We start from the raw sequence: 49,029 nt of genomic DNA, 5'->3' as shown, positions 1-49,029 counted from the left end.
GCAAAGCCGCGCCAGCTCTTGCTCGACGCCATCGGAGTGCCGGTCATCAACACAGATTTGTGACAGAGCCTTCTGGAAAGGCCGCGTGCGCATGGCAGTGCCGTCGCTGTTCCTGCTGGGCTTTCACTTCATCTTCGTGCTGGGCGGCCTCACAGGAGTGATGCTGGCCGTTCTGCCGTTCGACTGGCAAGCACATGACAGCTATTTCGTGGTGGCCCACCTGCACTACGTGCTGGTGGGCGGGCTGGTGTTTCCGCTGTTCGCGGCCCTCTACTACTGGGCTCCCTTGTACAACGGGCACCGGCTGTCGGAGCGCATCGGACGCTGGGGTTGCGGCCTGATGTTCGGCGGCTTCAACCTGGCGTTCTTCCCCCTGCACATCGTCGGCCTGGCCGGCATGCCGCGGCGGGTCTACACCTATGCCGAAGGACTGGACTGGACGCTCTGGAACGCGCTCTCCACGGCAGGGGCGTATGTGTTCGCCACGGGTGTACTGCTGTGCCTGGCCGACCTGGTACGCACGCTCGTGCGCCCCCGCCGCGAGCACGGCGACCCGTGGAAGGCAGACTCGCTGGAGTGGCTGCCCCAGGGCGACTATGGCGTGCGCAGCATCCCCCAGGTGGCGTCGCGGGAGCCGCTGTGGGAACAGCCTGCGCTGCCTGCGGAGGTGGCCGCAGGGCGCCACTGGCTGCCCGGCACCGTGTTTGGCGGGCGCGAGACCCTGGTGACCAGCCCCGTGCGCGCCCACGTCACCCACCTGCTGCGCCTGCCCGGCGACGGCTGGGCGCCGTTCGTGGCGGCAGCGGGGACCGCAGGGTTCTTCCTGCTGCTGACCGTGGCATGGATCGTTCCGGCCTTCATCGCGGGAGGCATCTCGCTGGGCGCCATGCTCAGCTGGCTCTGGGGTTCAGACCGACCGCCGCCCCGCGATATGGCGGCCATCTGCGCTGGCGTGAGCGTTCCCGCCACCGCCAGCGGACGTGCATCCCACTCGTGGTGGGCCATGGTGATCTTGCTCGCGGTGGACAGCACCGTCTTCGCCTCGTTCGGGTTTGCCCACATCCATGTGTCGATGGCGCTCGACGTATGCCCACCGCCCGGCGCGCGCCTGCCGGAGGGCGGCCTTTGGGCTGCGGCCCTGCTGGGCCTGGCATCCGCATTGATGGCCTGGGCGGTGCACAGCATGAAGCACGCCAGGCAGCGCGCGCTGCGTCTGGCGGTGGTGCTCGCCCTGGCCAGCGCGCTGGGCGCCATGGCTCTCGACTGGGGCATGCACCTGCAGGCGGGCCTGTCGCCCCGTGCCAACGCCTGGAGCGCCACGGTCGCCGCACTGCTGGCCTGGCAGTGCTTCCATGGCTTGGTGCTGCTGGTCATGGGCAGCTATGTGCTGGCCCGGTCCTGGACAGGCAAGCTGCGCCAGGACGCACGGGCGACGCTGGACAACACCGCGCTGATGTGGCACGGCGCCGTGGCCCAGTCTCTCATCGGCATGGCTCTGGTGCGTTGGCTGCCCTCGTGGATGGGCACCTGAGGCACCAGGACGCTCGTCCGTCCCCGCGCGGCCACGGTGGCGGCCTTGGCCTACACCTGCGGCCAAGGCACCTTCCCATACTGCGTCCATGAAAACGCCCACCCGCCCCTTGCCTCCGTACCGGCCCTGGTGGCCCGTGCTGGCGTTGCTCGCCGGCTCCATGGCCAGTGCGGCGGCACAGCAGTCCGCTCCTGCGGGCGTAGGTCCCAACCCTCCGCTGCCCGCACCGGACAAGGACGGGCTGATTCCCACCGTGAACATCGCACCCGCCGAGCGTTGGCCGGAGGGCGTGATGCCGCAAGCCCCCGCCGGCTTCAAGGTCACGGCCTTCGCGGCAGGGCTGGACCACCCGCGCTGGGTCTACACCCTGCCCAACGGCGATGTGCTGGTGGCCGAGAGCAACAAGCCGCCCCCTGAGGAAGGAGCCAAGAACGTGCACGCCGATGGCCTGCGCGGCAAGGCCATGGGCATGGTGATGAAGCGTGCAGGCGCGGGAACGCCCAGCGCCGACCGCATCACCCTGCTGCGGGACGCCGATGGCGACGGCGTGGCCGAGACGCGGTCCGTGTTCATGAAGGATCTGTTCTCCCCGTTCGGCATGGCATTGATAGGCGAGCAGCTCTATATCGCCAATGCGAACGCCATCGTCAAGGTGGCGTACAAGGCGGGGCAGACCGCTATCACCGCCGCGCCCACCAAAGTCACCGACCTGCCCGCCGGTGCCAACCACCACTGGACCAAGAACATCATCGCCAGCGCCGACGGCAGCAAGCTCTATGCGACGGTGGGCTCCAACAGCAACATCGCCGACAACGGCATGGAAGCCGAGCAGGGGCGCGCCGCCATCTGGGAAGTGGATCTGGCCAGCGGCAGCAAGCGCCTGTTCGCCGGCGGCCTGCGCAACCCCAACGGCCTGGGCTGGGAGCCGCACAGCAAGGCCCTCTGGACCGTGGTGAACGAGCGCGACGAGCTCGGCAACGACCTGGTGCCCGACTACCTCACGTCGGTGAAGGACGGCGCCTTCTATGGCTGGCCCTGGAGCTACTGGGGCCAGCATGTGGACGAGCGGGTCAAGCCGCCCAACCCGGACATGGTGGCCAAGGCCATCGCGCCGGACTATGGGCTGGGCGCCCACGTGGCGCCCCTGGGCCTGGCGTTCTCGGATGCCCGCATGCCACAGCAGTACGCGAGTGGCGCATTCATCGGCCAGCACGGTTCCTGGAACCGCAAGGAACTGACGGGCTACAACGTCGTGTTCGTGCCCTTCGCCGACGGCCGGCCCTCGGAGCCCCCCACGCCTTTCCTGAGCGGGTTCCTGAGCAAGGACGGCAAAGCCTATGGCCGCCCCGTGGGCGTGGCACTGGACGGCAAGGGCGCGCTGCTGGTGGCCGATGACGTAGGCAATGCCATCTGGCGTGTGGTCCGCGCCGAGTGAAAGCCGCACAAGCCACCATCGCTCCATTGCCGTGCCGCCGACATTGCCGCCTTTTGTGCACCGCACCTGCCTGCTGGCGCTGGCAGGTGGCGCCTGTGCGGCTGCGCATGCCGCCGATCCGGCCGATGCTGCGGAGCAGCCCACCCTCGACACCGTGGAAGTGATCGACAGCAGCCAGGCGCAACGCCGTTTCGACAGCGCCGCCAGCTACAGCAGCGTGCCGGTGGACGGCTTCACAGCCCCCACTCCCCTGGTGCACCTCTCGGAGTTGCTGGAAGGACAAGCGGGGGTGGTAGCGCAGGACCGCGGCAACTATGCGCAGGATCTCCAAATTGCCGTGCGGGGCTTCGGGACACGCTCCACATTCGGCGTACGGGGCGTTCGCATCCTCGTTGACGGCATTCCCGCAACCATGCCGGACGGCCAGGGCCAGGCCGCCACGGCCCACCTGCCTTCGGCCGCGCAGATCGACGTGCTGCGCGGCCCGCTGGCGCAGCTGTACGGCAATGCGGCCGGTGGCGTGGTGCAGGTCACCACGCGCGATCCGCGGCCGGGGGGTGCAGCACAGGCGGGCATGGCCATGGGCTCCTATGGCCAGCGGCTGCTGGATGCATCGCTGGACTTCGGCAGCGAGCGCCTGGGCGGCCTGGTGGACCTTTCGCATTTCGAAATCGACGGCTGGCGCGCGCACAGCGCCGCCCGGCGCACCCACTTCAATGGCAAGCTCGTGGCCCGGCCCGATGGGCAAACGCGGATCGCCGCCTTGCTCAACCTGTACGACCAGCCCCTGGCACAGGATCCCCTGGGCCTGACGCAGGACCAGATGCACGGCGACCCACGCCAGGCTGCCGCCGTGGCTGCGGCATTCAACACCCGTAAAGCAGTGGGTCAGAACCAGCTGGGCGTGGTGCTGGAGCAGCAGCTCAACACCACCGACAGCGTGCAGCTGCGCGCCTACGGGGGTATGCGCCAACTCACCCAGTACCTGTCCTTCAGCGGTGCTGCCGCGAACAGTGCCGGAGGCGTAGTGGATCTGGACCGCAGCTACTACGGCGTGGGTGCGACCTGGACGCGCTCCATGCGCCTCGCCTCCGGACTGCCGCTGACCTGGACGGCGGGCGTGGAAACACACCGCATGTCCGAACACCGCCAGGGATTCGTGAACGAGCAAGACCGCATGGGCGCTCCACGGCGCAATGAGCGTGACCGGGCCGGCAATACCGACCTGTATGCCCAGGTGGACACCTGGCTCTCCGCCCGCTGGCGCGCCATTGCCGGGCTGCGCGCAAGCCAGGTGTGCGTGCAGGTGGACGACCGGCATATCGCTGCGGCGAATCCCGACGACAGCGGCAGCCGCACCTGGCGCCACACCAGCCCGATGCTGGGCCTTGTGTGGAGCGCCACCGATGCGTGGAACCTCTATGCGAACGTAGGCCGCGGTTTCGAGACACCGACACTCAGCGAGATGGCCTACAGCCTGGGCAACACCGGGCCCAACTACGGCCTGTCCGCGGCGCGCAGCACGCAGTGGGAAGTGGGCGCCAAGTGGCGCGGCACACGCCAGCAGTTGGAACTGGCCTGGTTCGATACGCGCAGCCGCGGAGAAATCGTGCCGGTGGAAACCGTCAATGGCCGCTCCATCTTCCAGAACGTGGACAACGTGCGGCGCCGGGGCCTGGAGCTGGCATGGCGTGCCACGTGGGGCGCATGGTCGCCCCGCGCGAGCTACACCTACCTGGACGCCTATTTCGGCCATGCCTACACCGGCGCGGGCGGCGTGGCCGTGGCTGCGGGCAACCAGCTGCCGGGCACCGCGCGGCATGCCGCCCAACTGGCGCTCGACTACGCTCCGGCCCCCCGCTGGCGCATCGGAGGCACGCTGAACCTGTCGGGACGCGTGTTTGCCAACGACACCAACTCCGCATCGTCAGCGGGCTTCGCCGTGGCAGGCCTGCATGCTGGCTACCGGCGGAGAGAAGCTACCGCCGGCAGCCCGCGCTGGCAGTTCTGGGCTCGGCTCGACAATCTCCTGGACCGCCGGTATGCGGGCACGCTGATCGTGAACGATGGCAATGGCCGTTTCTTCGAACCTGCCGCTGGCAGGCGGCTGATGGTGGGCGCAAGGGCCCAGTTCCTCTAGACAGCATCCGGAACAGGGACCTCAATCGGCAAGCCCGCGCCCGATCTGCTGCGCCATTTCCTGCAGTTTGGGCAAGAAGGCTGCCTCGATCGATGCGAGCGGGTGCCGAGCCAGGCTCAGGCTGGTCGTCAGGGCCGCAGTCACGCTCCCCGCCCGGTCCTTGATGGGGACGGCCAGGCCGCAGACGCCCAGCTCCAACTGTTCGCTGGCCAGTGCATGTCCGCACGCACGCGCTTGCGCGATCGCATGCGCCAGTGGCTCCCTGTCCGCGAGCGTCCACTCCGTCAAGCGCTCGAACGGCGCCTGCGCCAAATATTCCTGGAGTTCCTGGTCGGACAGATAGCCCAGCAGCACATGGCCGCTCGATGTGGCGTGGGCCGGCAACCGCTCGCCGGCAGACAGCCGCCGGGAGATGGGGCTGCGCATCTCGGCGCGCGCCACATAGACCACATCGGTCCTGTCCAGCACGGACACCGTGCAAATCTCTCCCACATCGCGCGCAAACGCCTCCAGGAAAGGGGCAGCGACCTCCCGCAGCGACAGCGAGCCCAGGTAGGAGTAGCCGATATCCAGCACGGCGGGTGTCAGGGAAAAGAACCGCCCATCGACGCGCGCATAGCCCAGCGTGACCAGCGTGTGCAGCAACCGCCGCGCCCCGGCCGGCGTGAGCCCGGCGCGTTCTGCCACCTCGGAGAGCGTCAGCTCACTGTGCCCCGGGCCAAAGGCCCGGATGACGGCCAAGCCCCGGGCAAAGGCTTCCACGAACGAATCACTGCCCTTGGGTAAACCCTTGATCTCTATCATGAATTTTGTACTACCCTTTAATTCGTTAGGCGAAATTATTTTCGATTGTCGAAATTTACCAGTGTTCAGCGAGGAATCCCATATGCTTGAAGTGACGCCGGTCCGTGAAGATTTTGTTGCAGAGATCGCAGGCGTGGATCTGTGTGCCCCTCCTACCCCGGAGATTGCCCGGGAGTTGCGGGCTGCCCTGGACCAGTACGCCGTGCTGGTCATTCCGAGCCAGCCCCTGAATGAAGCACAGCAGCTCAAGGTTGCGGAAGTTTTCGGCCCGCTGGAGGTATCGGTGGGCGCGTCCATCTACAACGCCAAACGCCCACGCCGGCTGGACCATGCGCAACTGTCCGATATCTCCAACCTGGATGAGTCTGGCAAGCTCCTGGAACCCGGCGACATCCGGCGGCTGATCAATCTCAGCAACCAGCTCTGGCACACCGACAGCTCGTTCAAGAAGACCCCTGCAAGCGCCTCCCTGCTCTCCGCCCAGGAGGTGGCCCCCGTGGGCGGCGCCACGGAATTCGCGGACATGCGCACGGTCTGGGACACGCTGGACCCCGCCCTGCAATCCAGGATCGGCGACCTGATTGCCGTGCACGACTACTTCTACTCCCGCAGCCTCACGGGGTTCGACCTGGACGGCATTCCGCCCGAATGGCGGGAGATGCAGCCTCCCGTGAAGCAAGTCCTGGTGCGCACGCTCCCCCACGGCAACCGCCGTTCCTTGTACCTGGCGTCGCACATCCGGTCGATCGAAGGCATGGACGATGAGGAAAGCAAGGCGCTCCTGGACGAGCTGATGGCGCTCGCCACGCAGCAGCAGTTCATCTACCGCCACCGCTGGCGCGTGGGCGATCTCGTCATCTGGGACAACCGTACCACCATGCACCGCGGCACCAAGTTCGACGAGAAGTATCGCCGCGCCATGCGACGCGCCACCGTACAGGACACCGGCCCCACCGTGCTCCAGTGAAAAACCAAGACAGAGGAAATTCCCATGCAACCCACGTTTGACTCCACCAAAAGGGCCCTGGCCACACTGGCCATGGGCTTGGGGCTGTCCCTTTTCGGTGCGGGCGCCCAGGCCGCCTACCCCGACAAGCCCATCACGATCATCGTGCCCTTCGGTGCCGGCTCCGGCACGGACATGGTGGCCCGGGGCATGGCCAAGGGGCCCACCGAAAAATTGGGACAGCCCGTCGCGGTCGACAACAAGACCGGCGCGGGCGGAGGCATCGGCGCCTCCCAGGTCGCACGCAGCGCTCCTGACGGCTACACCCTTCTGATGGGCACCAACGGGCCGATGGCCGCCAATGCCAGCCTCTACAGCAAGCTTCCCTACGACCCGGCGGGCGACTTCGAAGCGGTCGCGCTCATGGGGAAGCTGCCGATGGTCCTGACCGGGAGCAAGGAAGCCAAGGCCAAGGATCTCAAGGCCCTCATCGAGCAGGCCAAGGCCCAGCCCGGGGTGATCAATTTCGGAGCCAGCAACACGACGGCGCGCGTCTGGGTGGAGCTGCTCAAGAAGATGGCGGGCATCCAGGTCGAGACCGTTCTCTACAAGGACGTCAGCTCGATGATGACCGACCTGATCAGCGGCCGCATCCAGTACGCATTCGAGAACGTGGGGCCTTCGCTCGCGCAGATCCAGGCGGGCAAGCTCAATGGCATCGCGGTCACGGCGCCCCGGCGGGCATCCTTCGCGCCGGACATTCCGGCCACGGGCGAGTGTGGGCTGAATGAATACGAGCTCGTGGTCTGGTACGCGATGTTCGCGCCGAAGAACACGCCGCCGGAGGTTGTCAGGAAGCTCAACGCAGCCGCCAATGAAGTGCTGCGCACGCCCGAGATGCAGCGCCTGACCCAGCAGGTGGGACTGGAACCCGCCCCGGGCTCATCCGACGACATGAAGAAGTACCAGCGCGACGAGATCCAGAAATGGAAGAATCTCGTGGACATGACGGGCGTGAAGATCGACTAGGCCAGCGGCCCCGGTGCATCTTGCAGCCGCTGCCGCGCTTCTCCTACCCTTGCGTAGGACCGCGCTGGCGGCGGTCCCTGTCCGGTAGACCTCCAATGGACATGCAGGCATTCCCGCCTGCAGCACCCGCCAAAGGAGGCCACCATGGCACAGCAAGACCAGAACCAGCAGAACCAGCAAAACCAGCAGAACCAGCAGAACCAGCAGAACCAGCAGAACCAGAACCAGCAGCAGGCGCAGAACCAGCAGCCCAACCAGCAAAACCAGCAAGCGGGCAACCCGAGCCGCCAGCAAGCCAACGAGGCGAACCGCCAGTCCGCACAGGCGGACAACAACCAGGGCAACCAGCGCCAGAACCTAGCCGACTGATGCCCCCGCGCCGCTTCCCAGAGCCCGCCCCGCGCGGGCTTTTTCTTTGGGCGCCGCCCTCGAGCACGGGAAAGCCGATGTCTTGCAGGAGAACCCTCGTCCTACATCGCAGGGCCTCGCACACGCCGAGACTGGATCGTCACGCAAGGGCGACACCGTCGCCTTCCCGTCAACGCTTTCTCTTCACAGGAGGTCTGCATGAACACCGCATCCAGCGTCATTTCCTCGGACAAGGTCAACGGAACCGCCGTCTACAACCCCAACGGTGAAAAGCTGGGCTCCATCGACCATCTCATGATCGACAAGCTCTCCGGCCAGGTGCGCTACGCCGTCATGGAATTCGGCGGCTTCCTGGGTATCGGCACGGACCGCTATCCCCTGCCCTGGAACTCAATGAAGTACGACACCGGGCTGGAAGGGTACGTGGTGTCGCTGTCCAAGGAGCAGCTCGAGAACGCGCCCCGCTATGCGCAGGACGCCTATCCGGAATACACCGAAGACTACGGCCGCAAGGTCTACGATTACTACGGCGTGCCGTGGTGAGCGTCAGGGCTCCGCTCCCGGCTCGGGAACGTAGACCATGGAACCGTCCTTGAGCCGGTAGGCCACGCCGGCCTTGGCGCCCTGCCCTTCGCCGATTTCGCCGCTGGCGCGGTAGCGGTCGATCTTGCGGCCGTCCTTGACGATCACCTCCATGTTCTCCTTGCCGGGGTTCTTGATGACGGTGACCGACTCGCTGCCGAACGGGTTGACCGCGCTGTTGGCCACGGCCAGCAGCAGCGCGGCGATGATGACCAGGAACACGTCGATGAGGTTGACGACCGAGAGGATGGGATCGTCCGCCTTCAGGTCTTCCATCAGGCGCAGGCGGCTCATCGCGCGCCCTCCACGGCCAGGGCTGCCACGGGGTCGTGCGCCGGCTCACTGGCGCCGTTCTTTATGGCTGCCAGGTCCACCGCATACCAGCGCCGTCGCACGTTGACCACCGTGTAGCTGATGGCCGCAGCCAGCAACGCCAGGATCACGGCGGAGAACGCCACCATGAGGTTGCGCGAAACGTCGGCGAACTGCCCGTCGGCCAGCGCCTTGAGCGCAGGCCCCATGGGAATCATGGTCGCCACGAGGCCCAGCATGGGTGCCACGCGCGTGGCGATGCGCGCGAACTCCATGCGCTTGACCGCCAGCGCTTCCAGCTCGGTGAGCGTAAGGCCGGGCCTTTGCGCGCGCGCCGCCATCAGCTCGAAGCCGCCGGCCTGGCCCCGGTGGCGTTGCCACGCCTGCCAGCCGAAAGCGCCCAGGGCGTAGAAGGCGTGCACGAACAGCACCGCGATGGCGATGAGCACGGGGTAGAGGAACAGCTGGCTGGCGTCATACATCGCCGATTCGATGGGGTTGGTCATGGTGCGGAGGCTCTTTCAGATGAAACGGTGGCGGCCGCGCTGGCGCCACGCGCCCATTGCGGCGATGGCGGCCAGCAGCAGCGCGAACAGCGCGGAGGCGAGGTGGAAGGCGGGTAGCTCGGCAGGCTGCATGGGCGTGAGGCGCATGCCGGTGACCACGGGCGGCGCCGGTGGTTCGGCGAGCTCGGGCTGCGGCGCTGCCTCGGCCTGCGCCGGCGCGGGAGGCGCGGTCGCGGCAGCGGGGGCGTCGAGCCCGAAGCCGGCCGCGCGCGCAGGCGCGCCCTCTGCCACGAAGGCGGCGAAGCGCGCGTTGTCGCTGCGCACGTCGAAGCGGCGCGAGAGATCGCGCCAGCGGCTCTTGAGCGCGCGTACGGTGGCCGCGTCGGCCTGCCAGTAGCCCTGGCGCGCGGCTTCGAGCATGCGCTCGATCGTCTGCGCGAGCGCGTGCGGGTTGTGCCGCTCGAACCAGGCATCCAGGCCCAGGCGGTGCTTGTCGCGCACGTAGACGTCGGCCATCTCCTGCCACTGGTCGTCGCGCACGATCTCGCGCGCCACGGCCGTCCAGCCCCAGAAGTTGTTCGTGGCATCCAGCACCTGAAGCGTGCCCGCGTAGCCTTCCTTCATCAGGCCCTGGATGTAGCCGGGGTGGAATTGGCGCGTGGCGAGTTCCTTGGCGAGGAACTGCGCTGCATCCTCCACGCGGCCGCTGCCCGGGCCGCGCAGGTTGCTGATGAGCAGGTCGGGCGCCTTGCCGTCCAGGTGGCGCACCGCGAGCGCGATACCGCCCAGGTATTGGAACGGGTCGTCGGTGGTCAGCATGCCGTAGGTGTTGGAGCTGCGCGAGAGCACGGCCGCCTGGGTGCCGCGCAGGTGCTCGGCGTAGAGGTTGCCCGCCACGCCCTGCCCGCCAAGCTGCGCGGCAGGCAGGCTGCCCCATTCCGATTCGTCGGGGCCGTAGGCGTACTGCATGCGCGAGAGGTAGAGCTGCGCCAGCTTGCGGTCGCCCTCGGCCTTGCCCTGCCAGGTGTCGGTGGCGAGCACGGCGTCGTCCAGCCCCGTGCCGTAGCGGCCGGTTTCGGACGAGAAGATGCGCGTCTGCCCTGCGCGCAGCGCGGCGCCCGCGTCCATGCCGCGTGCGCGCAGCCGCGCGGCGATGGCGCGGGCGTTGGCGGCCACGGGATTGTCGGCCTCATCGGCCTGCGCCGCGAGCTGCACGGCGCGCGCGAGCTGCTGCATGGCGTTGGGGAAGTGGTCGCGGTACAGGCCGGTGGCGGAAAGCACCACGTCCACGCGCGGGCGGCCAAGCGTGCCGCGCGGCACGAGGCGCACGCCGGTCACGCGCCCGCCCTTGTCCCACACGGGCTCCACGCCCATGAGCCAAAGCGCCTGCGCCTCCAGCAGGCCCTGGTGGCGCATGGTCTCCACCGACCAGAGCGAGAAGGTGACCTTGGTGGGCGCCGCACCCCCGTGCTGCTGGCGGTAGGCGGCGATGAACTGCTCGGCTGCCTGCTTGCCCGCCTCCCAGGCCTGGGGCGTGGGCACGCGCGAGGGGTCGAATCCATAGAGGTTGCGGCCCGTGGGGTAGGCGTCGGGGTTCTTGATGGGGTCGCCGCCGTAGGAGGTTTCCACATGCCGCCCGGCCAGCACGGCGAGCAGCGCGGGCAGCTCGTTCTGCGCAGCGATGGCCTGCCACCACCGGCGCGCCTGGGCCATGTGTTCACGCAGCGGCGCGGGCAGTGCATCGTCGCCCTCGCCTTCGAGCACGTGGCGCGCGAGCAGGCGGAACGGCGCGGTCTGCGTCATGCGCTCGTAGTCGCCGACGAGGGATTCGTCCACGTCCTCGGGCTTCGCGCCCGCGTGGCGTGCGGCGGCTTCCCAGTAGGGACGGCCCAGCATGAGCATGATCGTGCCCAGGCGGTGCGCATCGGCCGGCGCGGTGCCCAGCGTGTGCAGGCCCAGGGGCTGGGCGGTTTCGGCCAGTTCGTGCAGATGGGCATGCAAGGTGTCCACGAACACCGGAAAGTCGGCCCGCGCCTGCGCGGAGGTGAGGCCCAGGTCGGCCACGATGCGCTGCTTCTCGGCACCCGTCAGCAGGTCGGCGGCGATGCGCTCCTTCACTGCGCCTTCGTCCTGCGCCATCCAGGCATGCAGCAGGTCGTGCAGCGCGGTGAGCTGCGCATGCAGCCCGGCGGGCTGGAAAGGAGGCGTCTGGTGGCTCACGATCACGGCGCGGCCGCGGCGGCGTGCCTGCTGGGCCTCGCCGATGTTGTCTGCGATGTAGGGGTAGGCCACGGGCACGTCGCCCAGGGCCAGCATGCCGGGATCGGCGGTGGCGGACAGGCCGCGCTCCTTGCCCGGCAGCCATTCCAGGCTGCCGTGGGTGCCGAAGTGCACGAAAGCGTCGCCCGCATGCCGGCGTGCCCAGAGGTACACGGCCAGGTAGTGGTGCGAGGACCAGGCGCTGGTGGAGTGGTAGAGCGACTTTTCCTTGTCCGCCCATTTCTCGCCGCGCGGCGGCTGGGGCAGCAGCGCGACCTTGCCGAGCAGCAGGCGCGGGATGACGAAATACGCCTGCCCGCCCTCGCGCAGCACCATCGACGAATCCTCGGGCTGGCCCCATTTGCCCTGGAGTGCGGCCTGCGTGGCGGCTGGCAGCGTTGCGAGCCACGCACGGTACTCCCGCACGGGCAGGCGCTCGGCCAGCCCATCGCGCAGCAGCGGCGCGAGCATGCCGTCGCGGTAGGCGGGCGCGAGCAGGCGCTGGAGCTTTTCCACCAGCGGCTCCTCGGCCGGCGCCTCTGTGTCGTAGCCCGCGCCGCGCATCGCGGCCAGCGTGGCCTGCAGGCTGCGCGGCACGTTGAGGAACGAGGCCGAGAGGTTTTTCTCCCCCGGAGGGTAGTTCCAGAAGAACACGGCAACGCGCTTGTCCGCATTGGCCTTGCGCTGCAGCGCCACGAGGTTGAGCGCCTTGCCCACCACGGCGGCCGCCTGCGCGGCGATGGGCACGACCTGCTCGTCGCCTGCGCGCGTGGCCGCTGCCACCTGGATGTCCACCACGCCCGCATATTCGGCCTGCGCCAGGTAGAACGGCACGTCCATCAGCGCCACGCCCTGCGGGCTGGCGGCCCAGTCGGCCTCGTCGCCGCGCCGGTAGGGCATGGCCTGCAGCACGGGGATGCCCAGCCGCGTGAACTCGGTGCGGCGCTCGTCGGCGTTCAGCATGATCTGCGTATTGATGAGCACGTCGGCCAGCACCGGTCCGGCCGGCGGCTGCAGCACGCGCGTGACGCCACCGGGGTCGAGCATGGGCGTGTAGAAGGGCAGCGCCACGGCGCCGCCGGCCTCGATGCGCGCGATGAGGTCGTCGATGAACACGGTCTGCATCGAGGCGATGTACTGCTGGTGCAGCGCGATGGCGACCACGGGGCGGCGCTGGCCATCGGCCGGGTCGACGCCCTGCGTGCGCAGGTAGGCAACGGGGTCGGCCGCGACGAGGCCCGGCGTGCGCGGATGGTAGACGCCCGTCTTGGGGAACACGACCGGGTCGGGCGCGGCGGCGAGTGCATCCCCGCCGTTGAGCTGCGCGGCCAGCGTGGAGAAGAAACCCTCGAAGTTCTGCCGCCCGCCGCTGCCGTAGTAGCGCACGAGCCGGCGCGCCACGGCCTCCGGCAGGCCGCCGCCCCAGGCGGGGCGGGCCTCGTAGAGCCAGGCGTGGGGCAGTTTCAGCGCGGGCAGCGCGCGGGCCAGGCGCGCGCGCACCTCGTCCTGCAGATACGCATCGATGAACACCGCGTCCTGGCCCTGCCACAGGCCGCCGTCCACGTCGGCGGGCAGGCTGTTCAAAAAACGCACCTCGACCGAGAGGCCGTGCGGCCGCGCGATCTCGGCGAGCTGGTGGAACTTGCCCGCCGGCACGTTGCCCGTGGCGATGAACAGCACCGACGCGGCCTGGGCCGCGCCGGCCAGCAGGAGCGCCAGGCACAGCAGACATTTTTTAATCAAATCGGCCTCCAGCGCTTATGCATCAAGCGCAACCAGCTATGAAATTAGAAGTCCAGCCGCGCAGTGACGAACGCACGGCGGCCCTGTTCGGCATAGCCGAACGCGGGGGACTTCTCGGCCAGGCGCAGGTTGCCCAGGTTCTCCAGGCCGGCGCGCAGGTTCAGCCGCTGGGTGCCGCCCAGGGCCCAGGAAGTGCCCACGCTCGCGTTCCACAGCGTGTAGGCGGGCAGGCGCTCGCCGGAGCTGGTCTGGCGGCCGGTGTATTCGGCGCCCAGCTGCGCGTCCCACCGCGCCACGCGCCAGGCCAGGCGCGAGGCCACGCTGGTGTCGGGCCGGTCGGAGAGCTTCTGGCCCGTGGCCTTGTCGCGCGTGTGCAGCAGCGTCGCGTCGGTGCTCCAGCGCAGCGCGGGCGTGATGGCCCAGGTGAAGCCCGCCTCCAGGCCCTGGATGCGCGCGGCGTCCACGTTGTCGTAGAGGTAGGTGCGGCGCGTGCCCACCTGCTGGACCAGCCGGTAGGTGATGAGCTGCTTGACCTCGGTGTGGAACGCGGTGGCGCGCAGCGACCATGCGGGGCTGACCTGCCAGTCGGCGCCGATCTCGAACGAGTTGGAGGTTTCGGGCTGGATGTCCGCATTGCCCATGAACGTGTGCGGTCCCTCGGCGCCGACGTAGTTGGGCGAGATCTGCTTGAGCGTGGGCGCCTTGAAAGCGTGGCCGAAGCCGCCCTTGACGACGAGCGCGGTGCTGGCCTCCCACACCAGGTAGGCGCGCGGGCTCAGCTCGGAGCCGAAGATGCCGTGGTGGTCGGCGCGCAGGCCCAGCGTGGCCAGCAGGTTGCGGCCCAGGGCGAATTCGTCCTGCACGAACAGGGCCTTGTGCGTGACGTCGTCGCGGCCGGTGGTGAGGCCGGCGTTCACCAGTTCCTCGTTGCGCCACTCGCCGCCCACTGTGACCTGGTGGCCTTTGATGCGCGTGGTGGCATGGCCGTCCACCACGTCGTCCGTCATGTCCTGCGGGCGCGTGGCGCTCACGCCGTTGGTGCGGCTGTTGCGCACGCTGAACTCGCTGCGGTAGGCGCGCAGCTGTGCCTTCCAGTCGCCGACCTCGCCCTTCCAGCCCACGTGCGTCTGGCGGCGGTCGAGGTCGTAGCGGTTGGCGTAGGGCTTGGTGCCGCTCACGTCGTCGTAGAAGCGGCGCTCCTCGCCGTCGGTCACGCCGGCCTCCAGCACATGACCGGGGGCCAAGTCGAACTCGGCGTTCAGCCCCAGGCTGCGCGGCTTGCGGCCCTCGATCTCGCTGTAGCGGGTGTCCTCGCGCTCGGCCACGGCGTCGCGGTGGGCGTATTCGGCGTTCACCGACAGGCGCAGCCGGTCGGTCAGCGGCCCCGCGGCGAAGACCGACACGCCGCCCTCGGACGCCGCATCGCTGCCGCCCCCGAAGTAACCCGTGGCGCCCACCGCGCCGATCCAGCGGTCCTTGGGCTTCTTGGTGATGACGTTGACCACGCCGCCCAGCGCCTCGGAGCCGTAGAGCGCCGACATCGGCCCGCGGATGATCTCCACGCGCTCGATGGCGGAGATGGGCAGCCAGCCGTACTGGTAGTCGGAGTGGCCGATCACGTCGTCGCTGGCGCTGATGCGCCGCCCGTCGATCAGCGTGAGCGTGTGCTTGCCCTCCAGCCCGCGCAGCGCGAGCGTCTTGCGCCCGCCCACTTGGCGCGCGCTGAAGGTGATGCCCGGCGCGCCGCGCACGGCGTCGAGCAGGTCGGCGGCATTGCGCTCGGCCAGTTCCTCGGCGGTGACGACGGTGACGCTGGCGGGCGCGGTGCGCGCGTCCTGCTCGGTGAGCGTGGCGGTCACGGTGACGGCGGGCAGCGCGCGCGCCGGCGCCTCGGGCGCTGGCTGTGCGTGCGCCGCGCCCGCCAGGAGCAGCAGGGCCGCCAGGGCCAGCGGGTGGCGGCGGCAGGGCAAGACAGGGGTGGAATGGTGGTGCATGGGCGTCCTTGCGAAAAACCGCGGTGGCTGGACGCTGGCACCGGCAGGCGCGCGTGGGGCTGGGCGGGAACAGGTGAGCCCTGGAAGCAGCCCAGGGCTCGTAACAAATCAAAAGCAAATGAAATTAATTCGCATTCTTGACAATGCCACTGCCAAAGGGCCATGGAGAATGACTTTTATCAATGCGCGTGCATGTGCGCCGCATCGCCCTGCCGGCGCAAGGGGCGCCGATAATGCCCACCACCTACCCACCAAGACATGCCCATGCCGCTCACCAAGATCGCCCCTTCCCTCGCCCTGGCCGGCGCGCTGCTCCTGGCAGCGCAGGCCCACGCCCAGGTCAGCGTCCAGGACGCCTGGGTGCGCGCCTCCGTGCCCCAGCAGAAGGCCACGGGCGCGTTCATGCGCCTCACGGCCGCGCAGGACACGCGCCTGGTCGCGGTCAGCAGCCCGCTGGCCGCCGTGGCGGAGGTCCACGAGATGAAGATGGAAGGCGACGTCATGAAGATGCGCGCCATGCCCGCGCTGGCGCTGCCGGCCGGCAAGGCCGTGGAGCTCAAGCCCGGCGGCTACCACATCATGCTGATGGACCTGAAGCAGCCCGCCGCCGCCGGCAGCACCGTGCCGCTGACCCTGGTGCTCGAGGGCAAGGACGGCCAGCGCCAGTCGCTGGAGGTACAGGCGCCCGTGCGCGCACTCGGCGCCGGCCCCGCATCCGGCCACGATGCGCACGGCGGCCACGGCAACCACCGCCATTGAGTTGCAAGCGTTTTCGGGCTCCAGCGCTTATCTAGCAAGCGCTGGCAGCTATTAAAAAAGAAGTACGACACGCATGCACCCCCACGCCCTCAGCCTCTGGCGCGCTCCGCGCTGGGCCCTTGCCATCCTGCTGGCCCTGCTGGGGATGGTGGGGCCGTTCTCCATCGACACCTACCTGCCCGCATTCCCCGCCATCGCCGGCGCGCTGGGCGCCACGCCGGTGCAGATGCAGCAGACGCTGTCGGCCTACCTGTTCGGCTTCGCGTTCATGACGCTGTTCCACGGCTCGCTGTCCGACAGCCTGGGCCGCCGGCCCGTGGTGCTGTGGGGGCTGGCGGTGTTCACGCTGGCCTCGGCCGGCTGCGCGCTGTCGCAGAGCATCGGGCAGCTGGTGCTGTTCCGGGCGCTGCAGGGCCTGTCGGCGGGCGCGGGCATCGTCGTCTCGCGCGCGGTGATCCGCGACATGTTCCCGCCGTCCGAGGCGCAGCGCGTGATGAGCCAGGTGACTATCTTCTTCGGCGTGGCGCCGGCCATCGCGCCCATCGTGGGCGGCTGGCTGTCGGTGCACCTGGGCTGGCACAGCGTGTTCTGGTTCCTGACCGGCGTGGGCGTGTTCCTGTGGGTGGCCAACTGGCGGCTGCTGCCCGAGTCGCTGCCGCCCGCCGACCGCCAGCCCATCCACCTGGGCCACCTGATGCGCGGCTACTGGGAGCTGGGCACCAGCCCGCGCTTCCTGCTCCTGGCGCTGGCCAGCGGCGTGCCGTTCAACGGCATGTTCCTCTACGTGCTCTCGGCCCCGGCCTTCCTGGGTGACCTGCTGGGCCTGGAGCCCACGCAGTTCTTCTGGCTCTTCCTGCTGACCATCTCCGGCATCATGGGCGGCGCATGGATGAGCGGGCGGCTGGCCGGGCGCATCGCGCCCAAGCGCCAGATCCGCCACGGCTTCGTCATCATGCTGGCCATGGCGCTGCTGAACCTGGGCGCCAACCTGCTGCTGCCCGCGCACGTGTCGTGGGCGCTGCTGCCCATCGGCATCTTCTCGTTCGGCTGGGCGCTCATGGTGCCCGTGGTCACCTTGCTGGTGCTGGACCTGTACCCCGCGCGGCGCGGCATGGCCTCGTCGCTGCAGGCCTTCGTGGGCGCCACGGCCAACGGGCTGGTGGCAGGCGTAGTGGCACCGCTGGTCATGCACTCCACCGTGCTGCTGGCCACGGCCTCGCTGCTGATGCTGTGCGTGGGGCTGGTGGCCTGGGTCTGCCTGCACCGCCGCTGGCCGGAAATCGGGCGTGCGGTCGTGCACCCGGTGTGATGCGCCCTAGGGCGTGTCATCCATCAAATCCCCCACGCGAGGGGCATGCGGGCGGTGCAGTGTTAGGCGCGGTGAGTGCCGTGTAGCTCTGCTACACAAGCGAGCCGCAACGACGCAATGCGCCGCCCGCGTGCCCCTCCCTTCGGGCTGGCCCCGCAATGGGGCGTCTGCTTTGTCGCACGGCTTGCCAATAGCTGCGGCTATTGGCTGCGCCGCGCTTCGCGCATCCATCCCCATTGCGGGGCCAGCGCGCGGGGGATTTGATGGATGACACGCCCTAGCCGCCGCGGCGCCTGTCCAGCCCCATGGCCTCGTAATAGCGCGTCTTCTCGACATACATGGCTTGGTCCGCGCGGTGCGCGGCGGCCTCCAGCGATTCGCCCGGCTGGGCCACCGCCACGCCCATGGCCAGGCTCAGGTGCTGGCCCGGGTAGAACTGGTTGTTGAGCTCCAGCATCGAGCCGATGCGCTCGATCAGCGCCTGGGCGGCGCGCTCGTCGGCACCGGGCAGCAGGATGCAGAACTCGTCACCGCCTATGCGCGCGACGCAGACCGAGCCCTCCACCGCCTTGCCCAGCACCTCGCCCACGCGGCGCAGCATGGCATCGCCCACGGCGTGGCCGTGCTCGTCGTTGATCACCTTCAGGCCGTTCAGGTCGATGGCGATCACCGCCACGGGCCAGGGCCCCTTGCGCGTGAGGCGGTTGAGCTCGTCCGCGTAGTAGGCGCGGTTGCGCAGGCCGGTGAGCACGTCGTGCTTGCCCAGGTATTCCAGGTAGGCCTCGGCCTTCTTGCGCGCGGTGATGTCCACCAGCGACAGCAGCACCATGCCCCAGTCGTGCTGGCGCTCCTCGAGCACGGCGAACTGCATGTGGACGTGGATCGGGTCGCCGCCCAGGTGGTAGTTGACCGCCTCGCGCTGCTGGAACAGCTTGCCCTCCCAGAGGTCGAGCAGCTGCTCGGCGAACGATTCGCGCATCTCTCCGCGGAACACGCGGTCGATGCCGGCCAGCAGCGCTTCCTTGCTGGCGGCGCCGAACATCGCCAGGGTGAGCTGGTTGACGTCGATCACGCGGATCTCGCGCATGCAGCGCTCGACGAATTCGGGATGCACCTTCAGGAAGGTCTTGAAGTCGCGGATGCCCTGCAGGCGCACTTCGTCGAGCAGGCGCTTGACCGCGCTGAAATCCTCGACCCACAGCGACACGGGCGAGTGCTCGAACAGCCCGCGCGCGTACTGCTCGCTGCGCTGCAGCTGCTCGCTGGCGCGCATCTGCAGGGTGTTGTCCTCCAGCGAGACCAGCACCCGGCTCCATGAATCCTCGTAGCCGGGCAGGATGCGCCCGCGGATGTGCACGTCCAGGCGCCGCCCGTCCAGCGCGTAGTTCACGGTCTGGTTGGAGAATTCGAGCGCGCCCTCCCACAACTGCTGCAGCTCGGGGATGGCGCGCTCGCGCATGTCGTCGCGGAACACCTGGTCCAGCGAGGCTTCCAGCGCGCGCTGGTCGGGCGCGGCGAACAGCTCCAGCGTGCGCCGGTTCACCTTCAGCACCTGGATGCTGGCGCCGTAGGCGCGCAACGCCTCGGGGTCGCTGCGCACATGGGCCACCACGTCCCGCACGCCCTGGGCACGCCAGCGCGTGAACAACTGCCGCATGGCGCTGTAATCCTCCAGCCAGAGCGAGACAGGGGCGATCTCGAACATGTGCTCGAAATCGGCATCCGAAGACAGGGCAGACGACATGCGGACCTCCAAAGTGCAGCGATTACAGCATGCACGAACCCGTGTAACCGCTCTCATCCGCACAAAAAAAGCCAGCCGCGGGCTGCGGCTGGCTTGGGTTTCCGGAGAGCGCCCGGAGGGCGGATCAGCGGCCTTCGGTGCGTGCCGGGCGCTTGCGCGCATCGTGCGGAGCGAAGGGCTTGCCTGCGCCCTGCGGCTTGGCGAACGAGCCCTTGTTGCGGCCGAAGTCGCGGTTGAAATCGCCGCGCGGTGCGCCATCGCCACGGCCCGGGCGGGAGTCGCCAAAGCGGGACGCTTCACCAAAGCCGCTCTTGCGGCCATAGCCCTCGCCATCGCGGCGGCCGCCGTAGCTGCCGCGCTCGGCGCGCGGCGCGCCCCGGTCGCCGAAGCCACCCCGGTCGCCATGGCCGCGGCCATTGCCGCCGAAACGGTGGTCGCGCCCGCCCTCGCGGCTCCGGCCGCCGCCGAAGTCGCCACGGCCGCCGCCCTGCGGGAAGCGCTGCGTGGGCTCCAGGCCCGCCACCACTTCGGCCTTGAACTGCTGGCGGCTGTAGCCTTCGATGTCGAAGATCTTGCGGCGGTCGCGGAACTCGGCGAAGGTGACGGCCAGGCCGTCGCGCCCCGCGCGGCCCGTGCGGCCGATGCGGTGGGTGTAGTCCTCGGCCTTCATCGGCAGGCCGAAGTTGAAGACGTGGGTGATGGTGGGCACGTCGATGCCACGCGCAGCCACGTCGGTGGCCACGAGGATCTGCACCTGGCCGTTGCGCAGCGCCATCAGGCGGCGGTTGCGCAGGCCCTGGCTCAGGGCGCCGTGCAGCGCGACGGCAGAGAAACCGTCCTGCTGCAGGTCGTTGGCGAGGCCGTCGCACTCCACCTGCGTGCTGGCGAAGACGATGGCCTGGTTGATGGAGGCGTCGCGCAGCCAGTGGTCGAGCAGCTTGCGCTTGTGCTGGGCGTTGTCGGCCCAGTAGAGCATCTGCTTGATGTTGGCGTGCTTTTCCTGCGGCGTGTCGATCTGGATCTTCTTCACGCTCGCGCCGTTGTCGTGCATCACGCGCATCGCGAGCTGCTGGATGCGCGGCGCGAAGGTGGCGCTGAACATCATGGTCTGCTTGCGCTGGGCGGTGAGCTGGTTGATCTCGGCCAGGTCGTCGGAGAAGCCCAGGTCGAGCATGCGGTCGGCCTCGTCCACCACCAGGAACTGCACCTGGTCGAGCTTGATCTGCATAGAGCGCTGCAGGTCCAGCAGGCGCCCCGGCGTGGCGACGACGAGGTTGGCGTTCTGCAGCTTGGCGATCTGCAGCTGGTAGGGCATGCCGCCCACCACGTTGGCGATGCGCAGGCCCTTGCAGTGCTTGACGAGTTCGATGGCGTCGTGCGCCACCTGCTGCGCCAGTTCGCGCGTGGGGCACAGCACCAGCGCGCCGGGCGTGGCGGCCTTGAAGTTGCGCGGCTGCAGCGGGTTCTTGCGCTTGGCGCGCTTGGGGGCGGCTTCACCCCGTGCAGCGGCCTCGGCGGCGGCGCGCTCGTATTCTGCGCGCGCTGCGGCGTCGGCCTCGGCCTGCTGCTTGACCAGCGTGTGCAGCACGGGCAGCAGGAAGGCCGCGGTCTTGCCGCTGCCGGTCTGGCTGGAGACCATGAGGTCGATGAAGCGGTCATCGGCGCCCGCGCCCATGGCGAGCGGAATGGCGCTCTGCTGCACCTGGGTGGGCTGGGTGTAGCCGAGGTCGGCCACGGCCTGCACGAGTTCGGGCGCAAGGCCCAGTTCGACGAAGCCGTTGGGCTCGGCGGTCACGGCAACGGAAGAGTCTGCAGGCGCGAAATCGCCCTGCACTTGCAAAGTGTCGGTCATATTTTTCTCACACGAAGACGGCCGCAGGCGTTGCCCGCGGTGGCTTCGTCAATGGTTAAAAAACATCAACCATCAAACGAAACCTGCGCCAGCGATGGGCTGGGCGGGTGGGCATTGATGCGGTGTGCGGCAGTGGCTGCCGCCCGCAGGCCCGGTGTGTGAAGGGAGATGCGCAAACTGCGTGAAGTCGTTTTCACGCAAGCCCGCGATTGTCGCACGATTCGGGTTTTCCCGCAAATCACACGTTCAGCAGATGCGTGCGGTAGTGCGCCAGTTCGTCGATGGATTCGTGCACGTCGGCCAGCGCAGTGTGACGCTGCGCCTTCTTGAACGAGGTGTAGGCCGCGGGCTTCCAGCGCTTGGCGAGTTCCTTGAGCGTGCTCACGTCCACATTGCGGTAGTGGAAAAACGCCTCCAGCTTGGGCATGTACTTCACGAGAAAGCGCCGGTCCTGCCCGATGCTGTTGCCGCACATGGGCGCCGTGCCCTTGGGCACGTAAGTTTTGAGGAAGTCGATGATGGCCTGCTCCGCCTCCGCCTCGGTCACAGTGCTGGCGCGCACCTTGTCGACGAGGCCGCTGCGGCCGTGCGTGCCCTTGTTCCAGGCGTCCATGCCGTTCAGCACTTCGTCGGATTGGTGGATGGCGAAGACCGGGCCCTCCACGCGCAGATCCAGGTTGGGGCTGGTGACGACCACGGCGATCTCCAGCAGGCGTTCGGCCTCGGGGTTCAGGCCGCTCATTTCACAGTCGAGCCAGACGAGGTTCTGGTCGGATTTGGCAAGGGTGGGAGTGGTGTCAGACATAGGAAGGCGATTTTCACCGATGGCCTAAACTTCCCGGCCCATGCTGCCTCCTTCGCTCCTTCTGACATACGCCTTCGCCGCTGCCTTGGTCGCCGGCCTGCTGCTGCGCTTGTGGCTGGCCTCGCGCCAGATCCGCCACGTGGCAAGCCACCGCGATGCCGTGCCCGCCGCCTTCGCCAGCCGCATCCCGCTGGCCGCGCACCGGAAAGCGGCCGACTACACCATTGCCAAGGGACGTTTCGGGCTGCTGGAAATGGCCCTCTCCACGGCCGTGCTGCTCGGCTGGACCCTGCTGGGCGGGCTGGATGCGCTCAACCAGGCGCTGCTCGGCTGGCTGGGCGGCGGCATGCTGCAGCAGCTCGCCCTTCTGGCCTGCTTCGCCCTCATCAGCGGCGCGCTCGACCTGCCCGCCACGCTCTACCAGACCTTCGTGATCGAGCAGCGCTTCGGCTTCAACCAGATGACGCCGCGGCTGTGGCTGGCCGACCTCGCCAAATCCACGCTGGTAGGCAGCGCGGTCGGCCTGCCGATCGCCTGGCTGATCCTCTGGCTCATGGGCGCCGCCGGGCCGCTGTGGTGGCTGTGGGCCTGGGGCGCGTGGATGGGGTTCAACCTGCTGCTCATGGTGGTGTTCCCGCTCTTCATCGCCCCGCTCTTCAACAAGTTCGAGCCGCTGGCAGACGAATCGCTCAAGAGCCGCGTCACCGCGCTCATGCAGCGCTGCGGCTTCACCGCCAAAGGCCTGTTCGTGATGGATGGCAGCCGCCGCAGCGCCCACGCCAATGCCTATTTCACGGGCTTCGGCGCGGCCAAGCGCGTGGTGTTCTACGACACGCTGCTCAAGCAGTTGACGCCCGGCGAGGTGGAGGCCGTTCTCGCGCACGAGCTCGGTCACTTCAAGCACAAGCACATCACGCGCCGCTTGGTCGGCCTGTTCGCCCTCAGCCTCGCGGGCTTCGCGCTGCTCGGGTGGCTCTCGTCGCGCGGCTGGTTCTACACGGGCCTGGGCGTACAGCCCAACCTGAACCTCGAGGGCAGCGCCCCGAACGACGCGCTGGCCCTGCTGCTGTTCCTGCTGGCCGCGCCGGTGTTCACCGTGTTCATCACGCCGCTCATGGCCCAGCTCTCGCGCCGCCACGAGTTCCAGGCCGACGCCTACGCCGCCGCGCAGGCCGACGGCGGTGCACTGGCCTCGGCCCTGCTCAAGCTCTACGAAGACAACGCCTCCACCCTCACGCCCGACCCGGTGTACGCGCGCTTCTACTATTCCCACCCTCCCGCCACGGAGCGCCTCGCGCGCCTGCCATCATGACCTCGATGCTTCCCAAGAAAGACTGGAAAACCCAGACCCGGAGAGCGCTGACAGCTACGGAACTGGTAGCCAAACTGGCCGATCTGCAAGGCTGGCAGCTTTCCGGCGACGGCGCCGACGTGGCCATCGAGAAGACCTTCCGGTTCGCCAACTACCACGAGACCATGGCCTTCGTGAACGCCGTCGCCTTCATCGCCCACACGCAAGACCACCACCCCGACCTGTCGGTGCACTACGGCCGCTGCGTGGTGCGGCTGAACACGCACGACGTGGGCGGCATCTCCCTCACCGACACCGACTGCGCCCGTCGCATCGACGCGCTGCTCGCGCCATGACACGGCAAGAGGGCCTGGTGGTCGCCAGCCACGGCCGCCACTGCGTGGTGGAAAGCGCGGACGGCACGCGCCGCATCTGTCACCCGCGCGGCAAGAAGAGCCAGGCCGTCGTGGGCGACCGCGTGCTGTGGCAGCCTCCTCCACCCGGCCAGGGCGAGGAAGGCACGGTCGAGAAGGTGCTGGAGCGCCGCAACCTGTTCTACCGCCAGGACGAGATCCGCACCAAGTCCTTCGCCGCCAACATCGACCAAGTGTTGGTGCTGATCGCCGCCGAGCCCGTGTTCTCCGAAAGCCAGCTCGCCCGCGCACTGATCGCCGCCGAGGCCGCGGGCATCGCGCCGCTGATCGCGCTCAACAAGAGCGACCTGGTCGAGCCCTTCGCGCGCGCCTGGCAGCGCCTGCTGCCCTACCGCCACATGGCGGGCAACGCGGGGCCGGACAGCCGGCACTACGGCGTGCTGCCGCTGTCGCTGGCCCAGTCGGGCGAGGTGGACCGCGTGGCGCTCATGCAGTATCTGGAGGGCAAGGCCACGCTCGTGCTCGGCCCCTCGGGTTCGGGCAAGAGCACGCTCATCAACCTGCTGGTGCCGGGGGCGACGGCGCAGACGGGCGAGATCTCACAGGCGCTCAACTCCGGCAAGCACACCACCACGAGCACCGCGTGGTACTGGGTGGACGCGGCGCGCACCACCGCGCTCATCGATTCGCCGGGCTTCCAGGAGTTCGGCCTGCGCCACCTCGCGCCCACCGACCTGGCGCGCTGCATGCCCGACATCGGCGCGCACGCGGGCGAGTGCAAGTTCTACAACTGCACCCATCTGCACGAGCCGGGCTGCGCCGTGCAGGCCCAGGTCGATACGGAAGGCAGCCCCGGCACCGTCAGCGCCAACCGCTACCGCATCTATGGCGAGCTGTTCGCCGAACTCAGCGAGGCGCCCCGCTACTGAAGCAGGATGGCCTGCAGCGCCTGGACCAGCGCATCGCACTGTGCGGGCGTGCCCACGCTGATGCGCAGGTACTGCGCGATGCGCTCGGGCTGCTTGAAGTGGCGCACCAGCACCGCGAGATCGCGCAACGCCGCCGCCAGTTCGGCACCGCCCCGCGCAGGATGGCGCACGAACAGGAAGTTGGCCTGCGAGGGCAGCACCTCGAAACCCAAGTCTTCGAGCGCAAGCGACAGGCCCTCGCGGCTGTGCATCACGGCGCGGCAGGTCTCGCTGAAATACCCCGTGTCCTCGTAAGCGGCGCGCGCGCCGGCCTGGGCCAGGCGGTCGAGCGGGTAGGAGTTGAAGCTGTCCTTCACGCGCTCCAGCGCGTCGATCAGCGGCCGCTGGCCGAACGCAGCGCCTACGCGCAGGCCCGCGAGCGAGCGCGATTTGGAGAGCGTATGCACCACCAGCAGGTTCGGATGGCGCGCGACGAGGCTCACGGCGCTCTCGCCGCCGAAATCGACGTAGGCCTCATCGACCAGCACCACGCGCTGCGGGCAGGCGGCGAGCAGGCGCTCGATCTGCGCGAGCGGCAGGCCCATGCCCGTGGGCGCATTGGGGTTGGCGAGCACGATGCCCGCGCACGCTCCTTGGGCTGCGCGCGCGGCGATGCGCTCCACGTCGATGGCGAGGCCCTCGTCCAGCGGCTGCAGTTCGGGCGTGATGCCCCACAGGCCACAGTAGACGCGGTAGAAGCTGTAGGTGATGTCGGGCATCAGCAGCGGCTCGCCCGCATGCTGGAAGAACGCGAAGAACGCATGCGCGAGCACCTCGTCGGAGCCGTTGCCCACGAACACCTGGCCCGCCTCCAGGCCATGGTGCGCAGCGATGGTCTCGCGCAGCGCGAGCGACTGCGGATCGGGGTAGAGCTGCAGCCCCTCGCGTGCGGCGGCTTCGATGGCGGACACGGCGTGCGGCGATGGCGGGTAGGGGTTCTCGTTGGTGTTGAGCTTCACGAGGCCCGCGATGCGCGGCTGCTCGCCGGGTACATACGGTTCGAGCCGCCCGACGACGGGGCTGCACAGCGAAGGGACGGTCATGGGAAGAAAACTCCTGATTCCATAGCTGCCCGCGCTTGCCAGGCAAGCGCTAGAGCCTGATTTGGTTTGAATTGTCAGCCGAGCAGCCGGGCCATGGATAGCAGCGCCAGCAGCAGCATCCACACCACCACCGAGCGCCACACGAGGCCGACCACGCTGCGCAGGTGACCCACCTCGGGCTCACGGCCCGGCGTGCTGGCGCTGTCGCCGATGTCGGCATCCACCTCGAAACCCTGGGGCGTGGCCACGCCCGCGCGGCTGCGCAGGGCCTCGCCGCCCAGGCGCACGTTGATGGCGCCCGCCGTAGCAGCGAGCACCACGCCGTCGTTGTCGTTGGGGAAGCGCTGGGCGTGGAAGCGCCAGCCTTCGATGGCTTCCTCGAAGCTGCCCACCACCGCGAAGCACAGCGCGGTGAGGCGCGCGGGCAGCCAGTCGATCGCCGTCCAGGCCTGGGCCGTGACGCGCTGCAGCGCCTCGCTGGGCGGGTGGGCCGTGGCCGCGCGCTCGCGCGGGCCCCAGTGGCGCGAGACGAACTCGGCCAGCCGGTAGAGCACTGCGCCGGCAGGGCCCAGGCCCAGCGCGGCAAGCACCGAATACCACGCCAGCACGCCGAACACGTGGCGGTGCGCGGCGATCACCGAATACTCGATCACGTGGCGCACGATCTCGCTGCGCGGCAGCTCGCTCGCGTCCACCTGCTTCCACTCCGCCAGCTGCGCGCGCGCGCTGGCGGCGTCGCCGTCTTCCAGCGCGTCGCGAATGCCGGTGAAGTGGTAGCTGAACTGGCGGAAACCCAGCGTGACGTAGAGCACCGCCACGTTCCACAGCAGCGCCAGCGGCCAGCCGATCCAGTGCAGCAGCGCCCAGTGCACGGCCAGCACCACGATGGGCGGCACGAGCACGGCCATGCACCAGGCCACCCAGGCGTGCTGGGAGCTGCCTGCATCGAAATTGCGGTTCACCGACAGCGCCCATGCGCGCAGGCCTGCATGGATGGGATTGCTGCGGGCCAGCGGGCGCGCTTGCTCGATCAGCAGCGCGAACAGGATGGCGAAGAAACTCATGGCGGCAATGATAGCGGCGCGTGTTACACGCGCTTGCGCTCAAGCCACCATGAAACGGTAGAAGTTGCGCAGCATGCCGGCCGTGGCGCCCCAGATGAAGTGCGTCTTGCCGCCGTCCTCGTAGGGCATGGAGAACCATTCGCGCCGCAGTCCCTGCCACTCGAACACGTGGCGGCGGTGGTGCGCGGGGTCGAGCAGGAAGTCGAGCGGCACCTCGAACACGTCGGCCACCTCGTAGGGGTTGGGCTGCAGCGCGGCCCCGGGCCGCACGAGGCCGACGACGGGCGTGACGATGAAGGCGGTGCCGGTGACATAGATGGGCAGGCTGCCCAGCACCTCGACGCTGGCGGGAGCCAAGCCCACTTCCTCCTGCGCCTCGCGCAAGGCAGTGGCGGCGGCATCGGCATCGCCAGGGTCCGCCCGGCCGCCGGGAAAGGCCACCTGCCCCGAGTGCGTGGACAGGTGCGCCGTGCGCTCGGTGAGCAGCACCGTGGGCCGATCGCGCAGCACGATGGGCACGAGCACGGCCGCCTGGGCGGGCGCGCGCTCGGCGAATTTCTTCTCGCGCACCACCTCGGGCGTCCACACCGGGGGCGCGGCGAAGCGCCGGCGAAGCGCCTGGGGCGTCTGGGCAGCCAGGGCCACTGCGGGCAGGTGCGCGTCCACGCCGGCGACGGGCACCTCGCGCGGGTCGAAGTCGGGCAGCGTGGACAGGGGCGGGACGGCGGCGGAGCTCACAGGACGATCAAGGCGAAAAAGAAAAAACCGCTACAGGCTCGCGCACTGTAGCGGTTCCGCGGCAAGGATGCCGGTGGGTGCTTACGCTGCTGCGTCCGTGGCGGCAGCCTTGTTGATGCGCGAAGGCAGCTTTTCCTTGATGCGGGCCGACTTGCCGCTGCGCTCACGCAGGTAGTACAGCTTGGCGCGGCGCACGTCGCCGCGGCGCTTGACTTCGATCTTGGCGATCAGGGGCGAGTAGGTCTGGAACGTACGCTCCACGCCTTCGCCGCTGGAGATCTTGCGCACGGTGAAGCCGCTGTTGAGGCCACGGTTGCGCTTGGCGATCACCACGCCTTCGTAGGCCTGGACGCGCTTGCGGGTGCCTTCCACCACGTTCACGCTCACGATGACGGTGTCGCCAGGCGCGAATTCGGGGATGGTCTTGTTCAAGCGGGCGATTTCTTCCTGCTCGAGGGTCTGGATGAGGTTCATGGTTGCATTCCAACGATCATGGCCGCGCCAGAATTGGCATGGCACCCCTATGGTGCCTTGGTGCTGCCGGCCTTCTTCAGGGATTCGGCAGCGGCCGGCCAGAGGATCGAGAACCCATGATTATAGCGAATTCTGTTTCAGCACGGCCTCATCGGCCCGTGTGATCTGCCCGCGCTCGCGGGCCGCGGCCAGCAGGTCGGGACGGTGGCGCACGGTGAGCAGCAGGCGCTGGTCGCGGCGCCAGCGCTCGATCTGCGCATGGTGGCCCGACAGCAGCGCGCCGGGCACGGCCTGGCCGCTCCAGACCTCGGGGCGCGTGTAGTGCGGGCAGTCGAGCAGGCCGTCGAGCGCCGGGTTGAAGCTGTCGAGCTGGTGGCTGCCTTCGCCCTGCAGCACGCCGGGCTGCAGTCGGGCCACGGCGTCGAGCAGCGCCAGTGCCGCGATTTCGCCGCCCGAGAGCACGAAGTCGCCCAGGCTGATCTGCAGATCGACGTGCGTGTCGATGAAGCGCTGGTCCACGCCCTCGTAGCGGCCGCACAGCAGGATGGCGCCCCTGCTGGCCGACCATTCGGCCACGCCCGCATGGTCGAGCCGGCGGCCGATGGGCGAGAAAAGCACGAGCGGCGCACGGGCACCCTCTTCCTCCGCCCGGTCCGCCCGGATGGCCGCGAGGCAGCGCGCGAGCGGCTCCGCCAGCATGACCATGCCGGGGCCGCCGCCGAAAGGCCGGTCGTCCACGCGGCGGTAATTGCCTTCGGCGTGGTCGCGCAGGTTCCACAGGCGCACATCGACCTGCCCCGACGTGTAGGCGCGCCGCGTCACGCCGCTGGCGAGGAACGGTGCGAACAGGTCGGGAAACAGGGTGATGACGTCAAAACGCATGGCACGCGGGCATCAGTAGTCCGGCTGCCAGTCCACGGTGATGCAGCGTCCGGCGAGGTCCACCTTGTCGACGAAGGCGGAGACGAAGGGGATCATGCGCTCGTGCGCCTTGCCCTCGTGCTCGCAGACCAGCACCAGCGTGGTCTGCGGCCCCGTGGGCAGCAGCTCGCGCACGGTGCCCAGCGGCACGCCCTCGCGGTTGACCACGGGCAGGCCGATCAGGTCGACCCAGTAGTACTCGTCTTCCCCGGTGGCGGGAAAGCTCTCGCGCGGCACGAAGATGCGCGCGCCGCGCAGGGCTTCGGCGGCGTCGCGGTCGTCCACGCCCTGCGCCCAGGCGACCACGGAGTCGGAATGCACGCGCGCCTGCCGGATGGCCAGCTGCACGGTGCCGCTGAAAAAACTCCTGGCGCCCTTTTCCGATGGCTGCAGGAACCACGTCTTGGCGGCGAAGAGCGCCTCGGGGTCGGCGCTGTACGGCAGCACCTTGAACCAGCCCTTGACGCCCCAGGCGTCGGCGATGCGGCCCACCTCCACGGCGTCGGGGGGGAGTTGGGCGGGGTCCAGGACGGGCAGGTTCGGCATGGCGGTGCTCAATGGAAAAAGGGCGCGCTTCGCATGGAAGCCCGCCCTTTTCATGGATGGGGTCCGGGAATCAGGCGGCCTTCTTGGCGGCTTGCTTGATCAGGCGGTCCACGGTGGGAGAAGGCTGAGCGCCCACGCCCTTCCAGTACGTCAGGCGGTCCTGGGCGATGCGCAGCTCTTCCTCGGCGCCCTTGGCGGAGGGGTTGTAGAAGCCCAGGCGCTCGATGAAGCGGCCGTCGCGGCGCACGCGCTTGTCGGCGACGACGATGTTGAAGAACGGACGGCCCTTGGAGCCGCCGCGGGAGAGTCGAATCACGACCATAATGAATCCTTCGGGTGGGTCGCAGCAAATGCTGCTTCGTTCTTGCGGCGTTTGAGACACGCGACTGGCCACCCGGCCAGCGACACGCAGCAAAGCCGCCGATTATATCCACAACCTGCCTATGCCCCTCATCCGCAGCAGCCGCGACGAAGATGTCGCCACCATCACCGCCATCTACGCCCACCATGTGCTGCACGGCACGGGCACCTTCGAGATCGATCCGCCCGGTGCCGAGGACATGGCCGCGCGCCGCGCCGACGTGCTGGCCAAGGGCCTGCCCTACCTGGTGGCCGAGGAGGATGGCCGCGTGCTGGGTTTCGCCTACTGCAACTGGTTCAAGCCGCGCCCGGCCTACCGCTTCTCGGCCGAGGATTCGATCTACGTGGCCCACGACGCGCACGGGCGCGGCCTGGGCCGCCTGCTGCTGGATGCGCTGGGCGCGCAGGCCGAGGCCGCGGGCGTGCGCAAGCTGCTGGCGGTGATCGGCGACTCGGCCAACGCGGGCTCCGTCGGCGTGCACCGCGCGGCAGGCTTTGCCCACGTGGGCGTGCTGCGCTCGGTGGGCTGGAAGTTCGGCGCATGGCGCGACATCGTGCTCATGGAAAAGCCCCTGGGCGCGGGCGACTCCACCGCACCCGAGTGACCGAGCGCCAATAATGGCGCCCCATGAAGAACAAGACCATCGCGGCGTGGCTCGCATTCCTTGGCGGCCCCCTGGGGCTGCACCGCTTCTACCTGCATGGCCTGGGCGACATGCTCGGCTGGCTGCTGCCGTTGCCGACGGCGCTCGGCGTGTACGGCATCCAGCGCGTGCAGCAACTGGGGCAGGACGACCAGCTGAGCTGGCTGCTGATTCCCTTGCTGGGCTTCACGATCGCGGGCTGCGCGCTGCGCGCCATCCTCTACGGCCTGATGCCGCCCGAGAAGTGGAACGCGCGCTTCAACCCGCAAGGTGCGCCCGATGCCGCGCCGGGCCGCACGAACTGGTTCACGGTCTTCGCCATTGCAGCCGCGCTCATGATCGGCACGGCCGTGCTGATGGCCAGCATTGCGTACAGCTTCCAGCACTACTTCGAATACCAGATCGAGGAAGCCCGCAAGATTTCACAATGAAATTGGGCTGCAGCGCTTGCTGGACAAGCGCTGGCAGCTATCAAATCAATAGAGCTGCAGGCTGATCCAGTAGGCGATGGCGGCCACGAAGGCGCTGGCTGGGATGGTGAGGATCCACGCCCAGACGATGTTGCCCGCCACGCCCCAGCGCACGGCGCTCGCGCGCTGGGTGGAGCCCACGCCGACGATGGCGCCGGTGATGGTGTGGGTGGTGGAGACGGGAATGCCCAGCGCCGTGGCGATGAACAGCGTCATCGCACCGCCGGTCTCGGCGCAGAAGCCCCCCACGGGCTTGAGCTTGGTGATCTTCTGGCCCATGGTTTTGACGATGCGCCAGCCGCCGAACATGGTGCCCAGGCCGATGGCCGCATAGCACGAGACGATGGTCCAGGTGGGCGGCGCCGAGTCGCTGGCCGAGGCGTAGCCCGTGGCGATGAGCAGCAGCCAGATGATGCCGATGGTCTTCTGCGCGTCGTTGCCGCCGTGGCCCAGGCTGTAGGCGCCGGCCGAGACGAGCTGCAGGCGGCGGAACCACTTGTCCACCCGGTTGGGACGCATGCGGCGGAACATCCAGGCCACGGCCACCATCATCAGCGATCCCAGCAGGAAGCCCAGCAGGGGCGACACGAAGATGAAGGCCACGGTCTTGAGGATGCCGCTGGCGACCAGTGCGCCCGCGCCGGTCTTGGCCATCACCGCGCCCACGATACCGCCGATGAGCGCGTGCGACGAGCTGCTGGGGATGCCGTAGTACCAGGTGATGACGTTCCAGGTGATGGCCCCGACGAGCGCGCCGAAGACCACGTGCGTATCCACCACGCCCGGCTCGACGATGCCCTTGCCGATGGTGGCCGCCACGCTCAGGTGGAAGACGAAGATGGCGACGAAGTTGAAGAACGCCGCGAAGACCACCGCCTGCGTCGGCTTGAGCACGCCCGTGGAGACCACGGTGGCGATGGAGTTGGCAGCGTCGTGGAAGCCGTTCATGAAGTCGAACACGATGGCCAGCGCCACCAGCACGACCACGACCCACAGGGCGGTTTGTACTGTTTCCATGCTTGGGACGAGAGGCGAAGCGGGACGGAGCCCCGGCCTCAGGAGTTCTCGAGGATGATGCCTTCGATGAGGTTGGCCACGTCTTCGCAGCGGTCGGTGATGGTTTCCAGCAACTCGTAGATGGCCTTGAGCTTGATGACCTCGCGCACGTCGGGCTCCTCGCGGAACAGCTTGCTCATGGCGCTGCGCAGCACGCGGTCGGCGTCGCCCTCCAGGCGGTCGATTTCCTCGCAGGTCTTCAGGGCGGCCTCGGCCACGGCGGGATCGGCGATGCGCGAGAGCAGCTGCACGGCGTCGCGCACGCGCTCGCAGCACTTGACGCTCAGGTCCGTCAGGCGCGTGATCTCGTCCGTCATGTGGCGGATGTCGTACAGGGCCATGGTTTCGGCCGAATCCTGGATCAGGTCGGCCACGTCGTCCATGGTGTTGATCAGCGAGTGGATCTGCTCGCGGTCGATCGGCGTGATGAAGGTCTGGTGCAGCGTGCGGTTGACCTCGTGCGTCACGCGGTCGGCGGCGCGCTCGGCGTTGTCCACGTCCTGGTTGTACTGGTCGCGCAGGTGGGTGTCGCCATAGTGGGCCACCAGTTGGGAAAAGGCCCGTGCCGCCTCGACGATGCGATCTGCATGCTGGTTGAACATCTCGAAAAAATTGCCCTCGCGGGGCAACAGCTTTCCAAACAACATGCGGACTCCTGGTCGGACCTTTTCAACGGCTTCGTGACGCAGAGATGAACATCGTGTGACAAATCTGCGAAAGGCGCGAGTTTAACCGGCTGGGCCATGCCCCTCGGAACGCCGGTGCAGCGCCCCGGCGCGTAGGACCCTGCCGACAGCCATGCACCGCGTGGACCCACAGCCTGCGCCGCGCCCGGTCCGTAGATTGGGGCCTCGGCCATGCGGACATGGCATGCCTTCCCTTCACCCCACCAAGGACCCCGCCATGAAATTGACACCCTCCCTTCGCACCCTTCCCTGCCTGGTCGCCCTGGCTTGCGCGGCCGGTGCCGTGCATGCGCAGAACCAGCCCGCCCCGATGTCCGAGCGCTCCTTCGTGCCCGGCACGCAGGCCGGATACATGGGCATCAGCGCCGGCCAGTCCAAGTACGACCTGCGCAGCGGCACGGGCGGTTTCGGCTTCGACGACAGCGACACCGCGTTCAAGATCTACACGGGCGGCTATTTCAACCCCTACTTCGGGCTGGAACTGGGCTACCTGAACATGGGCAAGGCCGACCGCATTGGCGGCAACACCAAGGCCCAGGGCCTCAACCTCAGCCTGATCGGCCGTGCGCCGCTGGGCGAGCAGTTCGACGTGTTCGGCAAGCTGGGCACCACCTACGGCCGCACGCGCACCGGCGGCTACAGCGGCTTCGGCGTGAATACGGGCAAGGACAGCGGCTTCGGCCTGTCATACGGCCTGGGCGTGCGCTGGGCCTTCACGCCGCAGTGGGCGGCCGTGCTGGAATGGGAGCGCCACCGCTTCCACTTCGCCGACGGCAGCTCGGACGTGGACATGACCTCGCTGGGGCTGCAGTACCGCTTCTGACCCTTCCGCCTGGGTCCAGCCCCTCTTTTCGAGGGGCTTTTTCATGCGCTGCGAAAGATGAAATACACAGCGCCCACCAGGCACAAACCCGCCCACAGGTAGTCCCACTTGAGCGGCTCGTTCATGTAGAACACGGCGAACGGCACGAACACGGTGAGGGTGATCACCTCCTGCATGATCTTGAGCTGGCCCACGCTGAACTGCGTGTGGCCGATGCGGTTGGCCGGCACCTGCAGCAGGTACTCGAACAGCGCGATACCCCAGCTCACCAGCGCCGCCACGTACCAGGGCGAAGTGGCCAGGTTCTTGAGGTGGCCGTACCAGGCGAAGGTCATGAAGACATTGCTGGCCGCCAGCAGCAGGATGGTCTGCAGGGGGATGGGCAGGGATTGCAGGGTGTGCATGGCGCAGGGTTTTACAAGCCAGATTGCACTCTAGCGCATATCCAGCAAGCGCTGGCAGCTATGAAAAAGAAAGCACCGCCGCAGCGGTGCTTTTGGGTGGGGAGCGGGCCGCGCCTCACTCGCCCAGGTAGGCCGCGCGCACGCGCGGGTCGTTCAGCAGATCCTGCCCGCCGCCCGCCATGGTGATGAGGCCGGACTCCATCACATAGCCCCGGTCGGCGATGGCCAGCGCCCGGCTGGCGTTCTGCTCCACCAGCACGATGGTCACGCCCAGGGCGTACACGTCGCGCACCACCTCGAAGATCTTGTCCACCATGATGGGCGACAGGCCCATGGAAGGCTCGTCGAGCAGCAGAACCTTGGGCTGGCTCATCAGCGCGCGGCCCATGGCCAGCATCTGCTGCTCGCCGCCGGACATGGTGCCGGCCAGCTGGTCCTTGCGCTCGCGCAGGCGCGGGAAGATGGTGAACATCTTCTCGATGTCGGCCTGGATGCCCGCCTTGTCGTCGCGCGTGTAGGCGCCCATGAGCAGGTTCTCGGTGATGGTCATGCGCGCGAACACGCCGCGGCCCTCGGGCACCATCACCAGGCCCTGCTTGACCAGGTCCCACGCACCCTTGCCGCGGATGCTCTGGCCCAGGTATTCGATGTCGCCATCGTTCATACCCAGGGTGCCGGTGATGGCCTTCATGGTGGTGGTCTTGCCGGCGCCGTTGGAGCCGATGAGCGTGACGAGCTCGCCCTCGCGCACCTCCATGTCCACACCCTTGACGGCCTGGATGCCGCCGTAGGCCACCTTCAGGCCCTTGACCTGCAATAGAACTTTGTTGGATTTCTCGGCCATTTCTTTCGGTCCTTCAGTGCCCGCCGGTGCCCAGGTAGGCCTCGATCACTTTTTCGTTCTGCTGCACTTCGGCAGGGGTGCCCTCGGCGATCTGCTTGCCGTAGTCGAGCACCGTCACGCGGTCGCACAGGCCCATCACCAGCTTCACGTCGTGCTCGATGAGCAGGATGGTGCGGTCGTCGTTGCGGATGCGGTCGATCAGCTCGCGCAGCTGCACCTTCTCGGTGGCGTTCATGCCGGCCGCGGGCTCGTCGAGCGCGATGAGCTGCGGGTCGGTGGCGAGCGCCCGGGCGATCTCCAGGCGGCGCTGGTCGCCATAGGACAGCGTGCGCGCCTTGAAGTCGGCGTACTTGCCGATGCCCACGTAGTCGAGCAGCTCCTGCGCGCGGTGGCGAATAGCCGCTTCTTCCTCCTTGAAGCCCTTGGTACGGAACACCGCGCCGAACAGCCCCGAATGGGTGCGGATGTGGCGGCCCACCATCACGTTCTCCAGCGCCGTCATGTCGGCGAAGAGGCGGATGTTCTGGAACGTGCGCGCGATGCCCGCCTTGGCCACCAGGTGCACGGCGGTGGGCTCATAGGGCTGGCCCGCCAGCTCGAAGGAGCCCGCGTCGGGCGTGTACAGGCCCGTGATGACGTTGAAGAACGTCGTCTTGCCCGCGCCGTTGGGCCCGATCAGGCCGTAGACCTGGCCGCGCCGGATGGTGATGCCCACGCCGGACAGCGCCTGCAGGCCGCCGAAGCGCTTGGAGATGCCCGCGACCTTCAGCACCACTTCTTTCGATGTATCTGCCATGTTCTTGCTTCTCGCGTGGTGGTGTCAGGACTTCTGCACGAGGCTCTTGCCGTGCTCGGGCGAGGGCCACAGGCCGCGCGGGCGCAGCAGCATCACGATGATCATCGCCAGCGCGATCAGGAGCTGGCGCAGGATGGACGAGTCCAGGCGCCCGTCGGTCATGGCCTGCAGCGGGCCGGCCACGTAGCGCAGCACCTCGGGCAGCGCCGACAGCAGCACCGCGCCCAGGATCACGCCCGGGATGTGGCCGATGCCGCCGAGCACCACCATGGCGACGATCATCACCGACTCCATGAGGCTGAAAGACTCGGGCGACACGAAGCCCTGGAATGCGCCGAACATGGCCCCCGCCACGCCGCCGAACGAAGCGCCCATGCCGAAGGCCAGCAGCTTCATGTTGCGGGTGTTGATGCCCATGGCCTTGGCGGCGATCTCGTCCTCGCGGATGGCCATCCACGCGCGGCCGATGCGCGAGTCCTGCAGGCGGTAGCACACCAGGATGGTGACGAGCACCAGCGCCAGGAACAGGTAGTAGTACAGCGTGACCGAGTTGATGTCGTAGCCGAACAGCTCCAGCCGCCGCCCCAGGTCGAGCCCGAAGACCTTCACCGAGTCGATCTGCCCCAGGCCCTTGGGGCCGTTGGTGATGTTGACCGGGTGGTCCAGGTTGTTCATGAAGATGCGGATGATCTCGCCGAAGCCCAGCGTCACGATGGCCAGGTAGTCGCCGCGCAGCTTGAGCACCGGGATGCCCAGCAGCACCCCCGTGCACGCCGCCAGCACCAGCGCCAGCGGAATCACCAGCCACAGCGAGATGTGCAGCCCGTCGGGGAAGTGCGCGGAGAACCACGCGAAGTTGTCCGCCAGGTGCGGCGAGGCCAGCAGGCCGAACATGTAGGCGCCCACGGCGTAGAAGGCCACGTAGCCCAGATCGAGCAGGCCCGCGTAGCCCACCACGATGTTCAGGCCCAGGGCCAGCATCACGTAGAGCAGCGCCAGGTCGGCGATGCGCACCCAGGCGTTGCCGAAGTACTGCAGCACCAGCGGCAGCACCAGCAGTGCGATGCCGCCCAGGATCCATTGGATCTTGTTGTTTTTCATGTGTGTGCTCCCTCTGGTCTCAGGCGCGGTCCGCCACGCGCTCGCCCAGCAGGCCCGAGGGGCGCAGCGTGAGGATGATGATGAGCACGATGAAGGCGAAGATGTCGGTGTAGTGGCTGCCCAGCACGCCGCCCGTGAGCTGGCCGATGTAGCCCGAGCCGATCGCCTCGATCAGCCCCAGCAGGATGCCGCCGACCACTGCGCCCGCGAGGTTGCCGATGCCGCCGAACACCGCCGCAGTGAAGGCCTTCAGGCCCGGCAGGAAACCCATGGTGTGCTGGGCCGTGCCGTAGTTCGACGCCCACATGATGCCGGCGATGGCCGCCAGCACCGCGCCGATGATGAAGGTGGCGGAGATCACCATGTCGGGCTTGACGCCCATGAGCGCCGCCACACGCGGGTTCTCGGCCGTGGCGCGCATGGCGCGGCCCAGGCGCGTGTAGCTCACCAGGTAGACCATGGAGGCCAGGGCGACCACCGTCACGCCCAGGATGAGGATCTGCGTGGTGGTGATCACCGCGCCCCCGATCTGGAAGGGCGCGGCGGGCAGCAGCGTGGGATAGGGCTTGTAGTTGGGCTTCCAGACGATCATCGCCAGCGTCTGCAGCAGGATGGACATGCCGATGGCGGTGATCAGGGGCGCCAGGCGCGGGCTGTTGCGCAGAGGCTTGTAGGCGACCTTCTCGATGGTGAAGTTGAGCACTGCGGCCACCACGCAGGCGATGAGGGTGGCCAGCAGGAGGATGCTCCAGCCCGGCGCGCCGGGCATGGCCTCCTGCATGAGGCCGATGCAGCTCCAGCTGGTGAGCGCCCCGATCATGAGCACTTCCCCGTGGGCGAAGTTGATGAGCTGGATGATGCCGTACACCATGGTATAGCCCAGGGCTATCAAGGCGTACATGCTGCCCAGGACCAGACCATTGATGATCTGCTGCAGCAAAATGTCCATAAATTGAGTCCTTTGTAATGACGCGCGCACCAGCAGGCACCGCCAACCGGTGCAGCCTTGTGGGCCCGTCTGCCATCTAGCAAAAAACCCGCCAGGATGGTCTGCGCGGGTTCAGTGAAGAAATTTTGTCACGGCTTTTGCGTTGTCTCCATCGCGTTCCGGCGGGGTTTTCCCTTGCTCCCCCAACACATCAGGGAACCATTTGCGCGATTAGAAATTCTGATGGCGGCCGTGTAAGCAGGGAATGCGCTTATTCCCAAAAGGACGGGATTCACGGTGGACGGGCCATGCGGCCCAGGCCACTCAGTCCTGCGCAGGCGGGGGCGCAGCGGCGGCATTGCGCGCGCGCAGCTCGTCGAGCTTCTGCCCGATCTTGATCTCCAGCCCGCGCGGCACGGGCGCGTAGAAGCCGGGCGGCTCCATGCCCTCGGGCAGGTAGCTCTCGCCCGCGGCGAAGCCCCCTTCCTCGTCGTGCGCGTAGCGGTAGCCCTTGCCGTAGTCCAGCTCCTTCATGAGCTTGGTCGGCGCGTTGCGCAGGTGCATGGGCACGGGGCGCGTGCCGTCCTGCTTCACGAAGGCACGCGCCTTGTTGTAGGCCATGTAGCCCGCGTTGCTCTTGGGCGCCACGGCCAGGTACAGCACGGCCTGGGCCAGCGCCAGCTCGCCTTCGGGCGAGCCCAGGCGCTCGTAGGTCTGCGCGGCCTCGTTGCAGATCTGCATGGCGCGCGGGTCGGCCAGGCCGATGTCCTCCCACGCCATGCGCACGATGCGCCGGGCCATGTAGCGCGGGTCGGCCCCGCCGTCGAGCATGCGCACCAGCCAGTAGAGCGCCGCGTCCGGATCGCTGCCGCGCACGGACTTGTGCAGCGCGCTGATGGTGTCGTAGAACTGCTCTCCGCCCTTGTCGTAGCGGCGCATGCGCTCGCCGAGCACCTGCAGCAGCCAGGCGTCGGTGATCGTCTCCACCTTCGCCTGCTCGGCGGTGACCGCCAGCGTCTCCAGCGTGTTGAGCAGCCGCCGCGCATCGCCGTCGGCATAGGCGATGAGGCGCTCCAGCGCTTCGCTTTCGATCGCTGGCAGCGCTTGCTGCGCCTGGGCTTTGGCCACGATCTGCTTCAAATCGTCTTCGGACAGCGGCTGCAGCACGTACACGGCAGCGCGCGACAGCAATGCGGAGTTGACCTCGAACGACGGGTTCTCGGTGGTGGCGCCGATGAAGGTGAAGAGGCCGCTCTCCACGTGCGGCAGGAAGGCGTCCTGCTGGCTCTTGTTGAAGCGGTGCACCTCGTCCACGAAGACGATGGTGCGCTGCTGCATCAGTCCGTCGCGCGCGATCTCGGCCTGCTGCACCGCGTCGCGGATGTCCTTCACGCCGCCCAGCACCGCGCTGATGCTGATGAACTGCGCATCGAACGCCTCGGCCATGAGCCGCGCGATGGTGGTCTTGCCCACGCCCGGCGGCCCCCAGAGGATGCAGCTGTGCGGCCGGCCGGACTCGAACGCGAGGCGCAGCGGCATGCCCGGCCCCAGCACGTGTTGCTGGCCGATCACCTCGCCCAGCGTGCGTGGGCGCAGGCGCTCGGCCAGGGGCTGGTGGACGGGAGCAGGAGTCTTCGCGGCAGGCATAGGCCCCTGATCGTAGCGGTCTTGTAGCCCCCGGGCAGGCTTTCTATGATGTGCCTCCCTTGTCCTACGGAAAGTTGCCATGCGCTACCACGGAAGCTGCCACTGCGGCCAGATCGCCTTCGACGTGGAGGGCGACGCGATCACCCAGGCCATGGCCTGCAACTGCTCGATGTGCCGGCGCAAGGGCTCGCTGTTGTGGTTCGTGCCGCGCGAGCGGCTCGCGCTGGCCACGCCCGAGGAACAGATGGGCACCTACACCTTCCACAAGCATGTGATCCGGCACCGCTTCTGCCCCACCTGCGGCATCCACCCCTTCGGCGAAGGCACGGGCCCCGACGGACGGGCCATGGCGGCCGTCAACGTGCGCTGCCTGGACGGCGTGGACCTGGAAGCGCTCGCCGTCACCCATTACGATGGCCGATCGGCCTGACGACGCCATGCCCGTCCGCATCGTCCGCCTCGGCAGCCCGCGCGCGCCCGGCGAGGGCACGCGCATCGGCACCGTGCGCCGCCCGCCGCGCGGCGTGCCCAGGGAGCAGTTCTCGGCGCAGGACTGGTACGACGTCTGGTACCCCAACCTGGCCCCGGGCAACGACACCGTGAAGATGGCCCAGGCCGCAGCCACGCCGCAGGAATGGGCAGCCTTCGAGCGCCGCTACCGCGCCGAGATGGCCACGCCCGAGAACCGCCACAGCATCGCGCTGCTGGCCGCACTCTCGCAGCAAAGCCATTTCTCCGTGGGCTGCTACTGCGCGGACGAGGCGCACTGCCACCGCTCCGTGTTGCGCGCGCTGCTGGCCGAAGCCGGCGCGCGCATCGTGGATTGACGGCCGCCCCCATGCCCCGCCGCGAATCGCTGGACGCGCTCCTGCGCCGCGTGCGCGCCTGCACGATCTGCGCGCCCGCCCTGCCGCTGGGCCCACGCCCCGTGCTGCAGGCGGGCACCGGCGCGCGCATCCTCACCGCCGGCCAGGCGCCGGGGCGCAAGGTGCACGCGAGCGGCATCCCTTTCGACGACGCGAGCGGCGAACGCCTGCGCGCCTGGCTCGGCCTGCCGCGCGAGGTGTTCTACGACCCCGCGCGCGTCGCCATCGTGCCCATGGGCCTGTGCTACCCCGGCCGGGGCGCCTCGGGCGACGCGCCGCCGCGCCCCGAATGCGCGCCTGCCTGGCGCGCACTGCTGCTGGAGCGGCTGCCGCAGATCGCGCTGACGGTGGCCGTGGGCCAGTACGCCCTGGCCTGGCATCTGCCGCAGCACCGCGGCCGGCCGCTGGGCGAGACGGTGCGCCAGTGCGACCCGGCGCAGGGCGCCGTGCTCGCCCTGCCCCACCCCAGCCCGCGCAACAACGGCTGGCTGCAGCGCCACCCGTGGTTCGAGGCCGAGTGGCTGCCCCAGGTGCGTGCGCGTGTGGCCGCAGTGTTGGCGGAAGATTCAAGCCAAATCGGTCTCTAGCGCTTACCCATGAAGCGCAAGCAGCTATCAAAATGGAGCGATCGCGACAAATATAGACCAATCGGTCTAATTCATGGAATAATGAAACCGATCAGTCCAATATCGAATCCATGCAACCCTCCACCGCCCCGCGCCGTCGCGGCCGCCCGCCGAAGCACCTGGCCGAACCGCGCCAGGACACGCGCTCCCTGCTGATACGCACGGGCGTGGCCGTGCTCACGGAGAAGGGCTACTCGGCCGTCGGCATCGACGAGATCCTGCGCCAGGCCGCCGTGCCCAAGGGCTCGTTCTACCACTGCTTCGAGAGCAAGGAAGCCTTCGGCCAGGCGCTGATCGCGGCCTATGCCGACTACTTCGCGCGCAAGCTGGACCGCTGGCTGCTCGATGCGGAAGCGGCCCCTTTGCAGCGGCTGCGCCGCTTCATCGACGACGCCGAGAAGGGCATGGCGCGCCACGGCTTCCGACGCGGCTGCCTCGTCGGCAACCTGGGGCAAGAGATGGGCACGCTGCCCGAATCCTTCCGCGCGCAGCTGGAAGGGGTCTTTCTCGACTGGCAAACACGCACCGCCGCCTGCCTGGCCGAGGCCCAGCGCGCGGGCGAGATCGCGCATCACCACGACTGCGCGGCGCTCGCGGAGTTCTTCTGGATCGGCTGGGAGGGTGCCGTGCTGCGCGCCAAGCTCCAGCGCAGCGCGGCACCGCTGCAGACCTATGCCGGCGGCTTTTTCCAACTCTTGACCACTTGAGGAGACACCATGTTCCGAGGCTTGCTCATCGACAAACAGGACGGCCGGCAGACCGCCGAGGTACGGATGCTGGACGAGGCATCGCTGCCCGAAGGCGAGGTGACCGTGCGCGTCGCCTGGTCCACGCTCAACTACAAGGACGCGCTCGCCATCACCGGCCGCTCGCCCGTGGTGCGCAAGTTCCCGATGGTGCCGGGCATCGACTTCGCGGGCGCCGTGGAATCCAGCACCGATCCCGCATACCGGCCCGGCGATGCCGTGGTGCTCAACGGCTGGGGCGTGGGCGAAGGGCACTGGGGCGGGCTGGCCGAGCTGGCCCGCGTGCCTGCGCGCTTCCTGATTCCCCTGCAGGCACCCTTCACGCCGCGCCAGGCCATGGGCATCGGCACGGCCGGCTACACCGCCGCGCTGTGCGTGCTGGCGCTGGAGCGCCACGGCATCACGCCGGACAAGGGCCCCGTGGTGGTGACCGGCGCGGCGGGCGGCGTGGGTAGCGTGGCCGTGGCGCTGCTGGCCAAGGCGGGCTACGAGGTAGCCGCCGTCACGGGCCGGGTGCAGGAGGCCGACTTCCTCACCGGCCTGGGCGCGCGCCACATCATCGACCGCGCGGAAATCTCCCAGCCCGGCCGGCCGCTGGAAAAGGAGCGCTGGGCCGGAGCCATCGACGTGGCGGGCGGCCAGGTGCTGGCCAACCTGTGCGCCGCCATGCGCTATCGCGGCGTGGTGGCGGCCTGCGGCCTAGCGGCGGGCATGGGCTTTCCGGCCACGGTGGCGCCCTTCATCCTGCGCGGCGTGACCCTCGCGGGCATCGACAGCGTGATGGCGCCCACGCCCGACCGCCTGCAAGCCTGGCAGCGCCTGGCCGCCGACCTGGACATCGCCGTGCTCGAAAAGCTGATGCACGAAATTTCGCTGGACGATGCCATCGCCATCGCGCCCGACCTGCTCGCAGGCCAGGTGCGCGGCCGCCTCGTGGTGCGCGTGGGTGCATCGCAATGAACCCCTTTTTTCAGGAGAACACCATGACCGCCACCCCATCGATCAGCCGCTTTCCCGTCCCCGAGATCAAGGACCTGCCCGACGACATCCGCGAGCGCGTGCTCGCCGTGCAGGAGAAGGCCGGCTTCGTGCCCAACGTGTTCCTGGTGCTGGCGCACCGGCCCGACGAGTTCCGCGCCTTCTTCGCCTACCACGATGCGCTGATGGAAAAGCCCGGCAACCTCACCAAGGCCGAGCGCGAGATGATCGTGGTGGCCACCAGCAACGCCAACCAGTGCCAGTACTGCGTGATCGCCCACGGCGCCATCCTGCGCATCCGCGCCAAGAACCCTCGAATAGCCGACCAGGTGGCGGTGAACTACCGCAAGGCCGACATCACGCCGCGCCAGAAGGCCATGCTGGACTTCGCCATGAAAGTCTCGGCGCGGGCGCAGGAGGTGGACGACCAGGATTTCGACATGCTCCAGCAGCACGGCTTCACCCAGGACGACATCTGGGACATCGCAGGCATCGCCGCGTTCTTCGGGCTGTCCAACCGCATGGCCAACGTCACCAGCATGCGGCCCAACGACGAGTTCTACGCCATGGGGCGGTAGGGCACGCCTGGAAGGGCACCGGATATGCTGCACGCCTGCCCTCTGCCGCGAGACCGCCATGTCCCTTGCCGCCAATATCGTCGTTGCCCTGATCGGCCTGTTGCACGTCTACATCCTCGTGCTGGAAATGTTTCTGTGGGAGAAGCCCGCAGGCCGCCGGGCCTTCGGCATGACGCGCGAGCAGGCGGCCGCCACCAAGGTGCTGGCCGGCAACCAGGGCCTGTACAACGGTTTCCTGGCCGCCTGTTCTGGGGCTTGGCAGTGGACGGCATGGCCTGGAAAGTCTTCTTTCTGCTGTGCGTGCTGGTAGCGGGCCTGTATGGCACGGCCACGGCCAGCCGCAAGATCCTGTTCATCCAGGCGGTCCCTGCGGCTATCGGGCTGGCGCTGGTGCTGCTGGCTTGATTCTTTAGATAAAAAAGGCCTCCAGCGCTTTTCCAGCAAACGCAGGCAGCTATGAAAAGAGAAGCAATTACTGTTGCAGCACGTCCGCCCCCGAAGGCGGCTTGAACGTGAACGTGCCCGCAGGCAGTGCCGGGTTGAGCTGCATGCCCGTGAAGCGAATCAGCGAACGCTGGCCGAAGCTGTCCAGAATGTCCAGCGCCGCGAGCGCCTCGCCGTCGAAGCCGACGCGCACGCTTTTCAACTGGCCCTCCTTGGCCTTCGGCGTGGCGAGCACCCACTGCAGGCCGCCCTCGTCGGGTGCGGCTTCCAGCGTGAAATCAGCATGCAGCGCGCCGAGGTCGGGCGCTGAGGCGAGCAGTGCCGCGGGCGTGGAGCCCAGGGCCTTGTCCTGAGCGCGCTGGGTGACTTGGTTCAGGTCGGCGTCGTAGAGCCAGAGCGTCTTGCCGTCGGCCACGATGGTCTGCGCAAACGGTTTTTCGTAATTGAACTTGAAGCGGCCGGGGCGCTGGAATTCGAAGCTGCCGCTCGACGTCTTTGCACGCGCAGCCTGCCCGTCCTTCGGCGGCGCGGTCACGGTCTGCGTGAACGCGGCGCGGCCGGACTGGGCCGTCTTCATGAAGTTCTCAAGGCTTTTCAAACCGTCAGCCCAGGCAGAGCAAGCGCTGGCAGCTATGAATACAGTAGCGAAAATTTTCTTCAAGGCAGGGGTTCCTATTCACTGCGCGCGGGCACGAGCACTTCGCGCTGGCCGCTGGCCGTGAGGGCACTGACCAGGCCGGCCTTTTCCATGTCTTCGAGCAGGCGCGCCGATCGGTTGTAGCCGATGCGCAGCTTGCGCTGCACGTAGGAGATGCTGGCCTTTCGATCCTTCAGCACCACCTCCACGGCCTGGTCGTACATGGGATCTTTCTCGCCCCCGCCGCCTTCGCCGTCGCCCAGCCCGAAGCTGCTGTCGTCACCCTCGACGGTACCGCCTTCGAGCACCCCTTCGATGTAGTCCGGCTCCCCTTGTTCCTTGAGGTAGCTGACGACACGGTGCACCTCGTCGTCCGAGACGAATGCGCCGTGCACGCGCACGGGCAGGCCCGTGCCGCTGGCCATGTAGAGCATGTCGCCCATGCCCAGCAGCGCCTCGGCGCCCATCTGGTCGAGGATGGTGCGACTGTCGATCTTGCTGCTGACCTGGAACGCGATGCGCGTGGGGATGTTGGCCTTGATGAGGCCGGTGATCACGTCCACGCTGGGCCGCTGCGTCGCCAGGATCAGGTGGATGCCGGCCGCGCGCGCCTTCTGCGCGAGGCGGGCGATGAGTTCCTCGATCTTCTTGCCCACGACCATCATCAGGTCGGCCAGCTCGTCGATCACCACCACGATGTGCGGCAGGCGCTGCAGCGGCTCGGGCTCCTCGGGCGTGAGGCTGAAGGGGTTGGGGATGGATTCCTCGCGCGCCTTGGCATCGTCGATCTTCGCGTTGTAGCCCGCGAGGTTGCGCACGCCCAGCTTGCTCATGAGCTTGTAGCGCCGCTCCATCTCGGCCACGCACCAGTTCAGGCCGTGGGCGGCCTGCTTCATGTCGGTGACCACGGGCGCGAGCAGGTGCGGAATGCCTTCGTAGACCGACATTTCGAGCATCTTGGGATCGATCATCAGCAGGCGCACGTCGCGCGCCTCGGCCTTGTAGAGCAGCGAGAGGATCATGGCGTTGATCCCCACCGACTTGCCCGAGCCCGTCGTGCCCGCCACCAGCACGTGCGGCATCTTGGCGAGGTCGGCCACCACGGGCGCGCCCACGATGTCCTTGCCCAGGCCCATGGTGAGCATGCTCTTGGCGTCGTGGTAGACCTGCGAGCCGAGGATTTCCGAGAGCTTGATGGTCTGGCGCTTGGCGTTGGGCAGCTCCAGCGCCATGTAGTTCTTGCCGGGGATGGTCTCGATCACGCGGATGGACACCAGCGAGAGCGAGCGCGCCAAGTCTTTCGCCAGGTTGACGATCTGCGAGCCCTTCACGCCCGTGGCGGGCTCGATCTCGTAGCGCGTGATGACCGGGCCGGGCATGGCGGCCACCACCGTCACGTCCACGCCGAAATCCTTGAGCTTCTTCTCGATGAGGCGGCTGGTCATCTCCAGCGTCTCGGGCGCCACGGTTTCCTGGCGCGCCTGCGCCGCGTCGAGCAGGTCCACCTGCGGCAGCGGGCTGTCCGGCATGTCGGAGAACAGCGGCTTCTGCCGTTCCTTGACCACGCGCGTGCTCTGCGGCGCCTCCTGCAGCACGGGCTCGATGATCTGCACGGGCTGGGGGTGGTGCTCCTCGATTTCGTGGCGCTCCTCCTGCACCACCTCCTCGCGCTCGCGCGCCGCGCGGCGACCCACGGCCACGTCCTTGGCCTTCTCGCGCCGTGCGCGGCCGGTCTGGACCAGCGCGTCGATGCGCCCGCCCAGCCGCTCGGCCAGGTGTCCCCACGAGAAGCGGAACACCAGCGCAGCGCCCAGCACCACCAGCACCACACCCGCCAGGCCCGAGCCGGTGAACCCGAGCCACTTCACGGCCAACGGCCCCGTCACATAGCCCAGCACGCCGCCCGCATGGCCAGGCAGCAGACTCTCGAAACGGTACAGGCGCGACCACTCCAGGGCCGCGCTGGCGCACAGCAGCAGCGCCAGCCCGGCCCAGAACAGGCCGCGCCGCAGCCACGGGCCGTGCGTGCCCTGCAGCGCCTCGCCGCCGCGCATCCAGCGCGCCAGCGACGCCAGCCAGGCGCGCACGCCGGCGGCCACGCACCACCAGACGGAAAAGCCCAGCGCGAAATAGCTGCCGTCGGCCAGCCAGGCGCCGAAGCGCCCGACCCAGTTGGACAGGGGCCGGCCCGCGCCCGAGGTGGACCAGGCCGCGTCCTGCGCGGAATAGCTCGTGAGGGCCAGCAGCCAGAAGACCAGGGCCAGCAGGCCCAGCACCAGGCCGATCTCGTGGCCGAAGCGCGCGGCGCCCGTGCGGGGCGCCGATTTGCCGGAGGAGGAAGCGTTCAGGGTATTGAGGGAATACGTCATGGCACAGGTAGCGCGCGAGCTTACCGCAGGGCCGTTCAGCCCAGCGCGTCGAGCCGTTCTTTGAGCACGGTGGCGCCCGAGGGCTGCGCCTCGATGAAGCCGCGCTCGTCCAGGTCCTTCATGACGCGGCTGACCATCTCACGCGAAGCGCCCACCACCTTCGCCAGATCCTGGCGCGAGATCTTGTCGCGGATCACCAGCCGGCCCTGCGCGTCGGGCTCGGCCGACTCCAGCAGCGCACGGGCCACGCGGCCGTACACGTCCAGCAGCGCCAGCGACTCGATGCGGCGATTGGCGTGCCGCAGGCGCTTGACCAGCCCGCGCATGAGCGCCAGCGCCATGGAGGCGTTTTCGGCCAGGCAGCGCGTGAACTCGGCGCGCCCCAGCACCAGCACGTCGGTCTGCACCTCGGCGCTGACGGAGGCGCTATGGGTATTGCCGTCGATGATGCTCATCTCCCCGATGTAGTCGCCCGGGCCCAGCGTGGCCAGGATCACCTGGCGTCCGCGGCTGTCGGTGGCCACCACGCGCGCGCGGCCGGTGAGCAGGAGGAACAGCGCATCCGACTGGCGGCCCTGCTCCACCAGCGCCTCGCCGCGCTTGTAGCGCCGCTTGACCACCGCGCTGCCCAGCGCCTGCGCCTGCGTGGCATTCAGCAGGGAAAACAGGGGCACGCGGCGCAGCAGGTCAAGATTGGACAACATGGTGGACATGGGGATTCCCTGGAAACGGAGGGCGATTCGGCCTGGGAACGCACCCGGTGCGCGCCCTTCATACAATGAATGTTTGCGCCGGAAGGACCGCGCGCGACGCAACGCACTTTCTACCATGTCCACTACCCAACACGCCAAAGTCATGATCCTCGGCTCCGGCCCCGCGGGCTACACCGCTGCGGTGTACGCGGCGCGCGCCAACCTCAACCCGGTGCTCATCACCGGCATCGCCCAGGGCGGCCAGCTCATGACCACGACCGAGGTGGACAACTGGCCCGCGGACGTGAACGGCGTGCAGGGCCCCGAGCTGATGCAGCGCTTCCTGGAGCATGCCGAGCGCTTCAAGACGCAGATCGTGATCGACCACATCCACACGGTGGACCTGTCCAAGCGCCCCTTCACCCTCACGGGCGACAGCGGCACCTACACCTGCGACTCCCTCATCATCGCCACCGGCGCCTCGGCCAAGTACCTCGGCCTGCCCTCGGAAGAAGCCTTCATGGGCAAGGGCGTGTCGGCCTGCGCCACCTGCGACGGTTTCTTCTACCGCGAGCAGGACGTGTGCGTGATCGGCGGCGGCAACACTGCCGTGGAGGAGGCGCTGTACCTGTCCAACATCGCCCGCAAGGTGACGCTGGTGCACCGCCGCGACAAGTTCAAGGCCGAGCCCATCCTCGTGGACAAGCTCATGGAGAAGGTCAAGGAAGGCAAGATCGAGCTCAAGACCCACTTCACGCTTGACGAAGTGCTGGGCGACCAGAGCGGCGTGACCGGCATCCGCATCAAGAGCACCCAGGACGGCCATACCGAGCAAATTGCCCTGCAGGGCGCCTTCATCGCCATCGGCCACCATCCCAACACCGACATCTTCCAAGGCCACCTCGCCATGGAGAACGGCTACATCGTCACCCAGGGCGGCCTCAAGGGCTTCGCTACCCAGACCAGCGTGCCGGGCGTGTTCGCCGCCGGCGACGTGCAGGACCACGTGTACCGCCAGGCCATCACCAGCGCCGGCACGGGGTGCATGGCGGCGCTGGATGCGCAGCGCTTCCTGGAGCAGCAGGAGTAACGTCGCCAGACACGCCTGGCTGGCCACGCCTAGCCGGCCGCGCTATAATGCGCGGCTTTGCTGAATTTGCAGCAATCGGGTTACCGCCACCCGTTCCAACTGGCGAGGTGAGGTTGCAGGCCGCACGGGCCCGCAGCCGTGAACTACCGGAGTGTCCTCATGGCACGCGTATGTGAAGTAACGGGCAAGAAGCCCATGGTGGGAAACAACGTTTCCCACGCCAACAACAAGACCAAGCGCCGTTTCCTGCCCAACCTGCAGTACCGCCGTTTCTGGGTGGAGAGCGAGAACCGCTGGGTGCGCCTGCGCGTTTCCAGCGCCGCCCTGCGCCTGATCGACAAGAACGGCATCGACTCCGTGCTCGCAGACATGCGTGCCCGTGGCCAGGCCTGATTCACTGAAGGAGAAACACCATGGCTGCTAAAGGCGGACGCGAAAAAATCAAGCTGGTGTCGACGGCCGAGACCGGTCACTTCTACACCACCACCAAGAACAAGAAGACGATGCCCGAGAAGATGTCGATCATCAAGTTCGACCCCAAGGCTCGCAAGCACGTCGAGTACAAGGAAGCCAAGCTGAAGTAATTCGGCCCCCGTTTCCCGAAAAAACCGCCTCGCTTTGCGCGCAGGCGGTTTTTTTATGGCTCTGTCACAAATCTGTGTTGGTAGTATGTGGGCCAACGCGTTGACGGAGTGGGTTTGCCATG

The 49,029-nt window shown here is 68.1% G+C and carries 50 protein-coding genes and 1 pseudogene; 25 read left to right on the top strand and 26 right to left on the bottom strand.

The window, feature by feature from the left end; genetic code table 11:
• The first annotated feature begins 55 nt into the window (after window positions 1-55).
• The 3 genes from AVS7_RS01950 (at window position 56) to AVS7_RS01940 (ending at window position 5,106) form a co-directional block, all read left to right on the top strand.
• The gene (locus AVS7_RS01950) at window positions 56-1,531 is read left to right on the top strand and encodes a cbb3-type cytochrome c oxidase subunit I (RefSeq protein ID WP_082176318.1); all 1,476 of its coding nucleotides are present in this window, start codon (window positions 56-58) and stop codon (window positions 1,529-1,531) included.
• A gap of 88 nt (window positions 1,532-1,619) precedes the next feature.
• Window positions 1,620-2,966 (top strand): sorbosone dehydrogenase family protein, encoded by a 1,347-nt coding sequence (locus tag AVS7_RS01945; protein WP_020226826.1) that lies wholly within the window; start codon window positions 1,620-1,622, stop codon window positions 2,964-2,966.
• 55 nt (window positions 2,967-3,021) lie between these two features.
• Window positions 3,022-5,106: a TonB-dependent receptor gene (locus tag AVS7_RS01940; RefSeq protein WP_020226825.1), complete on the top strand. Its 2,085-nt coding sequence runs from the start codon at window positions 3,022-3,024 to the stop codon at window positions 5,104-5,106.
• A gap of 21 nt (window positions 5,107-5,127) precedes the next feature.
• Here AVS7_RS01940 and AVS7_RS01935 read toward each other — a convergent pair whose 3' ends face one another.
• Window positions 5,128-5,910, bottom strand: coding sequence for an IclR family transcriptional regulator C-terminal domain-containing protein (locus tag AVS7_RS01935; protein WP_020226824.1), 783 nt, complete (start codon window positions 5,908-5,910; stop codon window positions 5,128-5,130).
• 82 nt (window positions 5,911-5,992) lie between these two features.
• Here AVS7_RS01935 and AVS7_RS01930 point away from each other — a divergent pair, with 82 nt between their 5' ends.
• The 4 genes from AVS7_RS01930 (at window position 5,993) to AVS7_RS01915 (ending at window position 8,797) form a co-directional block, all read left to right on the top strand.
• Window positions 5,993-6,877 (top strand): TauD/TfdA family dioxygenase, encoded by an 885-nt coding sequence (locus AVS7_RS01930; protein ID WP_034689731.1) that lies wholly within the window; start codon window positions 5,993-5,995, stop codon window positions 6,875-6,877.
• Between the two features lie 24 nt (window positions 6,878-6,901).
• Window positions 6,902-7,885, top strand: coding sequence for a tripartite tricarboxylate transporter substrate binding protein (locus AVS7_RS01925; RefSeq protein WP_020226822.1), 984 nt, complete (start codon window positions 6,902-6,904; stop codon window positions 7,883-7,885).
• Window positions 7,886-8,029: 144 nt separating this feature from the next.
• The gene (locus AVS7_RS24675; RefSeq protein ID WP_020226821.1) at window positions 8,030-8,254 is read left to right on the top strand and encodes a hypothetical protein; all 225 of its coding nucleotides are present in this window, start codon (window positions 8,030-8,032) and stop codon (window positions 8,252-8,254) included.
• Window positions 8,255-8,452: 198 nt separating this feature from the next.
• Entirely contained in the window at window positions 8,453-8,797 is a 345-nt protein-coding gene (locus AVS7_RS01915) for a PRC-barrel domain-containing protein (protein ID WP_020226820.1), read from the top strand.
• Window positions 8,798-8,800: 3 nt separating this feature from the next.
• On the opposite strand, the gene AVS7_RS01910 is transcribed toward AVS7_RS01915, so the two are convergent.
• Genes AVS7_RS01910 through AVS7_RS01895 form a run of 4 tightly spaced genes read right to left on the bottom strand, consistent with a single transcriptional unit; the run spans window position 8,801 to window position 15,650 of the window.
• The gene (locus tag AVS7_RS01910; RefSeq protein ID WP_020226819.1) at window positions 8,801-9,130 is read right to left on the bottom strand and encodes a DUF2149 domain-containing protein; all 330 of its coding nucleotides are present in this window, start codon (window positions 9,128-9,130) and stop codon (window positions 8,801-8,803) included.
• Window positions 9,127-9,654, bottom strand: coding sequence for a MotA/TolQ/ExbB proton channel family protein (locus AVS7_RS01905; protein WP_020226818.1), 528 nt, complete (start codon window positions 9,652-9,654; stop codon window positions 9,127-9,129). Before AVS7_RS01905 ends, AVS7_RS01910 begins: the two co-directional genes overlap by 4 nt.
• 15 nt (window positions 9,655-9,669) lie before the next feature.
• Window positions 9,670-13,656 (bottom strand): cobaltochelatase subunit CobN, encoded by a 3,987-nt coding sequence (cobN, locus tag AVS7_RS01900; RefSeq protein WP_020226817.1) that lies wholly within the window; start codon window positions 13,654-13,656, stop codon window positions 9,670-9,672.
• A gap of 44 nt (window positions 13,657-13,700) precedes the next feature.
• Window positions 13,701-15,650, bottom strand: a complete 1,950-nt coding sequence (locus tag AVS7_RS01895; RefSeq protein ID WP_024000795.1) for a TonB-dependent siderophore receptor — start codon at window positions 15,648-15,650, stop codon at window positions 13,701-13,703.
• A 258-nt stretch (window positions 15,651-15,908) separates the two neighbouring features.
• Here AVS7_RS01895 and AVS7_RS01890 point away from each other — a divergent pair, with 258 nt between their 5' ends.
• Together AVS7_RS01890 and AVS7_RS01885 are read left to right on the top strand one after the other, a co-directional pair.
• Window positions 15,909-16,409, top strand: a complete 501-nt coding sequence (locus AVS7_RS01890) for a copper chaperone PCu(A)C (protein WP_020226815.1) — start codon at window positions 15,909-15,911, stop codon at window positions 16,407-16,409.
• A gap of 73 nt (window positions 16,410-16,482) precedes the next feature.
• On the top strand, window positions 16,483-17,718 hold the full coding sequence (locus AVS7_RS01885; RefSeq protein ID WP_020226814.1) for a multidrug effflux MFS transporter: 1,236 nt from the start codon (window positions 16,483-16,485) through the stop codon (window positions 17,716-17,718).
• A 277-nt stretch (window positions 17,719-17,995) separates the two neighbouring features.
• Here AVS7_RS01885 and AVS7_RS01880 read toward each other — a convergent pair whose 3' ends face one another.
• From AVS7_RS01880 to orn, 3 genes are all read right to left on the bottom strand, one after another.
• Window positions 17,996-19,462, bottom strand: a complete 1,467-nt coding sequence (locus AVS7_RS01880) for a sensor domain-containing diguanylate cyclase (protein WP_020226813.1) — start codon at window positions 19,460-19,462, stop codon at window positions 17,996-17,998.
• Between the two features lie 124 nt (window positions 19,463-19,586).
• Window positions 19,587-21,314, bottom strand: coding sequence for a DEAD/DEAH box helicase (locus tag AVS7_RS01875; RefSeq protein ID WP_020226812.1), 1,728 nt, complete (start codon window positions 21,312-21,314; stop codon window positions 19,587-19,589).
• A 238-nt stretch (window positions 21,315-21,552) separates the two neighbouring features.
• On the bottom strand, window positions 21,553-22,119 hold the full coding sequence (orn, locus tag AVS7_RS01870) for an oligoribonuclease (RefSeq protein ID WP_024000793.1): 567 nt from the start codon (window positions 22,117-22,119) through the stop codon (window positions 21,553-21,555).
• Between the two features lie 40 nt (window positions 22,120-22,159).
• Between orn and AVS7_RS01865 the strand changes: the two genes are divergently transcribed.
• From AVS7_RS01865 to rsgA, 3 genes are read left to right on the top strand one after another with little or no spacing between them, the layout of a single operon-like run.
• The gene (locus tag AVS7_RS01865; RefSeq protein WP_020226810.1) at window positions 22,160-23,431 is read left to right on the top strand and encodes a M48 family metallopeptidase; all 1,272 of its coding nucleotides are present in this window, start codon (window positions 22,160-22,162) and stop codon (window positions 23,429-23,431) included.
• Window positions 23,428-23,766, top strand: coding sequence for a 4a-hydroxytetrahydrobiopterin dehydratase (locus AVS7_RS01860; RefSeq protein ID WP_020226809.1), 339 nt, complete (start codon window positions 23,428-23,430; stop codon window positions 23,764-23,766). Before AVS7_RS01865 ends, AVS7_RS01860 begins: the two co-directional genes overlap by 4 nt.
• Window positions 23,763-24,713, top strand: coding sequence for a ribosome small subunit-dependent GTPase A (gene rsgA, locus AVS7_RS01855; RefSeq protein ID WP_020226808.1), 951 nt, complete (start codon window positions 23,763-23,765; stop codon window positions 24,711-24,713). The genes AVS7_RS01860 and rsgA overlap by 4 nt, the downstream gene beginning before the upstream one ends.
• Here rsgA and AVS7_RS01850 read toward each other — a convergent pair.
• The 7 genes from AVS7_RS01850 to rpsP form a co-directional block, all read right to left on the bottom strand.
• Window positions 24,707-25,795, bottom strand: a complete 1,089-nt coding sequence (locus AVS7_RS01850; protein WP_020226807.1) for a histidinol-phosphate transaminase — start codon at window positions 25,793-25,795, stop codon at window positions 24,707-24,709. The genes rsgA and AVS7_RS01850 overlap by 7 nt on opposite strands.
• A gap of 74 nt (window positions 25,796-25,869) precedes the next feature.
• The gene (locus AVS7_RS01845) at window positions 25,870-26,859 is read right to left on the bottom strand and encodes a CobD/CbiB family protein (RefSeq protein ID WP_020226806.1); all 990 of its coding nucleotides are present in this window, start codon (window positions 26,857-26,859) and stop codon (window positions 25,870-25,872) included.
• Between the two features lie 39 nt (window positions 26,860-26,898).
• Window positions 26,899-27,597 (bottom strand): CoA pyrophosphatase, encoded by a 699-nt coding sequence (locus AVS7_RS01840; RefSeq protein WP_020226805.1) that lies wholly within the window; start codon window positions 27,595-27,597, stop codon window positions 26,899-26,901.
• Between the two features lie 81 nt (window positions 27,598-27,678).
• Complete coding sequence (gene rplS / locus AVS7_RS01835) at window positions 27,679-28,071, bottom strand: 50S ribosomal protein L19 (RefSeq protein WP_020226804.1); 393 nt, start codon at window positions 28,069-28,071, stop codon at window positions 27,679-27,681.
• 120 nt (window positions 28,072-28,191) lie between these two features.
• Window positions 28,192-28,953 (bottom strand): tRNA (guanosine(37)-N1)-methyltransferase TrmD, encoded by a 762-nt coding sequence (gene trmD / locus AVS7_RS01830; RefSeq protein WP_020226803.1) that lies wholly within the window; start codon window positions 28,951-28,953, stop codon window positions 28,192-28,194.
• 12 nt (window positions 28,954-28,965) lie between these two features.
• Window positions 28,966-29,538 carry a ribosome maturation factor RimM gene (gene rimM, locus AVS7_RS01825; protein WP_020226802.1) on the bottom strand — a complete coding sequence of 191 codons (573 nt, stop codon included), beginning with the start codon at window positions 29,536-29,538 and terminating at the stop codon, window positions 28,966-28,968.
• 70 nt (window positions 29,539-29,608) lie between these two features.
• Window positions 29,609-29,860, bottom strand: coding sequence for a 30S ribosomal protein S16 (gene rpsP / locus AVS7_RS01820; RefSeq protein WP_020226801.1), 252 nt, complete (start codon window positions 29,858-29,860; stop codon window positions 29,609-29,611).
• Between the two features lie 121 nt (window positions 29,861-29,981).
• Between rpsP and AVS7_RS01815 the strand changes: the two genes are divergently transcribed.
• Entirely contained in the window at window positions 29,982-30,503 is a 522-nt protein-coding gene (locus AVS7_RS01815) for a GNAT family N-acetyltransferase (RefSeq protein WP_020226800.1), read from the top strand.
• A gap of 23 nt (window positions 30,504-30,526) precedes the next feature.
• On the top strand, window positions 30,527-30,973 hold the full coding sequence (locus AVS7_RS01810; protein ID WP_020226799.1) for an NINE protein: 447 nt from the start codon (window positions 30,527-30,529) through the stop codon (window positions 30,971-30,973).
• 45 nt (window positions 30,974-31,018) lie between these two features.
• Here the strand turns inward: AVS7_RS01810 and AVS7_RS01805 are convergent, their stop codons facing one another.
• Both AVS7_RS01805 and AVS7_RS01800 read right to left on the bottom strand, forming a co-directional pair.
• Window positions 31,019-32,029 (bottom strand): inorganic phosphate transporter, encoded by a 1,011-nt coding sequence (locus AVS7_RS01805; protein ID WP_024000790.1) that lies wholly within the window; start codon window positions 32,027-32,029, stop codon window positions 31,019-31,021.
• Between the two features lie 38 nt (window positions 32,030-32,067).
• On the bottom strand, window positions 32,068-32,715 hold the full coding sequence (locus AVS7_RS01800; RefSeq protein WP_020226797.1) for a DUF47 domain-containing protein: 648 nt from the start codon (window positions 32,713-32,715) through the stop codon (window positions 32,068-32,070).
• A 256-nt stretch (window positions 32,716-32,971) separates the two neighbouring features.
• Between AVS7_RS01800 and AVS7_RS01795 the strand changes: the two genes are divergently transcribed.
• Window positions 32,972-33,577: an outer membrane beta-barrel protein gene (locus tag AVS7_RS01795; RefSeq protein ID WP_034689723.1), complete on the top strand. Its 606-nt coding sequence runs from the start codon at window positions 32,972-32,974 to the stop codon at window positions 33,575-33,577.
• A gap of 41 nt (window positions 33,578-33,618) precedes the next feature.
• Here the strand turns inward: AVS7_RS01795 and AVS7_RS01790 are convergent, their stop codons facing one another.
• From AVS7_RS01790 to AVS7_RS01765, 6 genes are all read right to left on the bottom strand, one after another.
• Window positions 33,619-33,981 (bottom strand): DMT family protein, encoded by a 363-nt coding sequence (locus AVS7_RS01790; protein WP_020226795.1) that lies wholly within the window; start codon window positions 33,979-33,981, stop codon window positions 33,619-33,621.
• 115 nt (window positions 33,982-34,096) lie between these two features.
• Window positions 34,097-34,825, bottom strand: coding sequence for an ABC transporter ATP-binding protein (locus tag AVS7_RS01785; RefSeq protein WP_024000788.1), 729 nt, complete (start codon window positions 34,823-34,825; stop codon window positions 34,097-34,099).
• Between the two features lie 13 nt (window positions 34,826-34,838).
• Window positions 34,839-35,621, bottom strand: a complete 783-nt coding sequence (locus AVS7_RS01780) for an ABC transporter ATP-binding protein (RefSeq protein WP_034689720.1) — start codon at window positions 35,619-35,621, stop codon at window positions 34,839-34,841.
• A 24-nt stretch (window positions 35,622-35,645) separates the two neighbouring features.
• The gene (locus AVS7_RS01775) at window positions 35,646-36,722 is read right to left on the bottom strand and encodes an ABC transporter ATP-binding protein (protein WP_020226792.1); all 1,077 of its coding nucleotides are present in this window, start codon (window positions 36,720-36,722) and stop codon (window positions 35,646-35,648) included.
• A gap of 19 nt (window positions 36,723-36,741) precedes the next feature.
• Window positions 36,742-37,671 carry a branched-chain amino acid ABC transporter permease gene (locus AVS7_RS01770; protein ID WP_020226791.1) on the bottom strand — a complete coding sequence of 310 codons (930 nt, stop codon included), beginning with the start codon at window positions 37,669-37,671 and terminating at the stop codon, window positions 36,742-36,744.
• 303 nt (window positions 37,672-37,974) lie between these two features.
• Window positions 37,975-39,297 (bottom strand): replication-associated recombination protein A, encoded by a 1,323-nt coding sequence (locus AVS7_RS01765; RefSeq protein ID WP_020226790.1) that lies wholly within the window; start codon window positions 39,295-39,297, stop codon window positions 37,975-37,977.
• A gap of 79 nt (window positions 39,298-39,376) precedes the next feature.
• Here AVS7_RS01765 and AVS7_RS01760 point away from each other — a divergent pair, with 79 nt between their 5' ends.
• The 7 genes and pseudogenes from AVS7_RS01760 (at window position 39,377) to AVS7_RS01730 (ending at window position 43,496) form a co-directional block, all read left to right on the top strand.
• Window positions 39,377-39,727 (top strand): GFA family protein, encoded by a 351-nt coding sequence (locus AVS7_RS01760; RefSeq protein ID WP_020226789.1) that lies wholly within the window; start codon window positions 39,377-39,379, stop codon window positions 39,725-39,727.
• A 7-nt stretch (window positions 39,728-39,734) separates the two neighbouring features.
• Complete coding sequence (locus tag AVS7_RS01755) at window positions 39,735-40,124, top strand: DUF488 domain-containing protein (protein WP_034689727.1); 390 nt, start codon at window positions 39,735-39,737, stop codon at window positions 40,122-40,124.
• 11 nt (window positions 40,125-40,135) lie between these two features.
• A complete protein-coding gene (locus tag AVS7_RS01750) occupies window positions 40,136-40,750 on the top strand; it encodes a uracil-DNA glycosylase family protein (protein WP_020226787.1) in 615 nt (204 codons plus the stop codon).
• A gap of 110 nt (window positions 40,751-40,860) precedes the next feature.
• Complete coding sequence (locus AVS7_RS01745; RefSeq protein ID WP_020226786.1) at window positions 40,861-41,496, top strand: TetR/AcrR family transcriptional regulator; 636 nt, start codon at window positions 40,861-40,863, stop codon at window positions 41,494-41,496.
• 9 nt (window positions 41,497-41,505) lie between these two features.
• On the top strand, window positions 41,506-42,495 hold the full coding sequence (locus tag AVS7_RS01740; protein ID WP_020226785.1) for an MDR family oxidoreductase: 990 nt from the start codon (window positions 41,506-41,508) through the stop codon (window positions 42,493-42,495).
• A gap of 23 nt (window positions 42,496-42,518) precedes the next feature.
• Window positions 42,519-43,091 carry a peroxidase-related enzyme gene (locus AVS7_RS01735; RefSeq protein WP_020226784.1) on the top strand — a complete coding sequence of 191 codons (573 nt, stop codon included), beginning with the start codon at window positions 42,519-42,521 and terminating at the stop codon, window positions 43,089-43,091.
• A gap of 58 nt (window positions 43,092-43,149) precedes the next feature.
• Window positions 43,150-43,496, top strand: a pseudogene (locus AVS7_RS01730) (DUF1304 domain-containing protein).
• Between the two features lie 67 nt (window positions 43,497-43,563).
• Here AVS7_RS01730 and lolA read toward each other — a convergent pair.
• The 3 genes from lolA to AVS7_RS01715 are packed head-to-tail and all read right to left on the bottom strand — an operon-like array spanning window position 43,564 to window position 47,254.
• Entirely contained in the window at window positions 43,564-44,196 is a 633-nt protein-coding gene (gene lolA / locus AVS7_RS01725) for an outer membrane lipoprotein chaperone LolA (protein ID WP_034689717.1), read from the bottom strand.
• A gap of 11 nt (window positions 44,197-44,207) precedes the next feature.
• Window positions 44,208-46,541 (bottom strand): DNA translocase FtsK, encoded by a 2,334-nt coding sequence (locus AVS7_RS01720; protein ID WP_020226782.1) that lies wholly within the window; start codon window positions 46,539-46,541, stop codon window positions 44,208-44,210.
• Window positions 46,542-46,576: 35 nt separating this feature from the next.
• On the bottom strand, window positions 46,577-47,254 hold the full coding sequence (locus AVS7_RS01715) for a Crp/Fnr family transcriptional regulator (protein ID WP_020226781.1): 678 nt from the start codon (window positions 47,252-47,254) through the stop codon (window positions 46,577-46,579).
• Window positions 47,255-47,369: 115 nt separating this feature from the next.
• On the opposite strand from AVS7_RS01715, the gene trxB reads away from it, so the two are divergent.
• The 3 genes from trxB to rpmG all read left to right on the top strand — a co-directional run bounded on the left by trxB (window position 47,370) and on the right by rpmG (window position 48,907).
• Window positions 47,370-48,323, top strand: coding sequence for a thioredoxin-disulfide reductase (trxB, locus tag AVS7_RS01710; RefSeq protein ID WP_034689716.1), 954 nt, complete (start codon window positions 47,370-47,372; stop codon window positions 48,321-48,323).
• 159 nt (window positions 48,324-48,482) lie between these two features.
• Window positions 48,483-48,716, top strand: coding sequence for a 50S ribosomal protein L28 (gene rpmB / locus AVS7_RS01705; protein ID WP_003058229.1), 234 nt, complete (start codon window positions 48,483-48,485; stop codon window positions 48,714-48,716).
• 20 nt (window positions 48,717-48,736) lie between these two features.
• Window positions 48,737-48,907, top strand: coding sequence for a 50S ribosomal protein L33 (gene rpmG, locus AVS7_RS01700; protein ID WP_013518066.1), 171 nt, complete (start codon window positions 48,737-48,739; stop codon window positions 48,905-48,907).
• Window positions 48,908-49,029: the final 122 nt, after the last annotated feature.

Origin of the sequence: Acidovorax sp. MR-S7, assembly GCF_000400995.2 — a bacterium.
Lineage (GTDB): Bacteria > Pseudomonadota > Gammaproteobacteria > Burkholderiales > Burkholderiaceae_C > MR-S7.
Note: the sequence above shows the minus strand (reverse complement) of the source record. Positions and strands in the feature narration are given on the sequence as shown.

Coding starts and splice junctions, on each gene's coding strand:
- AVS7_RS01880 (WP_020226813.1), bottom strand. CDS start 19,462: ATGTCGTCTGCCCTGTCTTCGGATGCCGATTTCGAGCACATGTTCGAG.
- rpsP (WP_020226801.1), bottom strand. CDS start 29,860: ATGGTCGTGATTCGACTCTCCCGCGGCGGCTCCAAGGGCCGTCCGTTC.
- AVS7_RS01795 (WP_034689723.1), top strand. CDS start 32,972: ATGAAATTGACACCCTCCCTTCGCACCCTTCCCTGCCTGGTCGCCCTG.
- AVS7_RS01755 (WP_034689727.1), top strand. CDS start 39,735: ATGCCCGTCCGCATCGTCCGCCTCGGCAGCCCGCGCGCGCCCGGCGAG.
- AVS7_RS01775 (WP_020226792.1), bottom strand. CDS start 36,722: ATGAAAAACAACAAGATCCAATGGATCCTGGGCGGCATCGCACTGCTG.
- trxB (WP_034689716.1), top strand. CDS start 47,370: ATGTCCACTACCCAACACGCCAAAGTCATGATCCTCGGCTCCGGCCCC.
- AVS7_RS01815 (WP_020226800.1), top strand. CDS start 29,982: ATGCCCCTCATCCGCAGCAGCCGCGACGAAGATGTCGCCACCATCACC.
- AVS7_RS01935 (WP_020226824.1), bottom strand. CDS start 5,910: ATGATAGAGATCAAGGGTTTACCCAAGGGCAGTGATTCGTTCGTGGAA.
- AVS7_RS01790 (WP_020226795.1), bottom strand. CDS start 33,981: ATGCACACCCTGCAATCCCTGCCCATCCCCCTGCAGACCATCCTGCTG.
- AVS7_RS01890 (WP_020226815.1), top strand. CDS start 15,909: ATGCCCATGCCGCTCACCAAGATCGCCCCTTCCCTCGCCCTGGCCGGC.
- AVS7_RS01930 (WP_034689731.1), top strand. CDS start 5,993: ATGCTTGAAGTGACGCCGGTCCGTGAAGATTTTGTTGCAGAGATCGCA.
- AVS7_RS01750 (WP_020226787.1), top strand. CDS start 40,136: ATGCCCCGCCGCGAATCGCTGGACGCGCTCCTGCGCCGCGTGCGCGCC.
- AVS7_RS01805 (WP_024000790.1), bottom strand. CDS start 32,029: ATGGAAACAGTACAAACCGCCCTGTGGGTCGTGGTCGTGCTGGTGGCG.
- AVS7_RS01720 (WP_020226782.1), bottom strand. CDS start 46,541: ATGACGTATTCCCTCAATACCCTGAACGCTTCCTCCTCCGGCAAATCG.
- AVS7_RS01910 (WP_020226819.1), bottom strand. CDS start 9,130: ATGAGCCGCCTGCGCCTGATGGAAGACCTGAAGGCGGACGATCCCATC.
- AVS7_RS01760 (WP_020226789.1), top strand. CDS start 39,377: ATGCGCTACCACGGAAGCTGCCACTGCGGCCAGATCGCCTTCGACGTG.
- AVS7_RS01885 (WP_020226814.1), top strand. CDS start 16,483: ATGCACCCCCACGCCCTCAGCCTCTGGCGCGCTCCGCGCTGGGCCCTT.
- AVS7_RS01715 (WP_020226781.1), bottom strand. CDS start 47,254: ATGTCCACCATGTTGTCCAATCTTGACCTGCTGCGCCGCGTGCCCCTG.
- AVS7_RS01875 (WP_020226812.1), bottom strand. CDS start 21,314: ATGACCGACACTTTGCAAGTGCAGGGCGATTTCGCGCCTGCAGACTCT.
- AVS7_RS01845 (WP_020226806.1), bottom strand. CDS start 26,859: ATGAGTTTCTTCGCCATCCTGTTCGCGCTGCTGATCGAGCAAGCGCGC.
- AVS7_RS01770 (WP_020226791.1), bottom strand. CDS start 37,671: ATGGACATTTTGCTGCAGCAGATCATCAATGGTCTGGTCCTGGGCAGC.
- rpmG (WP_013518066.1), top strand. CDS start 48,737: ATGGCTGCTAAAGGCGGACGCGAAAAAATCAAGCTGGTGTCGACGGCC.
- AVS7_RS01740 (WP_020226785.1), top strand. CDS start 41,506: ATGTTCCGAGGCTTGCTCATCGACAAACAGGACGGCCGGCAGACCGCC.
- AVS7_RS01925 (WP_020226822.1), top strand. CDS start 6,902: ATGCAACCCACGTTTGACTCCACCAAAAGGGCCCTGGCCACACTGGCC.
- rimM (WP_020226802.1), bottom strand. CDS start 29,538: ATGCCGAACCTGCCCGTCCTGGACCCCGCCCAACTCCCCCCCGACGCC.
- AVS7_RS01745 (WP_020226786.1), top strand. CDS start 40,861: ATGCAACCCTCCACCGCCCCGCGCCGTCGCGGCCGCCCGCCGAAGCAC.
- AVS7_RS01800 (WP_020226797.1), bottom strand. CDS start 32,715: ATGTTGTTTGGAAAGCTGTTGCCCCGCGAGGGCAATTTTTTCGAGATG.
- AVS7_RS01945 (WP_020226826.1), top strand. CDS start 1,620: ATGAAAACGCCCACCCGCCCCTTGCCTCCGTACCGGCCCTGGTGGCCC.
- AVS7_RS01735 (WP_020226784.1), top strand. CDS start 42,519: ATGACCGCCACCCCATCGATCAGCCGCTTTCCCGTCCCCGAGATCAAG.
- AVS7_RS01895 (WP_024000795.1), bottom strand. CDS start 15,650: ATGCACCACCATTCCACCCCTGTCTTGCCCTGCCGCCGCCACCCGCTG.
- AVS7_RS01765 (WP_020226790.1), bottom strand. CDS start 39,297: ATGCCTGCCGCGAAGACTCCTGCTCCCGTCCACCAGCCCCTGGCCGAG.
- trmD (WP_020226803.1), bottom strand. CDS start 28,953: ATGCGTTTTGACGTCATCACCCTGTTTCCCGACCTGTTCGCACCGTTC.
- rsgA (WP_020226808.1), top strand. CDS start 23,763: ATGACACGGCAAGAGGGCCTGGTGGTCGCCAGCCACGGCCGCCACTGC.
- AVS7_RS01810 (WP_020226799.1), top strand. CDS start 30,527: ATGAAGAACAAGACCATCGCGGCGTGGCTCGCATTCCTTGGCGGCCCC.
- rplS (WP_020226804.1), bottom strand. CDS start 28,071: ATGAACCTCATCCAGACCCTCGAGCAGGAAGAAATCGCCCGCTTGAAC.
- AVS7_RS01780 (WP_034689720.1), bottom strand. CDS start 35,621: ATGGCAGATACATCGAAAGAAGTGGTGCTGAAGGTCGCGGGCATCTCC.
- AVS7_RS01915 (WP_020226820.1), top strand. CDS start 8,453: ATGAACACCGCATCCAGCGTCATTTCCTCGGACAAGGTCAACGGAACC.
- orn (WP_024000793.1), bottom strand. CDS start 22,119: ATGTCTGACACCACTCCCACCCTTGCCAAATCCGACCAGAACCTCGTC.
- AVS7_RS01850 (WP_020226807.1), bottom strand. CDS start 25,795: ATGACCGTCCCTTCGCTGTGCAGCCCCGTCGTCGGGCGGCTCGAACCG.
- rpmB (WP_003058229.1), top strand. CDS start 48,483: ATGGCACGCGTATGTGAAGTAACGGGCAAGAAGCCCATGGTGGGAAAC.
- AVS7_RS24675 (WP_020226821.1), top strand. CDS start 8,030: ATGGCACAGCAAGACCAGAACCAGCAGAACCAGCAAAACCAGCAGAAC.
- AVS7_RS01905 (WP_020226818.1), bottom strand. CDS start 9,654: ATGACCAACCCCATCGAATCGGCGATGTATGACGCCAGCCAGCTGTTC.
- AVS7_RS01865 (WP_020226810.1), top strand. CDS start 22,160: ATGCTGCCTCCTTCGCTCCTTCTGACATACGCCTTCGCCGCTGCCTTG.
- AVS7_RS01860 (WP_020226809.1), top strand. CDS start 23,428: ATGACCTCGATGCTTCCCAAGAAAGACTGGAAAACCCAGACCCGGAGA.
- AVS7_RS01785 (WP_024000788.1), bottom strand. CDS start 34,825: ATGGCCGAGAAATCCAACAAAGTTCTATTGCAGGTCAAGGGCCTGAAG.